The 57,671-nt window shown below is 64.5% G+C and carries 47 protein-coding genes and 1 pseudogene (1 of these 48 running past the window's edge); 25 read left to right on the forward strand and 23 right to left on the reverse strand.

The genetic code is table 11. The annotated features are described in order from the left end of the window. From M8523_RS11400 to M8523_RS11415, 4 genes are all read left to right on the forward strand, one after another. Positions 1–447: the 3' end of a manganese catalase family protein gene (locus M8523_RS11400; RefSeq protein ID WP_282584987.1), read on the forward strand. 477 nt of this gene lie to the left of the window's left edge; 447 of the gene's 924 nt are visible here — the last part of the coding sequence; its start codon lies off the left edge, out of view; it ends in the stop codon at positions 445–447. A 132-nt stretch (positions 448–579) separates the two neighbouring features. After that, positions 580–1,749 carry a homoserine O-acetyltransferase MetX gene (gene metX / locus M8523_RS11405; protein ID WP_282584988.1) on the forward strand — a complete coding sequence of 390 codons (1,170 nt, stop codon included), beginning with the start codon at positions 580–582 and terminating at the stop codon, positions 1,747–1,749. A gap of 2 nt (positions 1,750–1,751) precedes the next feature. Next, entirely contained in the window at positions 1,752–2,432 is a 681-nt protein-coding gene (metW, locus tag M8523_RS11410) for a methionine biosynthesis protein MetW (RefSeq protein WP_282584989.1), read from the forward strand. Between the two features lie 149 nt (positions 2,433–2,581). After that, entirely contained in the window at positions 2,582–4,990 is a 2,409-nt protein-coding gene (locus M8523_RS11415; RefSeq protein WP_282584990.1) for a methyl-accepting chemotaxis protein, read from the forward strand. Positions 4,991–5,372: 382 nt separating this feature from the next. Here the strand turns inward: M8523_RS11415 and M8523_RS11420 are convergent, their stop codons facing one another. Next, positions 5,373–5,606 (reverse strand): hypothetical protein, encoded by a 234-nt coding sequence (locus M8523_RS11420; protein ID WP_282584991.1) that lies wholly within the window; start codon positions 5,604–5,606, stop codon positions 5,373–5,375. A 397-nt stretch (positions 5,607–6,003) separates the two neighbouring features. Between M8523_RS11420 and pncB the strand changes: the two genes are divergently transcribed. Further along, positions 6,004–7,311, forward strand: a complete 1,308-nt coding sequence (gene pncB / locus M8523_RS11425; protein WP_282584992.1) for a nicotinate phosphoribosyltransferase — start codon at positions 6,004–6,006, stop codon at positions 7,309–7,311. Here the strand turns inward: pncB and M8523_RS11430 are convergent. Beyond that, the gene (locus M8523_RS11430; RefSeq protein WP_282584993.1) at positions 7,308–7,712 is read right to left on the reverse strand and encodes a GtrA family protein; all 405 of its coding nucleotides are present in this window, start codon (positions 7,710–7,712) and stop codon (positions 7,308–7,310) included. The genes pncB and M8523_RS11430 overlap by 4 nt on opposite strands. Before the next feature lie 122 nt (positions 7,713–7,834). On the opposite strand from M8523_RS11430, the gene M8523_RS11435 reads away from it, so the two are divergent. The 4 genes from M8523_RS11435 (at position 7,835) to M8523_RS11450 (ending at position 17,582) form a co-directional block, all read left to right on the forward strand. Then, positions 7,835–13,360, forward strand: coding sequence for a GH36-type glycosyl hydrolase domain-containing protein (locus M8523_RS11435; protein ID WP_282584994.1), 5,526 nt, complete (start codon positions 7,835–7,837; stop codon positions 13,358–13,360). A gap of 97 nt (positions 13,361–13,457) precedes the next feature. Then, positions 13,458–15,557 carry a M3 family metallopeptidase gene (locus M8523_RS11440; protein WP_428350371.1) on the forward strand — a complete coding sequence of 700 codons (2,100 nt, stop codon included), beginning with the start codon at positions 13,458–13,460 and terminating at the stop codon, positions 15,555–15,557. Positions 15,558–15,591: 34 nt separating this feature from the next. Beyond that, positions 15,592–16,686, forward strand: coding sequence for an ATP-dependent DNA helicase (locus M8523_RS11445; protein WP_282584996.1), 1,095 nt, complete (start codon positions 15,592–15,594; stop codon positions 16,684–16,686). A gap of 335 nt (positions 16,687–17,021) precedes the next feature. Beyond that, on the forward strand, positions 17,022–17,582 hold the full coding sequence (locus M8523_RS11450; RefSeq protein WP_282584997.1) for a hypothetical protein: 561 nt from the start codon (positions 17,022–17,024) through the stop codon (positions 17,580–17,582). Positions 17,583–17,637: 55 nt separating this feature from the next. On the opposite strand, the gene M8523_RS11455 is transcribed toward M8523_RS11450, so the two are convergent. Further along, positions 17,638–19,308, reverse strand: coding sequence for a formate--tetrahydrofolate ligase (locus tag M8523_RS11455; protein WP_282584998.1), 1,671 nt, complete (start codon positions 19,306–19,308; stop codon positions 17,638–17,640). A gap of 166 nt (positions 19,309–19,474) precedes the next feature. Here M8523_RS11455 and hemA point away from each other — a divergent pair, with 166 nt between their 5' ends. Further along, positions 19,475–20,710 (forward strand): 5-aminolevulinate synthase, encoded by a 1,236-nt coding sequence (gene hemA, locus M8523_RS11460; protein ID WP_282584999.1) that lies wholly within the window; start codon positions 19,475–19,477, stop codon positions 20,708–20,710. 12 nt (positions 20,711–20,722) lie between these two features. Here the strand turns inward: hemA and M8523_RS11465 are convergent, their stop codons facing one another. After that, positions 20,723–21,949 (reverse strand): pyridoxal phosphate-dependent aminotransferase, encoded by a 1,227-nt coding sequence (locus M8523_RS11465; protein WP_282585000.1) that lies wholly within the window; start codon positions 21,947–21,949, stop codon positions 20,723–20,725. 38 nt (positions 21,950–21,987) lie between these two features. After that, complete coding sequence (gene mscL / locus M8523_RS11470; RefSeq protein ID WP_282585001.1) at positions 21,988–22,437, reverse strand: large conductance mechanosensitive channel protein MscL; 450 nt, start codon at positions 22,435–22,437, stop codon at positions 21,988–21,990. Between the two features lie 84 nt (positions 22,438–22,521). Between mscL and M8523_RS11475 the strand changes: the two genes are divergently transcribed. After that, positions 22,522–23,169 (forward strand): class I SAM-dependent methyltransferase, encoded by a 648-nt coding sequence (locus tag M8523_RS11475; RefSeq protein ID WP_282585002.1) that lies wholly within the window; start codon positions 22,522–22,524, stop codon positions 23,167–23,169. A 7-nt stretch (positions 23,170–23,176) separates the two neighbouring features. On the opposite strand, the gene M8523_RS11480 is transcribed toward M8523_RS11475, so the two are convergent. The 4 genes from M8523_RS11480 to M8523_RS11495 are packed head-to-tail and all read right to left on the reverse strand — an operon-like array spanning position 23,177 to position 25,833. Beyond that, complete coding sequence (locus M8523_RS11480; protein WP_282585003.1) at positions 23,177–24,085, reverse strand: metal ABC transporter solute-binding protein, Zn/Mn family; 909 nt, start codon at positions 24,083–24,085, stop codon at positions 23,177–23,179. Positions 24,086–24,104: 19 nt separating this feature from the next. Next, positions 24,105–24,974 (reverse strand): metal ABC transporter permease, encoded by an 870-nt coding sequence (locus M8523_RS11485; RefSeq protein WP_282585004.1) that lies wholly within the window; start codon positions 24,972–24,974, stop codon positions 24,105–24,107. Beyond that, entirely contained in the window at positions 24,971–25,711 is a 741-nt protein-coding gene (locus tag M8523_RS11490) for a metal ABC transporter ATP-binding protein (protein WP_282585005.1), read from the reverse strand. Before M8523_RS11490 ends, M8523_RS11485 begins: the two co-directional genes overlap by 4 nt. After that, positions 25,708–25,833 (reverse strand): hypothetical protein, encoded by a 126-nt coding sequence (locus M8523_RS11495; protein WP_282585006.1) that lies wholly within the window; start codon positions 25,831–25,833, stop codon positions 25,708–25,710. The genes M8523_RS11490 and M8523_RS11495 overlap by 4 nt, the downstream gene beginning before the upstream one ends. A gap of 137 nt (positions 25,834–25,970) precedes the next feature. Between M8523_RS11495 and M8523_RS11500 the strand changes: the two genes are divergently transcribed. The 3 genes from M8523_RS11500 to polA all read left to right on the forward strand — a co-directional run bounded on the left by M8523_RS11500 (position 25,971) and on the right by polA (position 30,557). Next, positions 25,971–26,408, forward strand: a complete 438-nt coding sequence (locus tag M8523_RS11500; protein ID WP_282585007.1) for a Fur family transcriptional regulator — start codon at positions 25,971–25,973, stop codon at positions 26,406–26,408. A 240-nt stretch (positions 26,409–26,648) separates the two neighbouring features. Then, on the forward strand, positions 26,649–27,332 hold the full coding sequence (locus M8523_RS11505) for a VPLPA-CTERM sorting domain-containing protein (RefSeq protein WP_282585008.1): 684 nt from the start codon (positions 26,649–26,651) through the stop codon (positions 27,330–27,332). A 171-nt stretch (positions 27,333–27,503) separates the two neighbouring features. Then, positions 27,504–30,557 (forward strand): DNA polymerase I, encoded by a 3,054-nt coding sequence (gene polA / locus M8523_RS11510; protein WP_282585009.1) that lies wholly within the window; start codon positions 27,504–27,506, stop codon positions 30,555–30,557. Positions 30,558–30,601: 44 nt separating this feature from the next. On the opposite strand, the gene iolE is transcribed toward polA, so the two are convergent. The 3 genes from iolE to M8523_RS11525 form a co-directional block, all read right to left on the reverse strand. After that, the gene (gene iolE, locus M8523_RS11515) at positions 30,602–31,501 is read right to left on the reverse strand and encodes a myo-inosose-2 dehydratase (RefSeq protein WP_282585010.1); all 900 of its coding nucleotides are present in this window, start codon (positions 31,499–31,501) and stop codon (positions 30,602–30,604) included. A 159-nt stretch (positions 31,502–31,660) separates the two neighbouring features. Next, the gene (locus M8523_RS11520) at positions 31,661–33,610 is read right to left on the reverse strand and encodes a bifunctional 5-dehydro-2-deoxygluconokinase/5-dehydro-2-deoxyphosphogluconate aldolase (RefSeq protein ID WP_282585011.1); all 1,950 of its coding nucleotides are present in this window, start codon (positions 33,608–33,610) and stop codon (positions 31,661–31,663) included. A gap of 329 nt (positions 33,611–33,939) precedes the next feature. Continuing rightward, on the reverse strand, positions 33,940–35,175 hold the full coding sequence (locus M8523_RS11525) for an SGNH/GDSL hydrolase family protein (protein WP_282585012.1): 1,236 nt from the start codon (positions 35,173–35,175) through the stop codon (positions 33,940–33,942). A gap of 186 nt (positions 35,176–35,361) precedes the next feature. Between M8523_RS11525 and M8523_RS11530 the strand changes: the two genes are divergently transcribed. Beyond that, positions 35,362–36,636, forward strand: a complete 1,275-nt coding sequence (locus tag M8523_RS11530) for an ABC transporter substrate-binding protein (protein WP_428350337.1) — start codon at positions 35,362–35,364, stop codon at positions 36,634–36,636. Between the two features lie 108 nt (positions 36,637–36,744). Then, positions 36,745–38,217, forward strand: coding sequence for an aldo/keto reductase (locus M8523_RS11535; protein WP_345894243.1), 1,473 nt, complete (start codon positions 36,745–36,747; stop codon positions 38,215–38,217). A 1,108-nt stretch (positions 38,218–39,325) separates the two neighbouring features. On the opposite strand, the gene M8523_RS11540 is transcribed toward M8523_RS11535, so the two are convergent. Next, complete coding sequence (locus M8523_RS11540; protein ID WP_282585014.1) at positions 39,326–39,817, reverse strand: hypothetical protein; 492 nt, start codon at positions 39,815–39,817, stop codon at positions 39,326–39,328. A 299-nt stretch (positions 39,818–40,116) separates the two neighbouring features. On the opposite strand from M8523_RS11540, the gene M8523_RS11545 reads away from it, so the two are divergent. Then, positions 40,117–40,287, forward strand: a complete 171-nt coding sequence (locus M8523_RS11545) for a YjiS-like domain-containing protein (RefSeq protein ID WP_282585015.1) — start codon at positions 40,117–40,119, stop codon at positions 40,285–40,287. Between the two features lie 158 nt (positions 40,288–40,445). On the opposite strand, the gene M8523_RS11550 is transcribed toward M8523_RS11545, so the two are convergent. From M8523_RS11550 to M8523_RS11575, 6 genes are all read right to left on the reverse strand, one after another. After that, positions 40,446–41,492 carry a hypothetical protein gene (locus M8523_RS11550; RefSeq protein ID WP_282585016.1) on the reverse strand — a complete coding sequence of 349 codons (1,047 nt, stop codon included), beginning with the start codon at positions 41,490–41,492 and terminating at the stop codon, positions 40,446–40,448. A gap of 100 nt (positions 41,493–41,592) precedes the next feature. After that, a complete protein-coding gene (locus tag M8523_RS11555) occupies positions 41,593–42,414 on the reverse strand; it encodes a DeoR/GlpR family DNA-binding transcription regulator (RefSeq protein WP_282585017.1) in 822 nt (273 codons plus the stop codon). 72 nt (positions 42,415–42,486) lie between these two features. Continuing rightward, on the reverse strand, positions 42,487–43,257 hold the full coding sequence (locus tag M8523_RS11560) for an SDR family NAD(P)-dependent oxidoreductase (RefSeq protein WP_282585018.1): 771 nt from the start codon (positions 43,255–43,257) through the stop codon (positions 42,487–42,489). A gap of 77 nt (positions 43,258–43,334) precedes the next feature. Then, positions 43,335–44,654, reverse strand: a complete 1,320-nt coding sequence (locus M8523_RS11565; protein ID WP_282585019.1) for an ABC transporter substrate-binding protein — start codon at positions 44,652–44,654, stop codon at positions 43,335–43,337. Positions 44,655–44,715: 61 nt separating this feature from the next. After that, entirely contained in the window at positions 44,716–45,984 is a 1,269-nt protein-coding gene (locus tag M8523_RS11570; protein WP_282585020.1) for an ADP-dependent glucokinase/phosphofructokinase, read from the reverse strand. A 156-nt stretch (positions 45,985–46,140) separates the two neighbouring features. After that, positions 46,141–47,403, reverse strand: coding sequence for a lytic murein transglycosylase (locus tag M8523_RS11575; RefSeq protein WP_282585021.1), 1,263 nt, complete (start codon positions 47,401–47,403; stop codon positions 46,141–46,143). Positions 47,404–47,588: 185 nt separating this feature from the next. Here M8523_RS11575 and M8523_RS11580 point away from each other — a divergent pair, with 185 nt between their 5' ends. After that, positions 47,589–48,899 carry an MFS transporter gene (locus M8523_RS11580; RefSeq protein WP_282585022.1) on the forward strand — a complete coding sequence of 437 codons (1,311 nt, stop codon included), beginning with the start codon at positions 47,589–47,591 and terminating at the stop codon, positions 48,897–48,899. Between the two features lie 18 nt (positions 48,900–48,917). Here the strand turns inward: M8523_RS11580 and M8523_RS11585 are convergent, their stop codons facing one another. Further along, positions 48,918–49,202 (reverse strand): hypothetical protein, encoded by a 285-nt coding sequence (locus M8523_RS11585; RefSeq protein ID WP_282585023.1) that lies wholly within the window; start codon positions 49,200–49,202, stop codon positions 48,918–48,920. Between the two features lie 212 nt (positions 49,203–49,414). Here M8523_RS11585 and M8523_RS11590 point away from each other — a divergent pair, with 212 nt between their 5' ends. From M8523_RS11590 to M8523_RS11605, 4 genes and pseudogenes are all read left to right on the forward strand, one after another. Beyond that, positions 49,415–50,317, forward strand: a complete 903-nt coding sequence (locus M8523_RS11590) for an SDR family oxidoreductase (protein ID WP_282585024.1) — start codon at positions 49,415–49,417, stop codon at positions 50,315–50,317. Positions 50,318–51,030: 713 nt separating this feature from the next. Further along, positions 51,031–51,480, forward strand: a pseudogene (locus tag M8523_RS11595) (YsnF/AvaK domain-containing protein); the annotation flags it as partial. 63 nt (positions 51,481–51,543) lie between these two features. Further along, positions 51,544–51,765, forward strand: coding sequence for a DUF2171 domain-containing protein (locus M8523_RS11600; protein WP_282585100.1), 222 nt, complete (start codon positions 51,544–51,546; stop codon positions 51,763–51,765). 71 nt (positions 51,766–51,836) lie between these two features. Then, positions 51,837–52,226, forward strand: coding sequence for a YsnF/AvaK domain-containing protein (locus M8523_RS11605; RefSeq protein ID WP_282585025.1), 390 nt, complete (start codon positions 51,837–51,839; stop codon positions 52,224–52,226). A gap of 87 nt (positions 52,227–52,313) precedes the next feature. On the opposite strand, the gene M8523_RS11610 is transcribed toward M8523_RS11605, so the two are convergent. From M8523_RS11610 to M8523_RS11620, 3 genes are all read right to left on the reverse strand, one after another. Then, complete coding sequence (locus M8523_RS11610) at positions 52,314–52,766, reverse strand: CsbD family protein (RefSeq protein WP_282585026.1); 453 nt, start codon at positions 52,764–52,766, stop codon at positions 52,314–52,316. A 128-nt stretch (positions 52,767–52,894) separates the two neighbouring features. Next, positions 52,895–53,230: a hypothetical protein gene (locus M8523_RS11615; RefSeq protein WP_282585027.1), complete on the reverse strand. Its 336-nt coding sequence runs from the start codon at positions 53,228–53,230 to the stop codon at positions 52,895–52,897. 43 nt (positions 53,231–53,273) lie between these two features. Then, positions 53,274–53,897, reverse strand: a complete 624-nt coding sequence (locus M8523_RS11620) for a nucleotide-binding protein (RefSeq protein WP_282585028.1) — start codon at positions 53,895–53,897, stop codon at positions 53,274–53,276. 452 nt (positions 53,898–54,349) lie between these two features. Here M8523_RS11620 and M8523_RS11625 point away from each other — a divergent pair, with 452 nt between their 5' ends. From M8523_RS11625 to M8523_RS11635, 3 genes are all read left to right on the forward strand, one after another. After that, positions 54,350–55,522: a dimethylmenaquinone methyltransferase gene (locus M8523_RS11625; protein WP_345894244.1), complete on the forward strand. Its 1,173-nt coding sequence runs from the start codon at positions 54,350–54,352 to the stop codon at positions 55,520–55,522. A 229-nt stretch (positions 55,523–55,751) separates the two neighbouring features. After that, positions 55,752–56,981: a BtaA family protein gene (locus tag M8523_RS11630; protein WP_282585029.1), complete on the forward strand. Its 1,230-nt coding sequence runs from the start codon at positions 55,752–55,754 to the stop codon at positions 56,979–56,981. Between the two features lie 8 nt (positions 56,982–56,989). Next, the gene (locus tag M8523_RS11635; protein WP_282585030.1) at positions 56,990–57,664 is read left to right on the forward strand and encodes a class I SAM-dependent methyltransferase; all 675 of its coding nucleotides are present in this window, start codon (positions 56,990–56,992) and stop codon (positions 57,662–57,664) included. The last annotated feature ends 7 nt before the right edge of the window (positions 57,665–57,671 follow it).

Below are 57,671 nucleotides of genomic sequence, written 5' to 3' on the forward strand. Positions count from 1 at the left end.
CGTATCCATAAGCTCCGCGTGTACGAAACCATGAAAGAGCCGACCGGCCGCGAAGTCTGTGGTTATCTTCTGGTTCGCGGTTCGGTCCATGCCCATGCCTATGCGCTGGCGCTCAAGCAGATTACCGGCGTCGAGATCGAAAAGATGCTGCCGACCCCGAACATCAACCTGTCGAAGATCCCCGAGTGCCAGAAATACCTCGATGAAGGGTCGCATCGCCGGCTCTACACCTGGAGCCCCAATGACTACAAGAAGATGTCGGGCATCTGGGGCAATGGCGAGCAGGCTCTCCCGGGCGATCCGCCGGTCGAACTGGAAGTGGTGGAAGGGATGCCGGAAGGTGGCAAGATCCATGATCTGACGGGTGTTGCCTCGGCCTTCACGCCGGATTACGCGCCCGAGGAAATGTTCGAAATCGCCACGAAGCTCTACAAGGCCTCCCGTTAAACCCGGTAGGAATATCCCGCCCTTCGACCTGGTCGGAGGGTGGCGCGCGGAGTTCGTCTTGACTTCGCATAGGGTCGGGTCCAATCTTTCAAACAATATGTTCGGTATACCGAACGCGTTTGAGGGACCGCCGTGGCTTCGCTCGCCGCCACTCGTATCGATCATCAACGGGAAACTCACACGCCCACGAGCTTCGTGGTCACGTTCCCAACCGATCAACTCCTGCGAATGGATTCAGGCGTCGCTCTCGCGCCCCTGACGATCGCGTATCAAACTTATGGTCAGCTCAACGCGGCCCATAGCAACGCTGTGCTTGTCTGTCATGCACTGACTGGCGACCAGCACGTCGCCAATGTGCATCCGCTCACCGGCAAACCCGGCTGGTGGGATGTCTTGGTTGGTCCGGGCAAGCCGATCGACACGGACAGGTATTTCGTCATCTGCTCCAATGTCGTCGGCGGCTGCCTTGGGACCACGGGTCCCGCCTCGCGTGGACCCGATGGTCGGACTTACGGCCTCGACATGCCGATCGTTACCATCCGGGACATGGTGCGGGCGCAAAGCATGCTGGTCGATCATCTCGGCATCGACTCGCTGTTTTGCGTGGCGGGCGGCTCGATGGGCGGCATGCAGGTGCTGCAGTGGGCCGCGCTGTTCCCGCAGCGCGTCTTCTCCGCGATGCCGATCGCCACCGCGGCCCGTCATTCCTCCCAGAACATCGCGTTTCACGAGGTTGGCCGACAGGCCATCATGGCGGATCCCGATTGGTGCGGTGGCCGCTACATCGATTGCGAGACCCGGCCCGAGAAGGGACTTTCGGTGGCCCGCATGGCGGCGCATGTGACGTACCTGTCTGATCAGGCGTTACACGCCAAGTTCGGCCGCAAGCTGCAGGATCGCGCTGCGCCCACCTTCTCGTTCGATGCCGATTTCCAGGTGGAAAGCTATCTGCGCTACCAGGGCCGCAGCTTCGTCGAACGCTTCGACGCCAACAGCTACCTGTATATGACCCGGGCGATGGATTATTTCGATCTCGCGGCGGATTACGGCGGCGTGCTGGCCAAGGCCTTCAAAGGGACGAGCACGCGGTTTTGCGTGGTGTCCTTCACGTCCGATTGGTTGTTCCCCACTTCCGACTCGCGCGCGATCGTGCATGCGCTGAATGCCGGGGGGGCTTCGGTGTCCTTCGTGGAAATCGAGACCGACAAAGGCCATGACGCCTTTCTGCTCGACATTCCGGACCTTGTCGCGACCTCGCGCGGGTTCCTGGATGCGGCGGGGCGCGCCCGGGGACTCGGCTGACCATGAAATCCCGCATCTCGGGCGCCAAGCCGGGTGTGTCGCGGCCGGCGCCGATCGCGCCGGAAGCCGTGCGTCAGGATCACCGTCTGGTGGCCGACATGGTGGCGCCCGGCAGCCGAGTGCTCGACCTCGGGTGCGAGGATGGCGCTCTGCTGCGCCTTCTCGCCGACACGCGGAACGTGGACGGGCGCGGGCTGGAACTGTCTCAAAAAGGTGTGAATGACTGCGTGGCCAAAGGCCTTTCTGTCATCCAAGGCGATGCCGATACGGATCTCGATGCCTATCCTGACGACGCCTTCGATTATGTCATCCTCAGCCAGACCCTGCAGGCCACGCGCCGGCCCAAGGTCGTCCTCGAAAACCTGCTGCGGATCGGCCGGCGCGCGATCGTGTCTTTTCCCAACTTCGGGCACTGGCGCGTTCGCTTCGATGTGGCCTTCAGGGGTCGCATGCCGGTGAACGACAAGCTGCCCTACACTTGGTTCGATACACCGAACATCCACTTCTGCACGGTCCGTGATTTTCTGGAACTGGTGGCGACCATCGGCGCCAAGGTGGAGCGTGGCGTCGTGGTCGACCGGTCGGGGCGGCTCATGCGGGAATCGACACCCTGGTGGGTGTGGAACATCTGGGGCGAACAGGCTGTGTTCCTGCTTCGACGGAACGGCGAGACGCCGTCGTGAGTGACAGAGAGGCGATCCGTTTTCCGTCCTGATCACTCAGAAAGGCGTAACCACACCATCGAACATGCGTCCGGCTGCCAGACCACAACGGCTTAGGGTAAGTTATCATTCAATGTTTCGGTATTGCATCTCTCGCGAAGGAGACGTCGATGCTGAACAAGAAAAGTCATGGCGTTCAAAGCCGACGAAGTTTGGGGATTGTCGCCTGCTTGACCCTGGCCTTCGCAGGCCTCGCTGTGCTTGCCGCGGTCGCGGGGTCCGCATCATCATGGCTCTCGATGCAGAGCGCGCGGATCACCACCGATCTCGGTGCGAAGGTCCTGCCCACCGTCACGGCGTCGCTCAACTTTGCCCAGAACAATGCGATGCTGGTGTCGGACGCGCCCTCGCTCGCCTCGCGGCCCGATGCGGAATCGCTGGACCAGCAGGCGACGCGTCTTGCCGGCATGCTGAGCGAGCAAGCGAAGCGGCTCGCCGCGCTTCGGGATCTCGGCGTGGATGCTGCCGCGCTCGACAGTCTGCAGAAACGCAACATGGAACTCGGCCCGAAGATCGACGGATTGAAGGCGCTCGCTTCTGAGCGCCTGGCCGTCCGCACACAAATTCAAAAGACCGTCGCGCAAGCCTTGTCGGACTATCAGGACCTGATGGATTTCGTCCGGCCCTTGCAGGAAGCGACCCAGACGGCCGTGGACGGAGAAATCGCTTCCCTTAAGGAAGGCGTGGGATCTGGACCGGACGCGAAGCAGCAGACCGCTCAACTGGATCAGGACTACAAGGCGTTGCACGTCGCCATGGACGTTCAGGCGAGCAGCAACCTCGCGTTCGGCATGCTGTCGGCTGCCGCCACTGCGACCGACGAGTCCGCGACCAACATCAAATTCCAGTATGACTGGGCCGAAGTCTATATGGGCAAGGCCCTAAAAGCCTTCACGGGTTCGCAGGACGCCGAGCGGCTTCAGAAGCTTGTCGAGGCGCTTCTGAAGAGCGGATCCGGGAACGACAGCGTGTTTCTTCTTCGGACCCGCGAAGTCGACCTCGACGGCAAGATCGCCGTGACGTTGAACGATCTCGTCAATGCCTCGGCCAAGCTGACCGACGAAGTCCAGGCCTTGGTGCAGACCCAGGAAAGCTCGGCCCACAACGCCGTCACGCAATCCAGCACCGTCACCAAACAGACGCTGCTGGTCAATGCTCTCACGAGCAGCGCCGTGATGATCGCCGCGCTGCTGATCGCCCTCTTGTACGTCCGCCGTTCGGTCGGACGCCGCCTGCGAACATTGTCCCACATCATGACGTCGCTCGCCGGCGGCAACCGCACCGTCACCGTGGATGTCAGCGGGCGTGACGAAATCACCGCGATGGCGGAGGCCGTACAGGTGTTTCGTCAGGGCCTGATCGCCAACGACGAATTTTCGGTCGAAGCAGCCCGCATGGCGAAGGAGCGCGAGGCCGCGCGGGACCTGGCGGATCGCGAGCGGACAGAAGCGGCCGCGCGCCAGGAAACTGTCGTGAACAGTCTGGCAGGCGGCCTCGCGGCTCTGGCGCATGGCGATCTGACCCACGATCTCGCACAACCGTTCGCGGCCGAATATGAAACGCTGCGGCGCGACTTCAATGCAACCGTCGCCCAGTTGCGGGGCACGATGGAGCAGATCGTCGGCAATGCCGAAATCTTGCGCTCCGGCACGAGCGAGATCGCCGGCGCGGCGGACGATCTGTCACGCAGGACGGAAAATCAGGCTGCGAGCCTGGAAGAGACGGCGGCGGCGCTTGGCGAAGTGACCAGCGCGATCCGCCAGACGGCCGAGGGCGCCGTGCATGCGAGAGATGTCGTCGGATCGGCAAAGACGCAGGCCGAAACCTCAGGTGCGGTCATGCAGGACGCCATCGCGGCCATGAGCGCGATCGAGGACTCCTCGGGAAAGATCGGTCAGATCATCGGCGTCGTCGACGAGATCGCGTTCCAGACCAATCTCCTTGCGCTCAATGCGGGTGTCGAGGCGGCGCGGGCAGGTGACGCGGGACGCGGTTTCGCGGTGGTGGCGAGCGAAGTGCGGGCCTTGGCCCAGCGTTCGGCCGATGCCGCCAAGGAGATCAAGATGCTCGTCGCCTCCTCCAAGACCCAGGTCTCGCATGGCGTCGAGCTCGTGGCTCAAAGCGGCACCGCCCTGCGCGGCATCCTCGCCAAGGTGGCGGAAATCAACACCGTCGTGTCCGAGATCGCGCGGGCCGCGAACGAACAGCTCTCCGGGCTGGAGCAGGTCAATGTGGCGGTCAACCAAATGGATCAGGTGACCCAGCAGAATGCCGCCATGGTCGAGGAAACCACAGCCGCGAGCCATCATCTCGCGCGCGAGATCGAGACTCTCGTCACGCTGATCGGGCGGTTCGATGTCGGCGCCGGCGGGCAGGCTCACTCAACGGTAACCCCGAAGCTAAAGGCGGCGGCGCGGCCTGCGCGACCGCCCGCAGCCGGCCCGCGAGTGAGCCGTGGTGGCGCGGTTCGAAAGCCCGCAGCCGCTCCTGAGGCCGATGACAGTTGGACCGAGTTCTGACGCGGACATCGCCGCGTCAGGAAAGGGGCTCCGAGGCCGGGATCCGGGGCCTGCTGCGGTGATCCTCGTGTTCAGTAGGCGTACCTATGGCGACCGTGATACCTGTATCCGCGCCGATGATGCCGATAATGAGGACCGCGGGGACGATGACCCCAACTGCTGATGTAGTGGCCGCGTCCCTGAGCCTGATATTGCCGAGCCGTGAGAGCTTGGGCCGGCAAGCTGGAAAGCAAGGCGGGGACGGCCACCACGGCCGCTGCCACAAGACATTTGAAGGCGTTCATCAAAGGAGTCTCCAAGCTTCTGTGAAGTGGAACGTCGACCCTCGTCGACCGGAGCCAGGTCTCCGCTGGCCAAAATGCGACGCGGGAGCGGCCCGGACCTATTTCGGGTAGAAGGCGGCGCAGGCCGCGCTTACGAGCTTCTTTTTATTTCCCATGCAGCTCCTGACCTGATCGACATCCGGGAAGGCATCGCCACACAGACGTTGGGCGTCATTGTAGCAGGCTGCCTGCTGTCGCTCTTCCAGTGATAGCGCCCCGTTCGACACGGTTTCCGCGGACGCGACGTTCCCAAAAAGTGATACCAGTACGGCGGATAGAAAAAACACGCGCATTTTTAAGGCCTCCCCCCGCGACAAACGTGCTCGGCTCGGTTTTGTGCCAATCCGCCTCGGCAGGATGGATAAATCGTTGCGATCGTCGCGAAGATGCCCGTTGTGCCATTTCCCCGAGCGGCAGAGGTTCGGCGCGCCGGGACCTGCGCAAGCCACTTTGGGGGCAGGACGGAGCACTCCGTCGAAGGGAAAGATCCGAGGCGAAGGGCATCGACACCGCGGGCCTGATTGGCTACCAATCCAAGGCCGGCCCGTGACTGCGATGACGGCGGAAAGATCCGGCAGGTTAGGAAGATGCCCCGCGCACAACAGGTTCCCTCGGGACAGCCCCGGTCGTCTTCCCCGCACTGAGAGCCTTTCGCGTGTTGAGATCTCCTGTTTGGCCGGGCGTGGCCTAATGTCTCCATCGAGCGACATCGCCCAACGCGTGTACGATCACACGTGGAAACTTGATCCGATCATCCGGTCCCTGCTCGATACGGATTTCTACAAGCTACTCATGCTGCAGATGATCTGGGGACTGCATCCCGAGGTCTCTGCGACCTTTTCCCTGCTCAATCGGAGCCGGACGGTCAGGCTCTCCGAGGAGATCGAGGAAAGCGAACTCCGGGCACAGCTCGATCATGCCCGGTCCTTGCGCTTCACCAAGAAGGAAATGATCTGGCTTGCCGGCAACAGTTTCTACGGACGGCACCAGATCTTCGAACCGAAATTCCTGGCCTGGCTCGCGCAATTCTCGTTGCCGCCCTATGAGCTGAAGCGTGAGGATGGCCAGTTCGTCCTGCATTTTCACGGGCGCTGGTGTGAAACCACGATGTGGGAGATTCCGGCGCTCGCCATCGTCAACGAATTGCGCTCGCGGGCGGCCCTGAAGCGCCTCGGCCAGTTCGAGCTCGATGTGCTCTATGCCCGCGCCAAGGCCAAGCTCTGGTCGAAGGTCGAACGGTTGCGCAATCTGCCGGGCCTGCGGATCTCGGATTTCGGCACGCGACGGCGGCACAGTTTCCTGTGGCAGCGCTGGTGCGTCGAGGCCCTCAAGGAAGGCCTGGGCGGCGCCTTCATCGGCTCCAGCAACGTGCTGCTCGCCATGAACAACGATCTTGAGGCCATCGGCACCAATGCCCATGAGCTGCCGATGGTGCTTGGCGCCTTGGCGCGCGATGATCAGCAGTTGCGTTCGGCGCCCTACCGCGTGCTCGAGGACTGGCAGAAATATTACGGCGGCAACCTGCTGATCGTGCTGCCAGATGCCTTCGGGACGCGCAGCTTTCTGCGGGACGCGCCGGACTGGGTGGCCGACTGGACCGGGGTTCGTCCCGATTCGGCGCCACCGATCGAGGGGGGCGAGGAGATCATCGCCTGGTGGCGCCGTTGCGGCCGCGACCCGAAGGACAAGCTGCTCGTGTTTTCCGACGCGCTCGACGTCGATACGATTGAGGAAACGTTCCACCATTTCGAAGGACGCGTCCGGATGAGCTTTGGTTGGGGCACCAACCTGACGAATGATTTCGAAGGATGTGCGCCGAGCCCCAATGCGGCCCTCAAAGCGATTTCGCTCGTCTGCAAAGTGAGCGAAGTCAACGGCCGTCCGGCCGTCAAGCTTGCCGACAATCCCCGCAAGGCGACGGGCGACCCGGAGGAAATCGCCCGCTATCTGCGCGTCTTTGGCGACGCCGGGCGGGTCGAGCAGGAGATCCTCGTCTAGCCGCTACCGGCTGTCGGTGGCCGGAACACCCAGAAGCGGGACAGGCAATAGCTGGTGGCGCTGCCCGCAAGAGTTGTGGCGACCGAGATGGCGGCGGGCTGCAATCCCGCTTTGGCGATCGCCCTTGCCAATAAACCGGTACCGAGGGCACAGAAGATCTGGGCCGCGACATAGCGCGGAAGCGCATCCTGATGTCGATGCTGGCCGCCGAACGTCCAGGCCCGCTGCATCGAATAGCTGACCAGAACCGTGACCGTGTAGGCCGCCAGCGTTCCCGCGAAGGCCGGTAACCCGCCCCGCAGCAAAAAGAAGCTCAGGCACCAGAACAGCAGGGCCGCGCCCACGCCGGTGATCAAGAAACGGACGGTCGTGCCTTGCAGGAGAGTGCGGGCATGTCTCATTTGTGGCGTCCGAGAGGTCTCACACCCCCTTTTCACATGGGGATGTTACTCGCTGCCGAACGACCTATGTTAGGCCGACAAACGGGTCATCGGCAGGAAGGTGACCCGCAATGAGAGGTGGCATGGCCGAAACGAATCTGCGCGAGGCCCCTGCCTCGAACATCCCGCTTGCGGGCGCGGCAGCGTGTTTCGGTCTGGCCCTGGTTGCTGCCGGATCGCCGCCAACCCTTCTGAACGCGGTTGCAGCCCTTGTTTTGAACCTCGTGGCCCTGGTCGGACTTCACCGCACGCTGCTTGGACGAGCGCCCAAAACCGTATCGATCGTGGTCGACGCCTTGGTGATCGCCGCTGTGGTGATCGGACGGGAGCCCGCCGCCGCCCTTTGGTCGGCCCCGGGCGCCTGGCTCGACATGCTCCGTGTCACGCCGATCGGAGCCGCTACGCTCCTCCTGTGTTATGGCGCGGCCGCGACCGTCGCGACCGTGCGGCTGCATCGTCACCTTGCGCTGCGCGAGCAGTTCGCGCTTCTCCTCGTCCCGGTGCTGTTCAACCTCGTGCTTGCCCTGGGGGCGGATGCGCTGACCCGGGGCCTCGGCCGCACCCTTCTGGCTGGGCTGCCATCGCCCGACTGGCTGGCCGGCAGCGTCGGACGCGCTGTCCTGCTCATCGGCTTTCTCGAACTCCTGGCCGGTCTCCTGCGGATCCTCGTCGCCGGCCGCCTGTCCGGCCATTGGCGGCTGCATGCCGTGTTGATCCTGGCCGCGCTGCTGGCCGCCGCGACGCCCGTCATCGCGACCCTGCCGGAGCCGGTCGCGCAGATGGGTGGGGTCGCGGGAGCGATCCTCTCCTTTTTGGCCGCCATCCTTTCCGCCGGGATCGCGCAAGCTGGTCTTTGGGCGATCGTCTATGTGGTGACCGGCCTGTCCATCGACTCGATCCATGGCACGCCCCCCATTCCGTCGAATGCCCGTAGCCATTGGCGCGCGGGGCTGGTCAAGGGCGGGATCTATGGCAGCGTCTTCATGGGCCTCTTGCTGGCCGTCGATGCGATCATCAAGGTCCCGGGTGTCACCGCTGTCGCGAGAACGATCCCGCTTCTCGCCGGCCCGCTGATCGGCGCCGCGCTGTTCCCTCTCGCTCAGACGATCATCGGCAGCGCCGATGGTACGCCACCCTTCTTTGGACGGCTCAAGGCCGCCTACAAGCGGCAGCGCGGCTACGCCCGCGGGCTGGTGGTCGGACTCGGTGTGGCCGTGGCGCTGACTGCCGGCCTTCCGGGCCAGGACGGTCTCGTTCGTTTCCTTTCCATGTTCGCCGTCGGAGCGCTCGCCTATGCCGGCGTCGACCTTGCGGCCGACACACTGCGGGTTTGGCGGGCGGAGCGGCGCTTTATACAGGACTGGCACGTCTATGCGCTTGGGGTGCTGCTCGGCGGCCTCGTCGGCGGGGCGCTCGGCTGGTACTTCGATGCGGTGCAGATCGGCGTCGTGGTGGCGAAATTCTTCGCCTATGTGGACCTCGACTATCGCGGCGTCGGACGCGCCGTTAATCCTTATGGAACGACGCCCCTGTTCAACAAATACGGCACGATCGATCTCGGTGCCGTGCAGGGAGGCGTACGACTGTTCTTTAACGAGTCGCTGGCCGGAACCATCAACTGGTCCATCGCGGCGCCCCTGTTCAGCGTCAACTTCTTCGTGCTGCTCGCCATTCTTGACCGGTCGCTGACCCCTCTGAAACGCCTCTTCAGCGCCGCGGGATTCCAGAGCCTGGTCGAGCAGGCCGTCCGGGTGCTGGGGTGGGGCCTCTGGATGGCGCCCGTCATCAACTCCTTCCTCCGCCAGTCGCCCGATCCGTCCTGGTACAACCAGGACGGCGCGATCCGCACCCTCGTGGCGACAGGCGCGGAGGTTTTCCTGCCGGCGCACGATTTTCGTCTCTGGAGCCTCGCGGTCTTCACCGGCCTTCTGGCCTACGACTGGCTCCGCATCCTGATCTGGTTCGACCATATGGGGCTCCGGGTCGCGACCCTCGTCAATCTCACCTTCATCGGTGGCGACCGGGTCGACGAAGCCGCGGCCCGCTTCACGGGCCATTCGGGGCGCACCCGCGTCATTCCGGATTCGATCCGCCGCTTCGCCACCTGGGCGCCGTTGATCATCCCGTTCTACATTCCGCGCAACGCCGAATGGGATCAGGCCTGGACGGGGGCCGAACAGATCCGGAACAATCCCGGTGCGATCGCCGCACCCGTCTGGGTGGTATTCGCGGCCTATGCCGTTGCGGCCGTGCTCGGCGCCCTGGCCGGGGTGGCGGTCCATCGGGCCTGGCGCGGCCGAGTCCTCCCGCCGGGTCCCCAGGTGGCAGGCGTGCCGCAGACGCTTCTGGCGGGACGCGAAAGTTTCAGCCTCGCGAACGGCTTCATGCGCACCGAACTCATGGCTGACGGCCGGGGCCATGCGACGGTGGAGGGTGCGGCGCGCGGCGGGGCGCCCCTCGACATCTCCCGCCAACCCGACGACGCGCTGCAGATCACCGGACCCTTCCTGATCATCGCCGACCAGGATGCGCCCGAGCCCTGGAGCCTCGGCTATGAGCCCATGCGGGTCGCAAGCGCCGATTATCGCCTCGCGCAACCCGAGCCGGGCTGCATCCAGCTTCACAACGGCGCGCATGGCGTGACCATGTCGGCCCGGATCAGTCTCGCCGACGATTCCTGCCTAGAGCGTTGGCGGATTGCCATCACCAACACGACCGCGTCAGCCAAGACCCTGCGGCTGACGAGCTTTCGTGAACTCGCGATGCACAATCCGGGCATCTACCTGCGTGATCCGGATTTCAACGGCATGCATGTCGAAACCACGTTTCTGCGTGGCCTCAACGCGATCTTCGCGCGCAACCGGTTGCTCAAGAACAGCGTCGGGCACATGTCGCACGAGACCGGCTTCCATGCCGTCCGGCTTGGCGAGGCCGCCGCGACCCTTGTGGGATACGAGGATTCACGTACCCGCTTTCTCGGGCCGGGCGGGATCCGTCGGCCGAGCGGCCTTGAGCGCCACGCGCCCCGAAGCCCGAGCGACGAGGGGGCGCTTTACAGTTTCGACCCGGCCGCGAGCCTGACCGTGTCGCTCGAACTCGGCCCCGGGGAGCGGACCGAAATCGTCTACCTGACCGGCCATGCCATCGACGAGGCCGCCGCCGCGTTGATCGTGGCCCGTGAGATCGGGGTTAATCCGCTGAGCGAGGGCGAGTTGCGGAACGTGCTCTATCGGCAGCGCGCTCTCGATCCCGGCCTGGTACCGCCCGCCGAGACATGGCCGTTCCATTTCGCCGAACCTCACGTGCTCCATCTGACCGAAAAGACGCCGCGCCCTTGGGCTCATGTGATGGCGAACCCGCTCGGTTTCGGCACCGTCGTGTCGAACGAAGGTGAGGTGCATTCCTACATGGCGAACGAGCGCCAGAACGCGCTGACGCCGTTCCGCTTCGAATCGACGCCGACGGCTGTGCCGGGGCAACTCGTCTATGTGGTGGATCTCGAAACCGGAACGCCCCACACCGCAGGCTTTGTGCCCTACCGCCGCGAGGATGCCACTTACGATGTGACCTATGAGCTCGGGTCTGCCACGTTCCGCATGCAGCGGGGAGACATCGAGCTCGAACTCCGGGTCTTCGTGGTGCCGCTCGGGCGCTGCGATTGCCGCATCCTGACGATCCGCAACAATTCCGATCACGCGAAGCGGTATCGCGTCGTTCCCTATTTCGACATGGTGCTCGACCAGAACGCGAGCGACAGCGTCGGCAAGCTCGAAGTGGTGCGCGACGAGGCCACCGAGGCCCTTCTGTTCTCCAACCCGAAGAACGATTTCCACCGAGGCTGGGCCTTCGCGGCCACGAGCCTGCAGGCGCCGATGGTCGAGACCGTGCGGGCCCGCTTCGTGGGCGGTGTCGGCCGCGACCTCGTCAATCCGGCCATGGTCGAAACCGGCTTCCCCGATGGAAGTGCCGCGGACGATGGGCGTCGTGTCGCGGCCTTCTGCGGCGAAGTCGATGTTCCGGCCGGTCAATCTCTCGAGGTCGCCATCGTGCTGGGCCAGACCGCCAGTCAGGAAGAGGCGCTCGCGGCCTCGAACCTGCGTGACCCCGTCGCCGCCCGGGCCGCCTACAGGTCGAGCCGGTCCTGGTGGGCCGAGCGGCTGGGCGGCATCCAGGTCGAGACCAACGATCCCGCCTTCGACCGGCTCGTCAATGTCTGGCTGCCCTATCAGGCGCTCGCGGCCCGGATCTGGGGCCGGACCGGACCCAACCAGCGCGGCGGCGCCTTCGGGTACCGCGACCAGTTGCAGGATGTCCTGCCGTTCCTGTTCCTCGACCCCCATCTCGCAAGGCGGCAGATCGTGCTGCACGCGGCCCAGCAGTTCCGCGAGGGCGATACGCTGAAATGGTGGCACGTCGCGCCGGACGGCAAGACGGGCCTGGGTCAGCGCACCACCGCCTCGGACCCGCATCTCTGGCTTCCCTATGTCACGGCGCGCTATCTGGAGGCGACCGGCGACCGCTCGGTGCTCGACGAGGTCCTGCCCTATCTCGAAGCGCCCCGGTTGCCGCCCGGCTCGATCGACATGCTGGTCAACCCCAGCCCCTCACGCGAGACCGATACGCTGCTCGGCCATTGCCAGCGCGCCATCGACTACACGCTCGCCCGCATGGGCGCGCATGGGCTGCCGCTCGTGGGCTCCGGCGATTGGAACGACGGCATCGACGAGGCCGGCCGGCACGGCCGGGGCGAAAGCACGTGGCTGGCGTGCTTCCTGTACGATGTGCTGACCCGGTTCGGTCCGCAGATGGGGACCGGACAGGAGGCGGTCGCGGCCCGCTACGCGGAGGCAGCCGCCACCCTGAAGTCGGCGATCAACGGCGTCTGGCGGGGTGACCATTACACCTTCATGTTCAGCGACGACGGAGATCTCATCGACCGGCCGAGCATCATGACCTCAGCCTGGCCCGCCCTTTCGGGCGCCGCGGATGACGGACGCGGCATTGCGGCCCTGGAAGCCGGTCTTCGGCATCTCGAACGCCAGGACCGTATTCTGCTCGTGACGCCGCCTTTCGACGAGAATTCGGACCCCTACCCGGGCCGCATTGCCGAATACCCGCCGGGCGTCCGCGAGAACGGTGGCCAATATACGCATGGAGCGACCTGGACGGTCGATGCCTTCATGCGGTTGGCCGAACAAGCCAAGCTGGACGGCATCGAGGAGGCGACGCGCCATTTCACCGCCCGTGCCGTGGATTGCTGGACCAAGATTTCGCCTATTGGCAAGACCGAGGGCGAGGCTCTTGCGATCTACGGCCTCGCGCCGCACCAACAGCCTGCCGACATCTATGACGGACCGGAATATGGCGGGCGGGGAGGCTGGAGCTGGTATTCGGGCTCGGCCGCCCGCATGCTATCGGCCGCCTATGCGATCCTGGGCCTGCGCATGAAGGACGGGCAATGCCTTGTGCCGGATGACCTTTTCACGCCCAAGGGTCCCCTTGAGGTCAAGCGGCTCGTGGTGAACGGGACCGTGTACGAAGCCAAAGCCGAGAGCGCGAACTTGGGGACCGGCCACGGAGCGTCGAGGGTGGAAAACGTCGTGTCTTGATCAGGTGACGGTCTCGCCTTCTCGCCAGGCGGGTTCTTGGCGGCTCTCGCCGCGTTCAGGCGTTTGCATGCGCGGAAATCCACACCATCTTGGCCACATGGGCGGCCTCACGCCGCACCGATTCGATCAGGAAGCGACCTTGCCAGACGAGATCAACCCGTTCTTCCAGACGTGGAACACTCCGTTCGGGGTTGCTCCCTTCCCGGACCTGCGCCCGGAACATTTCATCCCGGCCTTCGAACGCGGCATGGCCGAGCACGATGCCGACATCGACGCGATTGTGGCGAACGCGGAGCCGCCGAGTTTCGACACGGTGATCGTCCCATTGGAGCGAATGGGCGCGCTGCTCCGCCGGGTCAATGGCGTGTTCTGGAACCTGTCCGGCTCGAACACCAACGAGGCAATCCAAGCGGTCGAGCGCGAGATCTCGCCCCGCCTCGCGCGACACTATCAGTCGATCGCCGTCAATGCGGCGCTGTTTCGCAAGGTCGAGGCCGTCTGGAACGAGCGTGACACCCTCGCGCTCGATGAGGAACAGGCCCGCGTGCTCGATCTGACCTACGAGGGGTTCGTGCGCGACGGCGCCAAGCTCGATCCCGCCGATAAGGAGCGTCTGACCACGATCGTCGAACGTCTCGCCACGCTGGGGACGCAGTTCAGCCAGAACGTGCTCAGCGACGAGAAAAGCTACCGGCTTGTGCTCGACCCCGAGACCGATCTCGTGGGGCTTCCGCCGGCTCTTGTCGATGCGACCGCACAGGCCGCATCCGAACGCGGCCTCGACGGGCAACATATCGTCACCCTGTCGCGATCCCTCGTGGTGCCGTTCCTGCAGTATTCGAGTCGACGGGACCTGCGCGAAAAGGTCTTCGCGGCGTGGATCCGGCGAGGGGAAAATGGCGGCGAGGCCGACAATCTCGCGATCGTGGCCGAGACCGTGAAGCTCCGAGCCGAGCGCGCGCGCCTGCTCGGTTTTGAGACATTCGCCGACTACAAGCTGCAGCCCGTGATGGCCAAGACACCGGAGGCCGTGCAGGCGCTGCTCGATCGCGTGTGGGAGCGCGCCCGCATCAGAGCCGAACAGGAAGAGGTGGATCTGCAGAATGCGGTGCGGGCCGAGGGCGGCAATTTCACCATCGCGGCGCACGATTGGCGCTACTATTCCGAGAAGGTTCGCAAGTCTCAATACGACATCGACGAGGCCGAGCTGAAGCCCTACCTCGAACTCGGCAACGTCATCGCGGCCGCCTTCGACACGGCCCATAGGTTATTCGGCCTCACCTTCACGGAGCGGCACGATATTCCGCTCTACCATCCCGACGTGAAGAGCTTTTCGGTTGCGGACCGTACTGGCCGGCATGTCGCCTTGTTCCTGGGCGACTACTTCGCCCGGCCCTCTAAGCGCAGCGGCGCTTGGAATTCGTCGTTCCGCAGCCAAGAGCATATGGGCGTCGAGGACATCCGTCCGATCGTCGTCAATGTCATGAATTTCGCCAAGGGTGGCGATGGCGAGCCGACGCTGCTGTCGTTCGACGACGCCCGCACGCTGTTTCACGAATTCGGCCATGCGCTGCATACGATGCTGTCTGACGTGACCTACCCGTCGATCGCTGGAACGAGTGTACCGCGCGATTTCGTGGAATTTCCGAGCCAGCTCTACGAACATTGGTTCATGCGCGAGGAGGTTTTGCGTCGGTTCGCCCTCCATGCTGAGACCGGTGTTCCGATGCCCGAGGAGTTGCTGGCGAGGGTGAAACGCGCCCGGAACTTCAACCAGGGCTTTTCGACCGTGGAATATTGCGCGTCGGCGATCGTCGACCTCGATTTCCATCTGCTGCGGGAAGATGAGATCACCGAACATTTCGATCCGGTCGCATTCGAGCGCCGCGTGCTCGACCGGATCGGCATGCCGAATGCGATCGTCATGCGGCACCGCACGCCGCATTTCACGCATGTCTTCTCCGGGGACGGCTATTCGTCCGGCTATTATTCCTATCTCTGGTCCGAAGTGCTCGATGCCGATGGGTTCGCGGCCTTCGAGGAGACGGGCGACATCTACGACCAGGAGACGGCCGACCGGCTCTATCGCTACGTGCTTTCGGCGGGAGATACACGGGAGCCCGATGAGGCTTACCGGCTGTTCCGAGGGCGGATGCCGAGCGTCGACACGCTGATCGAAAAGCGCGGCCTCGCCTGAGGCTGCCCTTGCGGGTCGTGGATCGATCGACACCATGAAATGGTCGCCCGAACAAGATGCGGCGCTCCAGGCCGTTTCGGCCTGGGCCAAACAGGCGGGTGGGCCGCAGATCTTCCGCCTGTTCGGCTATGCGGGCACAGGGAAGACGACGCTCGCCCGCACCATCGCCGAGGATGTGAGCGGCACGGTCGCTTTCGGTGCCTATACGGGCAAGGCGGCGCTCGTGCTTCGCTCCAAAGGCTGTCGCGACGCCACCACCCTCCACAGCCTGATCTATCGCACCCGGGATGCCGAAACCGAGACCCCGACCTTCGTGATCAACAACGAAAGTGCGGCCTCGAAAGCGGACCTCATCATCATCGACGAATGCTCGATGGTGGACGAGGACCTCGGGCGCGATCTCCTGTCGTTCGGCACCAAGGTTCTGGTCCTGGGCGACCCAGCCCAGATTCCGCCCGTGCGCGGCGGCGGCTTCTTCACCGAGGCCGAGCCCGACGCCATGCTGCGGGAAGTGCATCGGCAAGCGGCCGACAACCCGATCATCCGCCTGTCGATGACCGTGCGGGAGGGCGGGCGCCTTGCGGTCGGGCAATATGGCGAGAGCCGCGTGATTCCGCGGTCGCAGCTCGGAGCCTCGACCGTGCTGCAGGCCGACCAGCTGCTGGTCGGCACCAATAAGTCACGGCGGGCCTACAATCGCCGGATGCGCGAATTGCTCGGCTTCGAACACCCGATGCCGGAGGCGGGTGAGAAGCTCGTCTGCCTGCGCAACGATAAGAAAAAAGGGCTGCTCAATGGTGGAACGTGGATCGTGGATAAGCTTCATGCCATGCGCGGGACCAAGTTGCGCATGAGCGTGATCCCAGAAGGAGAAGCTCAAGGTAAGGCGACACGCATCAGCGTGCTTCCGCTCATGTTCGAAGGCACGGATGAGGAGATCCCCTACGCGCTACGCAGGGAGTCGGATGAATTTGACTACGGCTACGCATTGACGGTGCACAAGGCGCAGGGGTCGCAGTGGACCGACGTGGTCCTATTCGACGAGAGCTTCGCGTTTCGAGACCACGCGAGCCGTTGGCTCTATACTGGCATCACGCGCGCCAGTTCGAAGCTCACAGTCGTGATCTGACGCGGCTCGGCTTTCGTTTTTATTAAAGGTCTCTCGAAGCTTCGAGCCGTTTCACTGGCCAACCCTTACCATGACGTGAAAGACACAGCGCAAGAATGTGTCAGGCCCAACCTTTAGCTTGGCCGGAGGTTTGATATATGGGCAGAGTACGCGAGACCGGCGAACTCTCACGGGGCGAGTCGGACGCGGCCATCGTCACGGCGAAAATAAGTCGCGGCGGTGCAACAAATGGCCACGCTGGCCGTTAGATGTCCATGCAAACGCCTCATCGTTTGCTGGCGGCGAAGTCGACGGCATTCGAGGCATGAATTCTATCGTTGTTGGAGCGTGATCTTATGAAGAAGACCCTTGGTTTAAGCGCTGCGATCGCCTTGGCGATCGTCGCTGGTTCGGTTGGCGTTGCTAACGCTCAGGATGCGTCCACGGTCGTGGTTCCGGCCAAGAAGCCGGTGAAGGGCCACGCTGCGCGGTCCAGCACTCCCATGCGCACGCTCACGGTTGCGGCTCCGACGCCTGCACCGGCTCCGTCGCCGCTCGGCCTCATCACCGCCCCGATCGGCTTTGCCGGTTCGATCGTGACGGCCCCGCTCAGCGGCATCAGCCAGGCATTCGGCTACGGCCCTATCGGTGGTGCATCTCGTCCGCTTCCGATCGTCGCCCGCTACGCGGATGCCGGTGCGGTCACGGATTCGGTGAACCAGGGCTGGGCGCAGCCGGTTCCGGTCTCGGCTAACGGCCCGGTGTACAAGCTCGAGGAAGTTAAGAACAGCGGTATGGTTTCGCCGTTCGCGGTGATTGCTGCTCCGATCACCGCTGCGACCACCATCGCGGCTGCGCCGTTCAATGCGGCTGGTGCGGTTCTCGGCGCTCCGCCGGCTCCCGCTCCCGTGTTCTAAGCAACCACATCTTTGGTTCGAAAGTGCCGGCGACAAGTTCGCCGGCACTTTTGTGTCAGAACAGACCTTCCACCAGCCCGTTCTTAAGCCGAATCACTTCGGCCGCTGGGACGCGCGGCAGACCCGGCATGGTCCGGATATCCCCGCACAGCATGACGACGAAGCCGGCGCCGGCCGCAAGACGAATGGACCGGATCTCGATGTGGTGTCCCTCGGGCGCCCCCAAGGCAGTCGGGTCGGTCGAGAACGAATATTGTGTCTTGGCCATACAGACCGGCAGATCTCCGAACCCGGCTTTGGTGATCCGCTCGCAGTCGCGTGCCGCTTGAGTGGTCACTGTGATGTCCTCGGCGCCATAGATCTCTCGGGCGATCGCCCTGGCCTTGCCGAAGAGATCGGCGGTGTCAGGATAAAGCGGAGTGAAGGGAGACGTGCGAGCTTCGGCCGCACTGACAACAGCTGTAGCCAAATCGGTGATGCCGGCGGAACCGGCGGCCCAATGCCGGCATGTGATCGCCAACGTGTTCAGACGCCCCCGGCACGCGGAAATCACCAAATCGTGCTCGGCCGCCGTGTCGCTCGCGAAATGGTTGAGAGCGACGATCGGGTCGAGGCCCATCCGCCGTAAGCCGGCGACGTGGCGCGCCAGATTGGCGAGACCGCGATCGAGCGCCTGGAGGTCCTCGCTTGCCAGTGCATCCCTGGCGAGGCCACCGTGCATCTTGAGGGCGCGGACGGTTGCGACGAGGACCACCGCATCCGGTGAGAGGCCCGACTGCCGGCATTTGATGTTGAGGAATTTTTCTGCACCGAGGTCCGACCCGAAGCCTGCTTCCGTCACCACGAAATCCGCAAGCGCCAGGCCGGCGCGGGTCGCCACGAGGGAATTGCAGCCATGCGCGATGTTGGCGAACGGGCCGCCATGCACCAGCGCCGGCGTGTTTTCGAGCGTCTGAACCAGATTGGGCTGAAACGCTTCCTGTAGCAGCACCGTCATGGCGCCTTCGGCCTTGAGGTCGGCAGCCGTGACGGGTGTGCCGTCGTACCTCTGCGCCACGGTGATCCGGCCGAGGCGGCGTTGCAGATCGTCGAGGGTTTCGGCCAGACAGAAGATCGCCATTACCTCCGACGCGACCGTGATGTCGAACCCGTCCTCGCGCGGAAACCCGTTGGCAACTCCGCCTAGCGACGAGACGACGCTGCGGAGCGCCCGATCGTTCATGTCGACGACGCGTCGCCACGTCACGCGCCGGGTGTCGATCCCAAGGGCGTTACCCCAATAGATATGATTGTCGAGCATCGCGGCGAGCAGGTTATGGGCGCTCGAAATGGCATGAAAATCACCAGTGAAATGCAGGTTGATCTTCTCCATGGGCACCACCTGGGCCCGCCCGCCGCCGGCCGCGCCGCCCTTCAGGCCGAAGACGGGCCCAAGCGACGGCTCGCGCAGGCACACGAGGCTTCGCTTGCCGATGCGGCTGAGGCCGTCGCCGAGCCCGACCGTGGTCGTGGTTTTGCCTTCGCCCGCGGGTGTCGGACTGATCGCCGTGACGAGCACCAGCTTGGAGGCGGGACGCCGCGCAAGGGAGGTCGACGCAGCCGCGTCGATCTTGGCGATGTGCCGGCCGAAAAGATGCAGGGCATCGGCAGGAAGGTCGAGCCGGGCTGCGACATCGGCGATCGGCAAAAGCGGCGCTCGTCGTGCAATATCGATGTCGGAGTCCATCCGGGTCCTGCCTCTCTCAAGGGCTCTGCGCCGCAGGCGCACGGCAGGGATGAGGCGATTGGCGATGGTTTGTAAACACCTCCAGGCTGTAATAATACCAAACTGGCGGCCGGGGTCGCCGTGACGGGCCGGTCCGCGGAGGAGTGGTGCCGTCCAAGAGGTCAGCATGCCATATCGACATTACTTCGAGGACGCAGTCGGCAAGCTGCATTCCGAGCGCCGCTACCGGGTCTTCACCGATCTCGAACGCAACGCGGACCAGTTCCCGCTTGCGGCGTGGCGGGGGCCGCAAGGCGCGATCGATGTGGTGATGTGGTGCTCCAACGACTACCTCGGCATGGGCTGCCATCCGGCCGTGACGAGCGCCATGATGGAGGCGGTGTCCAGGTTCGGCGCTGGCGCGGGCGGCACGCGTAACATTTCCGGCAACAGCCATCCCGTGGTGCAACTCGAAGCCGAACTTGCCGACCTCCACGCCAAAGCTTCCGCGCTGGTCTTCACCTCGGGTTGGGTGTCGAACCTGGCCGGCATCTCGGCCATTGCCGGCTTGATCCCCGATTGCGTGATCCTGTCGGATGAGCTCAATCACAATTCGATGATCGAGGGCATTCGCCGCTCAGGCCGCGACAAGGTCATCTTCCGGCACAATGATCTCGCGCATCTCGAACACCAATTGCGTGCCATCGGGACCGCGCGTCCAAAGCTGATCGTCTTCGAGAGCCTCTATTCGATGGACGGCGACATCGCTCCGGTCGCGGCGATCGCCAAGCTCGCCAAAACCTACAAGGCCATGACGTATCTCGACGAAGTTCATGCTGTCGGGCTCTATGGCGCGCGGGGCGGCGGCATCGCCGAGCGCGACGGCGTCATGGACCAGATCGATGTGATCGAGGGCACGCTGGCGAAAGGCTTTGGAACACTCGGCGGCTATCTCGCGGCCGATACCGCGATCATCGACGCGGTGCGCTCCTACGCGCCGTCCTTCATCTTCACCACCGCGCTTCCGCCCGCCGTCGCGGTGGCGGCGCGCACGGCCGTCCGGCATCTGAAAGCGTCGGCGAGCGAACGTTTACTCCATCAGCGTCAGGTGGCCCATACGAAAGCTGCCTTGACGGAAGCGGGCCTCCCCGTGATGGACAATCGATCGCATATCGTCCCGCTGTTCGTCGGCGACGCGGATCTTTGCAAGCAGGCGAGCGACCTGCTGCTGGAACGGCACGCGATCTACATCCAGCCCATCAACTATCCGACTGTCGCGCGCGGGACGGAGCGTCTGCGCATCACGCCGACGCCCCGCCACAGCGAGGCCCATATCGATGCCCTCACGGCAGCCCTTCGCGATGTGTGGCATCAACTCGACCTGCCGACCGCGATCCGCTACCGGGCGCGGGCGGCCGAATAAGACGTCATTCCTTCAGGCGTGCTGGTCGAGCCACGTCGTGAGCCGGCGCGCGACCTCGCGGATCTGATCCGGGCTGCGCGCGAAACAGAGCCGGAGGTAACCATCCCCGCCCGCCCCGAAGCCATCGCCGGGGGCGGTGCCAAGGCCCGCTTCGTCGACGAGTCGGAATGCGAGCTTGCGGGCATCGGGATGCCCCTCGATGGCGCAGAAAAGGTAGAAGGCGCCCTCGGGCCGCGCGAAGCGCACCTTGCCGGTCGCGGCCAGCGCATTGCACAAAACATCCCGGTTCGCCCGCGCCCGCGCCACTTGCTCGGCCAGGAACCCCTCGCCATGCGCGATCGCCATCGTGGCGGCGCGCTGCGTCGGGACCGGCACGCCCGAGGTGGAATATTGCACCAGGTTCTCGATGATCTGGCCAAGCGCCGGAGGCGCCTCCAGCCAGCCGATCCGCCACCCGGTCATGGCCCAGTTCTTCGAACAGGTCTGCGGGAACAGGATGAGGTCGTCTTCCTCCATGATGTCGTGGAACGACGGCGCGCGCTCCATGTCGAACACGAAATGGCCGTAGATCTCGTCGGCGATGATCCAGAGGCCATGCTGGCGCGCGAGGTCCAGCACGGACTGAAGCTCGGCGAGGGTGGCTACCCAGCCTAGTGGATTCGACGGCGAATTGATCACGATGGCACGCGTGCGGGACGTGATCGCCCCGGCGAGCGCGTCGGCGTCGATCGTCCATCTGGGTTGGGGAGCTTGCCCGAGTTGCATCGGAACCTCGACCACCCGGCCGCCGAGCGCCACGATGGCGCCGCCGAAATTCGGCCAGGCCGGGGTCGGCATGATGAACTCGTCGCCCGGTCCACCCACGAGCCGCATCGCGATCTGCAGAGCGTGCATGCCCCCGACGGTGACGAAGAAGCGCTCCGACGACAGCGCGCGGCGCGCCCCATAAAGCCCCGTCATATAGTGGGCGATCGTGTCACGTAGTTCGGGGATGCCGCGCTGGTAGGTGTAGAAGGTCTCACCCGCCTCGAAGGACCGGGTCGCCGCGGTGCTGATGAAGGCGGGTGTCGGCTGGTCGCTTTCGCCGACCCAGAGCGGGATCAGGCCCTGGCGGTTACGTCCATAGTTGAAGATCTCGACGATCCCGCTTTCCGGGATGCCGAGAACCTCCGGTCGGATATGATCAAGCGGCCCACCGCGCCGTGGCTCGGCCGCCAGGCCGCTTTCATTTTTGGACAACCTTCAACCCCTCACGTGCAGCCTGTTCGGCCTTCCGTTTAGCGGATTGGCGTCGATCGGGCGAGGAGGTCGCGGATCTCCGTCAGCAGGACCTCCTCGCCGGTCGGCACGGGCGAGGCCTTCGGAGGCTCCGTGGCCTGGAACCGGCGAATGGCCTTGACGATCAGGAACAGCACGAAGGCGACGATGAGGAAGTTGACCACGTACGTCGCGAAACTGCCCCAGGCCAGCACCGGGCCTTGTTTCTGTGCATCGACGAGGTTCGTGGCCGTCACATTGTGGCTGAGCGGAAGGAAGTAGTTGGAAAAATCCGCGCTGCCCACCAGGCCCACGATCGGCATGATGATGTCCTTGACCAGAGAATCGACGATCTTGCTGAAGGCCGCCCCGATGATCACCGCGAAAGCGAGGTCGATGACATTGCCCTTCAGCGCAAAGTCGCGGAAGGCTTGCAATTCGCTCTTGAGTGAAACCTTTGGTGCCAGCATGACCGAACTCCTGCCCCAACCGGCGATCGGTTGTTGAAGGCGCCGCAAGGCTAGCTTCACCGGCTAACGAGAGCAAAACGCTATTTGACCGATCCTGAAACTTTCATTCGCAGCACGACCCGGATGTTGCCCGTTCCGGGCGTTCCCGAAATCGCGGTCTACACGGCCGACGAGGCGACTGCGCTGTGGGAGAAAACCGAAGAGCAGCTGGGGCAAACCGGATTGCCGCCGCCGTTCTGGGCCTTTCCCTGGGCGGGCGGGCAGGCGCTCGCGCGCTACATCCTGGCGCATCCGCAGATCGTACAGGGCCGCACGGTTCTCGATCTCGCGGCCGGCTCGGGCTTGGTCGCCATTGCGGCCGCGAAGGCGGGCGCGGCGGCTGTCTGGGCCAATGACATCGATCCCTTCGCCCGGACCGCCATTGCGGTGAATGCCGCCGCGAACGGGGTCGCGGTCGGCCTTTTGCCTGGCGACATCGTCGGGACGGCCGGGACCTGGGACGTGGTTCTCGCGGGGGACATCTCGTACGAGCGCGACATGGCGACCCGTCTGACCGGATGGCTTGAAAGCTTGGCCCGGGATGGCGCCGAGGTGCTCGTGGGCGACCCCGGGCGCTCGTATCTGGCTCGGGATCGTCTCGAACTCGTCGCGAGCTACGATGTCCCGGTGCCTCGGGCGCTGGAGGATGCCGACAGCAAACGCTCCAGCGTCTGGCGCTTCCGGGCAGCCTGAACGGACGTCAGGATTTAGGCGTGGTCTTCATGCCGGCCACCAGCCGGTCGACGTCGTATTTGAACATGTCCGCGTAGGTGGCGGCCGGACCATCCGGCGGCGACAGAGCCTCGACGTAAAGCTCACCGCCCGGCTGCGCGCCCGTGGCTTCGGCGATCTGCTTGACCAAGCGGGGGTCGTTCGAGTTCTCGAAGAAATAGCTGCCGACATGCTGGGCCTTGATCTGCCGGATCACAGCGGCGACCTGGGCGGCCGAGGGTTCGTTCTCGGTCGAGAAACCAAGCGGCGAGATAAACGTCACGTGGTAGGCCGCTCCGAAATAGCTGAGGGCGTCATGCGTCGTCAGCACCTTGCGTTGTGCCTGCGGGACGGCGTCGATCTCCCGACGGGCATAGCTGTCGAGGTCCTTCAACTGGGCCGAATAGCGCGCCGCATTGGCCTCGAAGGCCGCAGCATCCTCGGGGTCCGTCTTGCTCAAGGCTTTCGTGATATCGGCCACATAGATCAGCGCGTTGGGGATGCTGTTCCAGGCATGCGGGTCGATGATGGTCCGGCCGTCTTCCTGCATGGCGCGGGTCTTGATTCCGTCCGAGGCGATCACCGGCTTTCCCTGATATCCAGCCGCCTTGGCGAGGCGCCCGAACCAGCCTTCCAGCCCGAGGCCGCTCGTGAACACGACGTCGGCGGTCTTCAGGAGCTTGGCGTCGTCGGGCGTTGGCTCGAATTCGTGGGGATCGCCGTTCGGCGGCACCAGGCTGACCACATGGACGTGGTCGCCCCCGACCTGCCGGACCATGTCGGCCAGTACCGTGAAGGAGGCGACGGCCTCAAGGGTCCGGGCCGCCGCGGGGGTCGCGAGGGCGAGTGTCGTCGTGACCGTCAGGGCGGCACCGGCAAGAAGGGACCGAGTCAGCATGGAATGAGGCTCCTGGTTTTCAGCCCACGAACCGCGGGCGGGAGAGAATCCGGCGCGCCAGACCACCGCGCCCGAAAACGATCGAGACGAGGTAGAACAGGCTCGCGGTGAGAACGATGGTCGGGCCTGAGGCAAGGCTCACGTGAAACGAGACCACGAGACCGATGAAGCCCGACAGGGCGGCGACCAGGGTCGCGAACCCGATCATACCCGGCAGCGTCGTGGCCCAGAGCCGCGCCACGGCGGCCGGCAGCATCATGAGGCCAACCGCCATCAGCGTGCCGAGCGCCTGGAACGCCGCCACGAGGTTGGCGACGACCAGCACCAGGAAGAGCGCGTGGTAGAGCGAACCCCTGCCATCGACCGATCGCAGGAAGCCCGGGTCGAAGCACTCGGCCACGAGCGGCCGGTAGACGACCGCGAGGGTCACCACCGTGGCCGACGTGATCGACGCGATGAGGTAGAGGGACGGCCCGTCGATGGCCAGGATGGTGCCGAACAGCACGTGCAAGAGATCGATGTTCGAGCCCCGCAAGGAGACGATCAGGACCCCGAGCGCCAGCGACGTCAGGTAGAAGCTCGCAAAACTCGCGTCCTCCTTCAGCACCGTGCCTCGGCTGACGAGCCCCGACAGCAGCGCCACGGCAAGACCTGCCACCATGCCGCCGATCCCCATCGCGGGCAGCGACAGGCCCGCGACCAGGAACCCGACCGCCGCGCCGGGCAGAATGGCGTGGCTCATGGCATCGCCCACGAGGCTCATGCGGCGCAGCATCAACAAAACCCCGATCGGCCCCGAGCCGATGCCGAGCGACAGGCAGGCGACGAGCGCGCGCCGCATGAAGCCATAGTCGACGAAGGGCGCGACCAGCAGCGCGTCGAGGGTCATGCGGCGGCCCGGTGATCCGGCGTCTCGTCCCATCGCTCCGCCATGGCGCGCGCGCGCAGCAGGTTCGCTGGGCTGAGCGCCTCGGCGGTCGGGCCCCAGGCGACCTGCTCGCGCGCCAGCAGGAGCGCGCGCGGGAAATGGGCCCGTACCTGATCGAAATCGTGCAGCACCGCGATGATGGTCCGCTCTTCCCCGTGCCAGCGGCGGACGAGCGCGAGAAGATCGGCCGTGGTTCGGGTGTCGATCGCCGTGAAAGGCTCGTCGAGAATGATCACCGGCGCATCCTGCAGCAGCAGGCGCGCGAAGAGGACGCGCTGGAACTGCCCCGCCGAGAGCGAGCCGATCGCCCGCTGCCCGAAGCCGTCGAGGCCGACGGCCCTCAAGGCATCCGCGGTGCGGGCCATCACGTCCCGGCCGACCCGCCCGAACGCGCCCGTGTGCCGCCAGGCGCCGAGCACCACGAGATCGGTGACAGTGATCGGGAACGAGCGGTCGATTTCCGCCGCCTGGGGCAGGTAGGCGACGTCCCGAGCCGCGAAATCCTGCCGGACGACGCGGCCTCGGACGGGCTTCAGAATGCCGACAAGTGTCTTGATCAGGGTCGACTTCCCGGCGCCGTTCGGTCCCACCACGGCTGTCATGCTCCCTGCCTCGAAACATCCGTCGATATCGCGCAAGGCGGCTTGACGGTCGTAGGCGACGGTCAGGTGGCTGACCGCAAGGCTGCCCCGGCTCATGGCACGCTCACGGCCCAGGCGACCGCGCCCCAAAGGGCGAGGAGCACGACAGCCACCCAGGCGACACGCGTAGTGGCCGCATGCATGAGAACGGAATGCGCGGGCAAGGGGTTGAATGCCATGGACTGTGCTCGAAAGCCGCGGTGATTGGGACGGCCGGACCAAACGCGCTCTGGAGCGAGCCGGCCAGTTCTGTTATCTTGTAACGATCAGCTATGATACAATATAACCTTCGTCAAGTGGAACGGTTGCGGACAGCATGGCCAGCCGAAAGGGAACACAGCACGCCACGAACATCATGGAGGCGCTGACGGAAGCCGCGCGACCCCTCAGTGCCTATGATCTTCTGGACCGGTTGCGGCCGACCGGCGTCGCGGCGCCCTTGACCGTGTACCGGGCGCTCGACAAGCTCATGGCCTCAGGCAGGGTTCACCGCATCGAGTCTCTCAATGCCTTCGTGGCTTGCCGCCATGGCGAGCATCATCATGACCATGCCGATACGCCGCCGCCGCGTGCGGTGGGGTTTGCGATCTGCGACGGCTGCGGGACCGTCGAGGAATTCTCCGATGCCGATCTCTTCGCGCATCTCAACGGCTGTTTGGCGGCCAAGGGGTTCGTGCCGCGATCGAGCGCGATCGAGGTGCATGGCCGGTGCGCGGGCTGTGTCCGAGGAGGAGTGGCCGAAACTCAGCCCTGACATCGCGCCAGCCGCGAAACCTCGAACGGTCGGCAACGCAAGTGGACCAGACGAACTTGTTCACGAGTCGATCGGGCTCCGGAGCTTGTTCCGCCCGAACCGCGCTCCCGGCGGTCGTCATGACGCGTTCACGCCGACACCTTAACAAAAGGTTTCGAGCCCGATGGGGTGGCTCGATCGGCCGATGACTCTCCCTGCCACGGAAGACCGGCGACCGATGTTTTGGTTCGGAGGGACCGAGTGAAACGAATTCTGAGCAATACGCGTATTTTGGCGGCGACCACGGGGCTTCTGGCCTCCGCGGCGATCATGCCGGCGCAGGCAAGCGTCGTCTATCAGAGCACTGCCTATTCTGGCATGGATACTGGGGACTACATCCTGTCTTCGAACAACTTCATGGGTGCAGCCTTTCAGCTCACGACCGCGACGAAGATCACCGGCATCGGCGCGCAATTCGGTGCGAACAATGGCGGCGCCATCTTCGGGACGATCGTTCCACTGGCCTCGTTGACGGCATTCCCGGCCGGGTCATCGGCCGACCTCTCGAGCATCAGCCTAGCCAGCACGGTATTCAGCGTGCCGAGCGGCACCACCGCCCTCGATTTCGTGACGCCGCTTTCGGTGACGCTCAATGCAGGCTCCTACGGCGTGATTTTCGGGGCCGGTCAGTTCGGCTCCACGGCATCGGGATTTGCGGGTCTAGGAGGCTACAACACCCCCACCGGGACATCGCCGGAATTGTTTCGTTCCTTCTTCTCGACGGATTGGACGCGTTTCGACGACAACATCCGAATCGTGGTCGAAGGTAACTCCATCTCGACCGTTCCTCTGCCCGCAGGGCTTCCGCTGATGGCCGCGGGTCTCGGCGTTCTCGGTCTCCTCGGTGCGCGCCATTACCGCAGGGGCGACGCCACAATCGGCTAAACACGAATCCGCTTCGCGACAGGCTCCGGATCCACTTCGGGCCTGTCGTGCGGTCGCGTTCGAGGGGACGCTGAAGCGGGACGTCAAGATGGGCTGGAGCGGGACACATCGCGGCGTTTCGCTCGAGAAGCCATTGCCCCCCATCCCTCCTCTGCCCCATAACGCTCCACCATGAGCGCGACCCCAAAACACCGTCCCGTCCAGCCCGGCGACCACGTCTTTCTCGTGGACGGGTCGGGTTTCATTTTCCGAGCCTATTTCCAGTCGATCCGGCAGGACGCGAAATACAATTACCGGGCCGACAAGCTGCCCACCGGGGCCGTGCGGCTGTTCGCGACAAAGCTGTTCCAGTTCATCCGCGAGGGAGCAGCGGGGTTCAAGCCGACCCATCTCGCCATCATCTTCGACAAGAGCGAGAACTCGTTCCGCAAGGAGCTCTATCCCGCCTACAAGGCGCATCGCTCCGAGCCACCCGAAGACCTCGTGCCGCAATTCCCGCTGATGCGCCACACCGTGCGGGCCTTCGGACTGGAGCCGGTCGAGCAGGACACCTACGAGGCCGATGACCTCATCGCCACCTATGCGCGCGAGGCGCGGGCGGCCGGGGCCGACGTGCTCATCATCTCGGCCGACAAGGATCTGATGCAGCTGATCGAGCCGGGCGTCATCATGTACGACCCGGCCTCGGGCGACCAGTCCAAGGCCGGGTCGCGGGCCGAGCGCATCATCGGCGAACAGGAGGTGGTGGACTATTTCGGGGTCCGGCCCGAGCGGGTGATCGACGTGCAGGCGCTCGCGGGCGATTCCACCGACAATGTGCCGGGCGCGCCGGGCATCGGGCTGAAGACCGCCGCCCAACTCATCACCGAGTTCGGCGACCTCGACACGCTGCTGGCCCGCGCCGGCGAGATCAAGCAGCCGAAGCGCCGCGAGACCCTGACCGACCCCGAGCGCGTGGCGCTGATCCGCACCTCGAAGGTGCTCGTCACGCTCGTGCGCGACGTGAAGGTCGAGACACCGCTGCACATGCTCGGCCTGCACGAACCCGACCCGAAAAAGCTCGTGCCCTTCCTGAAGGCGATGGAATTCACCACGCTGACGAAGCGCGCCGCCGAGGCCTATCGCTGCGACGTGGCGGATTTCGAGGCGGATCCGGAATTCCTGGGGACGGGCGGTTGGCGGAACCGGCACGGGTCCAACACCGACGGCGACTTCCCAGTGACGGCGCCGGCCGCCGCTCCCGCGATCGACACCCCCGAAGCCGTGGCCGCCACATCGGCCGCCGCCGTTCCCGCATCCGGTCTCACCGGCCCGCAACGGCTCGCGGCCGAGCGTGTGAAGGAGGGTCTCGCCACCGTCATTTCGCACAAGGACTACCGCACGATCACGACGCTCGATCAGCTCGACGCCGTGCTGGCCGCCGCGCACGAGGGCGGTCTGCTCGCCATCGACACCGAAACCACTTCGCTCGACGCCCGCAACGCCGAACTCGTCGGCATCGCGCTCGCGACCGCGCCCGGCGCCGCCTGCTACGTGCCTATCGCCCATCGCACCTCGGAAGCCGCCGGCGGTCTTTTCGGCGACGGCGAATTGCTTCCCGGCCAGATCCCGCTCCAGGCCGTTCTCGACCGACTGAAACCCATCCTCGAATCCCGCGCGGTGCTGAAGATCGCGCAGAACATGAAATACGATTGGCTGGTCTTCGCCGAGCACGGCATCGAATGCCATGGCTTCGACGACACGATGCTGCAATCCTATGCGCTCGACGCCGGCATGAATTCGCTCGACTTCAACCGGCTCGACGCGCTGGCGAAAACCCACCTTAACCACACACCGATCGCCTTCAAGGATCTGGCGGGCTCGGGCAAGTCCTTCATCGGTTTCGCGCGGGTGCCGATCGACAAGGCCACCGAATATGCGGCCGAGGATGCCGATGTGGCGCTGCGCCTCTGGCGCGTGTTCCGCGCGCGGCTGCCGGCCGAACGGGTGACCACCGTCTACGAGACGCTGGAGCGGCCGATGGTCGAGACGCTCGCCCGCATGGAGCGGCGCGGCGTGATGATCGACCCGCACATCCTCTCCCGCCTCTCCGGCGAATTTGCCCAGGAGATGGCGCGGCTCGAGGCCGAGATCTATGAGCAGGCGGGCCAGACCTTCAACTTGGGCTCACCCAAGCAGGTGGCCGACATCCTGTTCGGCAAGATGGGCCTCGCGAGCGGTGCCAAGACCGCGACAGGCGCCTATTCCACCGCCGCCCGTATCCTCGACGACCTCGCCGAACAGGGCAACCCCTTCGCCCGCCTGATCCTCGATTGGCGGCAGGTGTCGAAACTCCGGGCCACTTACACGGACGCGCTGCCGGGCTACATCGACAAGCGCACCGGCCGGGTGCACACCTCGTTCGCGCTCGCGGCCACCACGACGGGACGGCTCTCGTCCTCCGAACCCAACATCCAGAACATCCCGATCCGGACCGAGGCGGGCCGGAAAATCCGCACGGCCTTCATCGCCGCGCCCGGCCACAAGCTGATTTCGGCCGATTACAGCCAGATCGAGCTCCGGCTCCTGGCCCATATGGCCGACATCCCGCAGTTGAAACAGGCCTTTGCCGAAGGGCGCGACATTCACGCGAGCACGGCCTCGGAGATGTTCAACGTGCCGATCGAGGGCATGCCGTCCGAGACCCGGCGCCGCGCCAAGGCGATCAATTTCGGCATCGTCTACGGCATTTCGGCCTTCGGGCTCGCGAACCAGCTCGGCATTCCGCGCGATCAGGCCGGCGCCTACATCCGCACCTATTTCGACCGCTTCCCGGGCATCCGCACCTACATGGACGCCACCAAACGCATCTGCAAACAGCAGGGTTACGTGGAAACCCTGTTCGGCCGCAAATGCCACTATCCGCGTATCACGGCCTCCAACCCCTCCGAGCGCGCCTTCAACGAGCGCGCCGCCGTGAATGCGCCGATCCAGGGCACGGCGGCCGACATCATCCGCCGCGCGATGATCCGCATGGACGCCGCGCTGCTGGACGCCAAGCTCTCAGCCCGCATGCTGCTGCAGGTGCATGACGAATTGGTCTTCGAGGTGCCGGACGAGGAGGTCGAGGCGACGATCCCGGTGATCAGCCGCGTGATGGTGGACGCGCCGCACCCTGCCGTGACGCTGGAGGTTCCGCTGGTGGTCGAGGCGCGCGCGGCCGGGAATTGGGACGAGGCGCATTGACCCGGTGAAGCCTCGTCTGGGAGTTCATGGTAACGCGGCGCGTGTCAGGCGAGGCCGCCCTCGCGCAGGAACCGCTTGAGATTGGCCACACCCATCTTGGCATAGTGGAGCGGATTGGCCTTTTCCGGGTCCTGCTCGGCCTCGACCACGACCCAGCCGGAATAGCCGGAGAGCTCCTTGAAGACCGAGACATAATCGACCGCGCCATCGCCTGGCACCGTGTAGATGCCGAGTTCGCCATCGGGGCCCAGCACGGCGTCGAGGAAGCTCCAGTCCTCCGCGTCGGCCCGCGCCTTCACGTCGGGGCGCACGTCCTTGCAATGGACATGGCTGATACGGTTCTTGTAGCGGCGCGCGATGCCGACCGGATCGGCGCCGGCCCAGGTGAGATGGCCGGTGTCGAGCAGTAGGTACACGGGCGCTTCGGTGTGGCTCATGAAGGCGTGGATGTCGTCTTCGCTCTGCACGATCGTGCCCATATGGTGATGGTAGCAGAGCTTGAACCCTTCTTCGGCGAGCAACTGGGCCAGTTCGGTGATGCGCTCGCCGTATTGGATCCAGGCGCTCGTCGCCATGATGGGGCGCTTCGACAGATGGGTGCCGCGCTGGCCGTGGATGGCATTGGAGGTCTCGGCCACGATGAACACTTCGGTGCCCATCGCCTTCAGAAGATCGCGGTGGGGCTTCGCGAGATCGAACTCCTCGCGGCCGGTGCGGTTGAGAAGCTCGATCGAGTGCCAGCCGCCGACGCAGGCCATGCCGAAGGGCGCCAGCGCCGCCTTCAAGGCCGCCGGTTCGCGCGGGAACTTGTTGCCCAACTCCATGCCCTCGAACCCCGCCTCCTTGGCCTCAGCCAGGCAGGTTTCCAAAGGCGTCTTGCCGCCGATCTCCTGCAGGTCGTCGTTGGACCAGCCGATGGGATTGGCGCCGATGCGGATCGTCATGATTGAACCCTACGTCTCGTTTTGCACCTCCCGTTCGCACGGGAGCGGATCACTGGCTAAGCAGCCTTGCGTGGCTCAAGCCACGGTTGATTTCGCTTTTTCAAAGCGAAATCAACGCTGCTAAAACTTTGAAGTGTCAGCAGGTTCGGGAGAACCTGCTTAAGCAGCCGCAGCATTCTGCTGCCCGATCGGTTGTAGCGCATCCCAGGCGTTCACGAGGGTCTCGAACCGCTCCGCCATGCGGCGCGTCACTTCCCCATCGTCGATGCGCCCCCCGAGCCATTCGCGGGCCGGCTCGGCGAAAATGGTGCGGCCCACCGCAAACCCCTTGACGGCCGGACAGGCGGCCGCGAGCCGGAAGCCCTCGATCAGGTCTTCCGCGGGTGCGTCGAGCCCGAGCAGCATGATGCCGCGGCAGAGCGGGTCATTTTTGGCAATCATGTCGGCGATAGCGGTCCAGGCCGCGGCGCTCGGCTGGCCTTCGAGCTTCCACCAGTCCGGCTTCATGCCGAGGCCATAGAGGCGCTCGATCGTGCTCGCGACCGTCTGGTCGCCAAGCCGCCCATGCTTGCCCGCGATGATCTCCACGAGAAGCTCGCGGCCGATCCTCCGCGCGGCATCCTGCAGGCGCAACAGCTCGCGATCCTGGCGCGCCGTCAGATCCTCTGCATCGTCGGGATGCATGAAGCACAGGCATTTGATCGTGTGGCTGATCGGCCATTCGATCAGTTTGGCGGCGAGGGAGCCGCCGCTTTCGAAATCGAGCGGGCGCGACCCGGGCTGTTCGACCGGCCGGCCGATCCACAGCTTGTGGTCGGCGGCACGGAACAAGGCCTCGCGGCCGTAGGTGCCGTCGATCAGCATGCCGAAACCCTCGCGCCCGGCCGCGACCTGCACGGCGGCATCGACCGCAAGGCGCTTCAGGGTGTGGATGCGGTCGCGCGACGCTCCTTCCTGGTCGGCGATCTGTTCGAGCTGCAGGCGATGATCGATGGCAAAAGCCCGGATCTGCCGTGGATGGACGTGGGGCGGCGTCAGGGCGTCCCGTGTCGTCGCCCAATGCAGATGGTTCAGCGCCTGATCGTGACGGACCTGCCGGCCGGCCGGGCCGTGCGTAAGGAAATGCTGCAGTTCCGTGAAAGTCGGGTATTCCACCGAGCAGAGAAGGCGGGAGACCGCGAAGGCTCCGCAGGCATTGGCAAAGGCGCAGCAGGTCTCGACCGGCTCGCCGCGCAGGTAGCCCCGCAGGAAGCCGGACATGAAGGCGTCGCCGGCGCCAAGCACGTTGAACACCTCGACCGGAAAGCCGGGGCCTTTGATGCCGTCCTCGATTCCCTCCGAGATGGGGCCGTCGAAGACCACGCAGCCCATCGGGCCGCGCTTGCAGACGATCAGCGCCTGCGAGACGGCGCGGATCGCCTTGATGGCGGCGAGCGGCTCCTCGGCCCCGCCGGCGATCATCAATTCCTCCTCGGTGCCGACGATCACGTCGCACTCCGGCAGGATGGGAGCGAGATGGGCCGTGACGGCGGCTGAGGCGATGTAGCGTTCCTCGCCCGCCCCGTGGCCCGCAAGGCCCCAGAGGTTCGGGCGATAGTCGACGTCGAAGATCACCTTGCGGCCATGCTGCTTGGCGAAGCGCATGGCCAGCTTTTGGGCGGCCGCGGCGTTCTCTCGCGCGAAATGGGTGCCCGTGACGACGATCGCGGCAGCCCGCGCGATGAAAGCCTCGTCGATGTCGCTCGGGTCGAGCGCGCTGTCGGCGCAATTGTCGCGGTAGAAGATCAACGGGAAGGTCTTGGAGTCGCGGATGCCGAGCAGCACCAGCGCGGTGAGCCGTTCGGGATCGGTGTGAACGCCTGTCACATCGACGCCCTCGCGGTCGAGCTGCTCGCGGATGAAGCGGCCCATATGCTCGTCACCAACCCGCGTGATGAGCCCGCTTTTCAGCCCCAGCCGCGCCGTCCCGATCGCGATATTGGTCGGACAACCGCCCACTGCCTTGGAAAAGCTTGCCATATCCTCGAGTCGGCCGCCGATCTGAGCTCCATAGAGATCGACGGACGACCGGCCGATGGTGACGACATCGAGTTGAGGCGCGGGAGCCATGAAATATCCGTTCAGTTGCGGGGACAGGCGGCTGTCAGGCTCAGCGTTCGATCGCGACAAAGGAACCGGAACGACGGACGGAGCAGGGTGAAAACCCGCCGTCGGGACAGACCCGGCGCCGGGCCGCGTTGTGGAGCATCGGTCGTTCCTCATTGTGTCGCGGGCGCCGAGGCGGCGCGTGCGTCCTGGCACGGCACCGCCAATACGAAACAATAATTCCGGCTAGACGTCAATTCAGAATATTCGTTCCCCTGGTGCCTCCCTCCGCATCTGTGCAGGTGCGACCTTAGGCCAGCAACACCTGCACTCCGGGACCGCCAGTGCAATGCTTAGGGGTGACTAAGGAGAGACAGATCGACGGCCTCGCCCATCGCCTTGTATCCGGCATCGTTGGGGTGAAGGTGGTCGCCGTAATCATAGGCGGGCAGCACGTGATCCGGTTGTGCCGGATCGCGCACGACCGCGTCGAAATCGATCACGCCATCGAAGACCCGACTTTCACGGATCCAGCGGTTGACGGCTTGCCGTTTTGCTTCACCCTCGGGGGTGAAGTAGCCCGGGAAGACGGTGCCGGCGTAGGGCGTGAGGGTCGCACCGAGAATCCGGAGACCATGCGCATGCGCCCGGTCGGCCATCTGCCGCATTGCGGCCGTGATGTCGTCCGCGCTGACCGTCTGTTCCGGCAGGTCGGCGCTGCCCGGATGGCCGATGTCGTTGATCGACTCCATGAGAATCACGGTCGTGACACCGGGCACGGCCAGAACGTCGCGGTCGAAGCGCGCCAGTGCCGCCGGGCCGAATTGCGATTCCGGCAGATCATGCAGCACCCGGTTCCCGCTGATGCCGGCATCCACGATACCGGTGGCGGCATGCGCCGTGACAAGCCGCTCGGCCAGCACGTCGGGCCAGCGGCGGTTGGCATCGAGGGTCGAGCCATAGCCATCGGTGATGGAATCACCCAGCGTGACGACGGCCCCGGCATTCGGAGCGTCGACCTCGACACCGCTCAGGAAAAACCGTGCCGTGCTCGTGGTCGGTTGCGTCAGTGTCGCGGCGGCGGTCTGGTCGCCGTCCGAAAGGTAGGTGGTGGCGCGCCCGAGGGGATGGGTGGCGGCCGGCCCGGTGTCGCGCGGTACGAACAGGCTGATCGCGATACTGTCCAGCGCCTGCGCATCGACCGGGATCGGGTCGCTCAGTGCGGGAGCGCCTGGTGGGATCGTGACCGAGGGCCGGCCCCCGAAGGTGAGAACGCGGTCTGTCGCGGGATCGATGCTGCCCGCGGCCTGCCCCGGCTTGGCGAGATGGGCCGCGCCGATCACCAGCGGGCCGGTGCCCATCTCATTGCTGATGCGGATTCGCAGAGCCTTGCCGCCAAGCGACAGGCGGACGATCTGGCGGATCGTCTGATTGGTCACCTCCGGCCCGTTGGGAAAGGCCGGCGCGGCGCCCCAACTACCAACCCAGTGCGACGCGGTCGTGGATTGCGCCGCAGCCTCTCTGGTCGGCACGGCCGCCATGAGGGTCAGAACCGATACCGCAGCCAGGAATCCGTTTCGTCGTGTCATGATCATCCTCCCTGATTTGTTTTCAAGCATCGTCGGATGGAGATCGGTGCTTGGCAACCCCGTTGCGGGAGGTCAGCCGAGGCGATGCGGTGAGCCCGTGAATCCCCGCGTGGAACCGGTCCGACTTCGTTGATCTTGGGACATAAGTCCGCGATGCTGCGGCCTGGCAACAGAGGGGCGGGCGAGATGACGATGCTTTCAGGATGGATGATGGGGCCTGCGGCCTTGTGGCTCGCCCTCGCGACCGGTGGGGCCGCGCATGCCGCCGATTGCTCGATCACGGTCGGGCTCGTCATGGAGTTGACCGGACCGGCGGGTGAATACGGGCAGGCCGGCGCGAAGTCGGTCGAGATGGCGTTCCGCGACCTCAATGCGGCGGGGGGTGCGCAGGGCTGCAAGCTCGTGACCGATACGCGCGACTCCCATTCGACCGGGACCCTCGCGGTCGATGCCGCGACCCAGTTGGTTCAGCTTAAGCATGTGCCCGTCATCATCGGCGGGATCATCTCGTCTGTGACGATCCCGATCCTGACGGCCGTGACGGCCCCCGCAAAGGTTGTGCAGGTGTCGCCCGCCTCGTCGTCGCCGACGCTGACCGAGCTCGGTCGCCAGGGCAAGACCAATGGCATCTTCTTCCGTACCATCACGTCGGACGCGCTACAGGGCGTCGCGGCCGCCAAATATGCGCTCGACAAGGGGCTGAAGAAGATCGCGGTGATCCACGTCAACAATGACTTCGGGGTCAACATGGTCAAGGAATTCGCGGTCGCCTACAAGGCGCTCGGGGGCACGATCGTGTCGACCACCCCTTACAACGAAAAGCAGTCGAGCTACGATTCCGAGGCGACGGCCGCCATGTCGGGCAGCCCGGATGCGCTCTATCTCGTCTCGACCCCGGTCGACGGTGCCACGATCGCCCGCGCCTGGGTGGCCGGCGGCGGCCCGCAGAAGTTCCTGCTCAACGACGGCATGAACTCGCCCGACTTCATCGACAGCGTCGGCGCCCAATATCTGAACGACGCCTATGGCACCTCGTCGGGCACGGCCCCGACGCCGTCGACCACCTATTTCAACGACAATTACAAGACCTTTTCGGGCCTCGACCCGGCCAATCCGGCGGCCGACCGCTCCTACGACGCGGGCGCGATCGTCGGGCTCGCGATCGCGGCAGCCGGCTCGCAGGAGCCATTGGCGATCCGCGACGCCATCTACAAGGTCACCGACCCGAAAGGCACGCCGGTCGGTGCCGGGCAGGAGGGCCTTGCGAAAGCGCTCTCCTTGCTGAAGGAGGGCAAACCCATCCGCTACGAAGGCGTGATCGGGCCCATCGCCTTCGACAAGGTCGGCGACATCACCGGGCCGTTCCGGCTGTGGAAGATCACCGACGGCAAGGTGACGACGACGGGCGAGATGAGCACCGACGAGGTCAATGCGTTGAAGGCGAAGCTGGGCGGGCAGTAACGGTCCGTTTCACCTCAATTCTTCTTCCGCACAGGCGACCGCGGACGTAGGCGGGAGCATTGCGTCTGAGGTATTTGCGTCACCCGACCTGAGAGTTCGACATTGCCCTTGTCCCTTCCCCGCTTCCGTCTCGCTCCCGACATCGACACGAGCCGCATCATCACCGGCCTGTGGCAGGTCGCCGACCAGGAACGGGACGGGCGGACGCTCGATCGGGCGAAAGGCGCCGATGCGCTCGCGGCCTATGCGTCCGACGGATTCGACACGTTCGACATGGCGGACCACTACGGCAGCGCCGAATTGATCGCGGGCGCGCTTCTGAGCCGCTTCGCGCCGGATGATCCGGCACGGCCTCGCGCCTTCACCAAATGGTGTCCGAAACCCGGGCCTATGACCCGGGAAGTCGTGCGGGACGGCATCGATCTCGCGCGCTCGCGGCTCGGAATCGGCAAGATCGACCTCCTGCAGTTCCACTGGTGGACCTTCGAGCATCTCGCCTATCTCGATGCCGCGAAGGAACTCGCGGCCGCCCAGCGGGACGGTCTCGTGGGGCATCTCGGCGTCACCAATTTTGACGTGGGCCACCTGCGCGTCCTGCTGAAGCACGGCGTGCCGGTGCTCACCAATCAGGTGTCCTTCTCGCTGCTCGATCGGCGCGCCGCCGGCGAGATGAGCACCTTCTGCATCCGCAACGGGGTGAAGCTCCTGGCCTATGGGACGCTGGCGGGCGGCCTGCTTTCGGAACGTTGGCTCGGCGTGCCGGAACCGGGTGCGGACGAGATCGCGGACTGGAGCAAATCGAAATACAAGCGCTTCATCGATGCGCTCGGCGGCTGGGCCGTATTCCAGACGATCCTCACGGCCGTGCAGGCCGTGGCGGTCCGGCACGGCGTGTCGATCGCCAATGTGGCGACCCGGTGGGTGCTGGATCATCCGGCCGTCGCGGCCGTGATCGTGGGTGCGCGGCTCGGCGAGGCGGAGCATCGCGCCGACAACAGCCGTACCTTCGGTTTTACGCTCGATGCGGTGGACCGGGCCGGGATCGACGCCGCCTTGGCGCGAGCCACCCCGATCCCGGGCGATTGCGGCGACGAATACCGCCGCCCCCCCTTTCTTACCGCCTCAGGTGACCTCAGCCACCACCTCGCGGCCGTGCCACGTTATTTTCAGGCTACACCAATCGAGGGGCGGCCGAACCGGGCCCAGGTTGATTCGGGCAGCGTCTGGGAGCCGATCGCCGGCTATTCGCGCGCGGTCAGGGTTGGTGACCGAGTGCTGGTGAGCGGGACGACCGCCACGCATGGAGTGGGCGAGACGGTATGCCCCAACGACCCCGCGGGACAGACCACCTTCATCCTCGACAAGATCGCCGCCAGCCTCGCGGCGCTCGACGCCACCATGGCGGATGTGGTGCGCACTCGGATCTACCTGCGCGATGCGAACCACTGGGAGGCTGTCTCCCGCGCCCATGGGCAGGTCTTCGGCGCGATCCGTCCCGCCAATACGCTGTTGGAAGTGGGGCGGCTCGTAGGAGATTATCTTGTCGAGATCGAAGCCGAGGCCGTCGTCGGCGGGATTTGATAAGGCTCGTCTCAGCAGGTCCGCGTCTCCGCGATTGGCCCCGCTGCTCACGAGCGTCGCACGCCATCCTGTATGCTCATGCCGCAGGATCTTCATGAAATGAGGTCCTCGCGTGGTGAGGAACAAGCGTTGCAACTACGAGAGGCTTAAATAAAATCCTTTATAATGTTTAGACCAATTCGAATGAGATGAGGAATGCTATCGTTACCAGCACTAATTTCCTCTTCTATCACTAACTTAAGCCTTCGATAAGCCAGATCGTTCCCATGTAGTTTGAACGATTTGCAGAGAGCCACGATGATTGGCTCTACGTCACTCGCTCGATCGTTGCAAAGGCTTGTGCACATAATAGGCCCCAATTCTGCAAATTCGGAAATGATCAAATGCAAGCAAAGTTCGCACCCAGGACCATGAAATTTTGCGTTGTCGCAAAGGGAAAGGTCAGAGCCTGCCTGTGCGTGAAGGCAAATAACATGCTTCAAGTAAGCTTATCATCGGGCTTATAGACCGACAGATCAACCTGCTTGGAGCCTCACAGGCTCGAACCGGACGACGTTTCCTTTGGTTGCGTAGTCGAACGGGCAAATCCATCCCTTGTTCGGCTGAACTGAATGGTCTTTGAGCCTCGGTTGCGCCGCTCGACGGATGAGGTCGGATCCGGGCGGTCCGAACAAGATTGCGGTTGGCTTTCGGTCGATTCGTTGCTTTCTAGACGGGTTCGCTCAAGGAGGTCGGCCGTGGGACTGGTATTCGCACTGCTTCTGATCGGAATTCCTGCCGGTGTCATCGCTTTCGATCTCATCAGTATGCATGACACGGCGAAGTGAGAGAGGTTTGACTTCGTAGACGCGATCACCGGGGCGATGTCTCGCTGATGTTGTTTATGAAACCGGGCAGCCTCGGGCCAGCGACAGTGTCGTTGCATTGTCTCAGGCACGGGCACATCCCTGTTGCCTCCGAGGATCGGCATTTGTCGAGAGAAGTCTTATAGTAGCGAAGTCTTGGGTCGGCTGCGGCATCCAACGTATTGCATCGGGACGGGCGTGAGGATCAGATATCGAACGGTTGCGCATCAGCCATGCTTTGCGTGACGCACCGAAGGCGGATCTCAATCGGCGACGGCGTTCCCGCGAACGACGCGACAGGTTTCTCGCCTGAGTTCGATCCTCTTGGCGTAGCCTTGCCGCTCCAGGTCAAGCGCGCAGGAAAAACCCTTGCTGGTTCGCCGCACGTCGATCGTCATCGTCAATATCACGCCGTTCGTCGGATTGGTCCATTGCCGACCGACGCCTGACCCGGTCCATTGAAACGGCGCCTGTTGCCCGTAGTCCTGCCCGGAAATCATCGCGAATGAACCGGCATTGTGCGGGTTGCCGCTCTCGACCGTCTGCTTCGAGAAAATCCGCCCATCGCGGCCAAAGTAGATGCGCTCATGAAACGTCTGAGTGAAGGGTGGCTGTTCGTCGGGGATCTCCTCTTGGCGCTCCCCGATGACGGAATAGCCCTCCAGACTCCCGAGAAGATCCTGCGCACTGGCGGCACTCGCGAGAAGCCAGAACGACGCTGTGATCGTTGCGACCAGTACCCAAACGCGACCCATGCACGTGGCTCTCGTTCCAAGTTGAAGTCCGGTTCGAACCGTATGCGAGTGATGGCCAAGCGCCAAGAGGTCCCCGGAGAGTGGTTTCAGCCGGCCGTTGCTACGGTCAAGGGAGTTGGACAGTCGGCGAGCCTGGCGGCACGGCTCCTGGCGGTGCCGCCACGGATCATTTGGACCGACGCCGAGCCGTTCATAAACACTTAAGCCGCTATGCCTCAGCGCGGTCGCAGCCTTGCAGATATGTCTATAGTCATGCGTTTCATGCATGGGTATAGATGACCCAACAAGGAGATACGACGATGACCAACTTGATCAGGAACCTGCGCACCGCTCTCGCCAACCGCCGCGCCTACAATCGTGCCATTGCGGAGATCGCCAACCTGGACGAGCGTGAGCTGTCCGACATGCGTGTTGACCGCGAGACGCTGGTGGCCGGTGTCTATCGCGAAGTCTACGGCGCGACGCGCTGATTGGACCTTTCGAAGGGGAGCTGGACCTAACAGCCGACAGGTTGAGCCTGAGGGCTACGAGGCCGGTTCATTCGAGGTCTTGCGAGAGATCGTGCGCCGAAGCCGGTCGGACCCAGCACTTGGCTGAGCCCGATCTTACCCGCGGCGCCTCGTCTCGCTCAGGCGGCCTTTAAGGTTGCGGCGGGTTTCAACACCGCTTCAGTGATGACGCGGTCGTCTTCCAGGCTCCGGAGCGGGGCAATGCCCTGGGTCTGCAAGGCACCATGGTAGGCCCGCACGGCTTCTTCGGGGGCGATCGTGCCGTCGGCCACTTGGCGCATCAGTTCGAGCAGGGTCTTGGGGGCCTCGGCAAGATTGATCTTGCGGCCGAACAGGGCCACGCGCGCCCCATATTTCTCGGCTTGATGCAGCAATTCGAACGTGTCGCGCGTGGTGCCCGCACCGCCGCCGAGCACGCCGACCACGAGGGTCGAATCGAAACTCGCCAGCTCTTCGAGCGCCTTCGGACCGTTATAGACGATCTTCAGGAACTCGGGCCGGTCCTCGACGTTGACGCCCGCGAGGCACCGCAGGATGCTGTCGTTGACGAACTCGCCGAGCTGTTCGCGGCTCATGCCCGTCTCGACATTCGGGTTGAAGACTTCGAAGAAATATTTGAATTCGTTGGCGGCCGCCTCGGCCCGGAATGCCGAAAACCGTTCCTGCGCCATGATGTCGATGTCGAAGTCGTTCATGAAGGTCACGGAATAGAGCCCCAGGTCCGTTCCCTTGATGGGCGCACCGGGTTGCGGCGTCGCGGTGCCGTAGCGCACGCGTGACAGGTTCGCGGTGCGGAACGGATAGGACGGCTTCTTGTGATAGGCGCCGTGACGCACGGCGGACCAGCAGTCGGTCGTGTCATTCGCCCGGATGGCGGGCTTCACTGCACTGTCCTTGAACGCCCCGCGCTGATGCAGCAGGTCGAGGTTCGAGGCCGAGACCAGCATGATGTCGACCACGTCGTGGGCGATGATGCCGGCGATCTCGTCAATGAATTCCTGGCGGTTGCGAAGGCGGCGCGACGTCCCGTCCGGGCTCCGCACGAAGCCGAGATTCGCGGCGCCCGATCCCATATCGGCATCCTTGGCATCGGCGATGATGAAGTCCGAGCGCTTGTAACGCCCCGCTCGAATATTCCCGAGCTTCGTATCCATGCGTGTGGTCATCGTTTCCTCGCGCGTTATCGCTGGTCGCGGAGCCGCTCGCAGACGACCCTGCCTCGCTCTCATTACATTCCAAAATCTTCCAAATCAATACCAATCATGCTCAACCGAATGATGCGGTGCCGCGGACCGGCACGACCGTGACCTTCGGGTGAAGCGCATGCAGCGCCGCGAGCTGTTCGGCGTCGAGCCCGTCGTCGGTGATCACCTCGTCGATCGCCGACAGGTCGCAGAAGGTCGCGAAAGCGGGTTGGGTGAATTTGGAACTGTCGACCAGCAGGATCTTGCGTCGGGCAGAACCGATCATGGCGCGTTTCAATGCCGCGACTTCGAGCGAAGCGTCGGTCAGGATGGCGCCCGTGACCGCATAGGCCCCCGTGAAGCACACATCCGCGTGGACCGTGTCGAAGAAGCTCTGCCCGGGCTCGCCCGCCAGCGCATTGGTGCCCGGCCGGATCGTGCCGCCGGGCATGATCACCCGCCAGTTCGGCACGCTGGCGCAAAGCTGGGCGATGTCGAGGCTGTTGGTGACGACCGTCAGGCTGAGGTCGCGCATGATCGCCGCCCGGACCGCCTCGGTCACCGTGGAAGAGCTTTCGAAGATCACGCTCTCGCGCGGGTTCAACCGCAGCGCCGCCTCGGCCCCGATTGCGATCTTCTCGGCTCGCCGGATATGGGCATTGATGGAAGGCTCGCGCTCGAAGGTGGCCTGCAGCGGCGGCACCAGAAGGGCGCCGCCGTGGGTCCGTTCGAGATAACCGCCCTCGACCAGATGTTCGAGGTCGCGCCGCACAGTCGACTGCGAGCCCCCGATGGCCTCGGAGAGTTCGGCGATCGATGCCGCCCCGTTGACGCGCAGATGTTCGAGGATCAGGGCGCGGCGCTTGGCCGGGATGATCTCGACGCGTTTGGTCGGGGCGTTCATGTCTGGGGTTCCGGTGGCTTCCTGTCATCCATGAAGCCGAACCGGCGGCCGTCGTGCAAGTTGGATGGGCGGTTACCAGATCGTATAGCCGCAATCGACGAGCATCAGGGACCCCGTCATGGCGCTGGAGGCGTCGCAAGCCAGGAACAGGATGGCGGAGGCGATCTCGTCCGCGGTGGCGACCCGCTTCATCGGCGTCATCTCCATCCAAGTCTTGAACATCGGCTGGTCGAAGCCGCCGCGCGACATGACTGTGTCGACATAGGTGGGCGCCACCGTATTGACCCGGACGCCGCGCTCGGCCCACTCGCCGGCGAGCGAGCGGGTGAGATGGTGCACGCCGGCCTTGGCGGCATTGTAGTGCGCCTGCCGCTGCGGCTTGTTCGAAATCAATCCCGACATGGAGCCGATCGTGATGATCGATCCGCGCCCGCGTTCGAGCATCGGCCGGCCGAATTCCCGGCAGGACCAATAGACCCCGTTCAGATCGACGTCGACGACCTTGCGCCAGACGTCGTCCGGCATGGCTTCGCCCGGCGTGTCGGGCCAGGCAATGCCGGCATTGGCCACCAGGATGTCGACTCCGCCATGCCGGCGGTTCGCCTCTTCGGCCGCGCGCCCGACGGCATCGGGCTTGGTCACGTCGAGAATGACGGCATCGACCTGCCGGCCCTTGGCGGCGAGCTCCGCGCGGCCGGCCTCGAGGATCGATGCGTCATGGTCCGAAATGACCACGTTGGCGCCGGCCTCGATCAGCGCCTCGGCGGCGGCAAGGCCAATACCGCGCCCACCCCCGGTGATAAAGGCCGTCCGGCCGTCGAGCTTGTATTTGTCGAGATACATGGGTCGTTCCCCGTTTGATGCGATCGCGACGGGCTGGGAAAGCCCGCCGCAGGCTCGTGGTCTGTCGGTTCGCTCCGTCAGGGCTTCGGATAGCCGGCCTGGCGGATGGCGCGCTCGGTGGTGGCCTGCGCTTCGGCCAGCCCCTGGTCAATCGTCTTCTGGCCCGCGATGACGGCCGAGAATGTCTGCCCGACAGCCGTGCCGATGTTTTGGAACTCAGGGATCCCGACAAACGAAATGCCCGTATAGGGCACCTTCTCCTGTGTGGAATCATGCATGTTGGCGGTCTCGATCGTGGCCAGCGTCAAGGGCGCGAAGGGGGCCGCGTCGAGATAGGCCTTGTTGTCATAGGTCGATTTGCGCGTGCCTGGCGGCACGCTGGCCCAGCCGTTCTCCTTGGCCACGAGGGCGATGTATTCGGGCGAGGTCGCCCAATAGACGAAACTCTTGGCCGCCTCGGGGGCCTTGGAGGAGGTCGGCACCGCCAGGGCCCAGGCCCACAGGTAATGATTGCCCTTGTCGAATTTACCAACCGGCGGATGCGCATAGCCGACCTTGTCGGCCACCTTGCTCTCCTTCGGGTTGGTCAGGAAGCCGGCCGATACCGTTGCGTCGACCCACATCCCACACTTGCCCGAGGCGAACAGCGCCAAGGTCTCGTTATATCCATTGGCCGCCGCACCGGGTGGTCCGTAGTCCTTGAGCAAGGTGACGTAGGTGGTCAACGCGTCTTTCCAAGCCGGCTTGTCGAGCTGGGCCTTCCAATCCATGTCGAACCAGCGACCGCCGTAGCTATTCACCACGGGACTGATCTGGCCCATATTCTCGCCCCAGCCGGGCTTGCCACGCAGGCAGACGCCATAGACGCCATGCGTCGGGTCGTTGATGGCTTTGGCGAAGTCGCCGATCTGTGCCCAGGTCGGCTGATCCGGCATGGTCAGACCGGCCTTCTCAAAAAGATCCTTCCGGTAGAAGGTCATCTGGCTCTCCGCATAGAACGGCAGAGCGTAGAGTTTGCCGTTGACGGACAGGCCATCGCGCACGGACTGCAGGACGTCGTCGAGTTTATAATCGGCCGGAACATTCGTGAAGGGCACGAGCCAGTCCTGCTTGCCCCACAGCGGCGCCTCGAACAGGCCGATCGTCATCACGTCATATTGGCCGCCATGCGTGGCGATATCGGTGGTGAGCCTTTGACGCAGGACGTTTTCCTCCAGCGTCACCCAGTTGAGCTTGATGTCCGGATGGGCCGCCTCGAAGGTCTTTGAAAGTTTCTGCATCACGATCATGTCGTTGTTGTTGACGGTCGCGATGGTCAGTTTTGTTTCGGCCATGGCAGGGCCGGTCGAAAGGGCGACAACAAGCGCCCCCAGGGTGATCCCGAGTTGTTTCATCATTTCCTCCCGTTTCGCCGGATCTCCGGCGGCTCGACGGACTTGGCGTCCGCTCTTGGACGGGTCAGGCGGTTGCCCGATCCCGCTTTTCCTCTGCAGCCCGCTCCTGGCCCAAAGCCAGCAAGCAGCCTGCGGTGAAGGTGTCGCCGAGCCCGAGTGTGGTGAGCGGGCGCTCCAGATAAGGTGACGCGCAGGCCACGGCCTGCCACTCGCCGTGCCGCGCATGTTCGGGCATCGGTAGATCGTGGAAGCGGGCGGACGGGCCCAGCGCACTGGGAAGCACCGGCTTGCCGGCCTCTGCCCTGGCGCTCGCCAGAAGACAGCCGGTCATGAGCGCCTGCATTTCGACGTCGGGATCCCGCTTCGTCACGGCCGCCGCCCAATGATCGGCGTGAACGCAGACGCGGTCGAAACCGGTGCGCTCGCCGAGCCGCCTCATGGCAGCGGCCGGGTCGCCGTCTCGTCCGTCGATCGCGATCAGTTCCGAATGGCTCATGCCGACGGATGTCGCGACGCCACGGCTGGAGGCAAGCACACGTTCGACGAGGTCGAGGCTATCATAACCCGCGAGTTCGAGATGAATGGTCTGTAGGCCGGCGGCGCGCCAACGGCGCCCGAGCGCCATGGTCCGGGCGAGTTCGCGGTCGAGATCATCCGCCGGTACTGCGCTGTAGCCGGACAGAAGCCCGGCACCGGCCTGGGGGGCGAGCGACGGGGTCAGCGCGTCGAAGTCGGGATCGTCTTCGAGGCCGAGATTGTGGAACCTTACGATGATGCGGGACGAACGGCGGGGAATCAGAGGTCCCACAGCCCGCCCCGCGGTATATTCAAAGATGAAGATCGCCGGACGTCGAACGCCGCGCGGCGCTACTTCCGCTGCAAGGCCGATCCGGCCGCCCTCGGCCAGCAGAATGCCGGGTGGCACGTGTTCCAGCATGAAGGACGATCGGTCGCCCAGGCAGAGCAGCGCCGGCGCCCCGAGCGTCGAGAGCACCCAGGCGGCATGCGGACCCGTGCCACCCAGTGAGGTCACCATCGGGACATGGGTGGCAAGCCAGCCTGGACCCTCCGGCCAGTCGACCGCGACCTCACCACCGACGCCCGCTTCGGCCCGCCCGAGCAGAAGCGCCGCGAAGGCGGCCGCATGTGGGTCGGATGCGTCCAGCAGGGCCTGCATGTCATGCATCGACACGCGAGCGTCGATGCAGGCACCCAAACCGCAAAAGGTCAGAGGCGCCGCAGCCGCCGCTTCAGGCAGCGCCGCAATGCACGCGTCATATCGCGATGCCCAGACATTCGGAGCAACCATCGAGTTCCGCCCAAATCGCGTCATCGCGCGTCAATTGTTATCTATTTCATGCAAAGTCCTCCAGACTTTGGCTTGTGTCAAGGGTCATGGAAGGCTGCCCGTCGTTGCATGGCGGCGCCGCAGAGGCCGATCGAAGGGCCTTCCGGCCGCGTCCTCGCTTCACCAGGGCAAACATCCAGATCAGGGGAGGGCGCTCTGGAGGGCCCGGAGGAGTTCGTCGGACGGATTGCCGTCGGGCACGAGCCCGACCCGCGCTTGGGCAAGCCGGATCGTGTCGCGGAGTTCAAGGCTGACCCGGCCTTCCCGGTTGTCGACCGGCAGCCCGAGCGCGGCAAGTTTTGCTTGAAGTGCGATGCGGCTCTCACGCGACATGCCGGCTGCATTCGGCCATGCCGCGGCCACCGCGGGTCCTCCCTGCATACGGTCGGCCAGCGTGGCGACACTCAGCACATACGCATCCGAGAAATTATAGGTCTTCAGGACGGGGTAATTGTCCGTCACCAGAAAGGCCGGACCGGCCGCACCCGCAGGGAAGAACAGAGTGGCATCGCCGCGCGCCGGAAAAGCCTCTCCGTCCGGCCGCGTGACGCCATGCGCCGTCCAATCGGTGAAACTGCCGTGGCTCCGCGCCAGGTCGAGCCCCGGCGGCAGCCGCACCTCGACGCCCCAGGGAAGACCCGGTTGCCACCCCTGCTGGCGTAGGAAATTCGCGATCGAGGCGAGAGCATCGGGCACGCTGCCCCAGATGTCTCGTCGCCCGTCGCCATCCTGGTCGACGGCATATTTCTCGAAGCTCGACGGCATGAACTGCGGCTGGCCCATGGCGCCGGCCCAGGAGCCGCGCAGTTTCTCGCGCGGCACATCGCCGTCCTTCAGCATCGTCAGTGCCGCGAGCAGTTCGGCGCGCGTAAGGTCGGGGCGCCAATCCATGGCCGCCAGCGTGGCCAGCGAACGGATCACGTCCTTATTGCCGGGCGATGCGCCATAATTCGTTTCAAGTCCCCACACGGCCACGACGATCGCCGGCGGAACACCGAAACGATTTTCGATCGCCGCAAGAGACTCATGCCACCGCGCAAGGGCGGCCTGTCCGGCCGCGATCCGGCCCGCCGTCACCTGGGAGGCCAGATAGGCCCCGATGGGCTTTGCGAATTCCGGCTGCCGCCGTGTCAGCGACGCGACCGTGGGATCGGGCACGAGGCCCGCGAAAGCCGCATCGAAGACGGCCCGTGGAATGCCTTGGGCCTGGGCCGCCGGCCAGAGCGTGGCCATCAAGGTTGAAAAGGGCGCTCCCGGCGCAGCCGCGCGACCTTCCACAGTCGAAAACGCCAGAATGGCGCAGACCATGGCAAAGGTGCGTCGGAAAGCCGTCGAGCCATGCCGTCTGCCGATCACGATCTCATAGTCCCCGCCACGTTGCGCTCCTTCGGCATGGTGTCTCAAAGGATCAGCCTGACAAACGCCAGAGCTCCGACGGCCTGAGCGATGCATTCTATAACCCGGTTTCGTCCACAGGACTCAAGCACGGCGTCTCGCCACCCGCCGGCAACACCTTGCGGGATCGGGTCGAACGAGCCTATGCGTCAGCATGAAGAGCGCCGAGACGCTCGATCATATCGGGATGGGTCATGTCTGCTACTGCAACACCGGGCATCACGGCTGCCGCGCCTGGGGATCTCGACAGCGCCGTCGCCAAGGCGCGGGCCAGGCTCGTCCCATTCCTGATCCTCATGTACACGTTGGCGTTCCTCGATCGCTCGAACGTCGGGTTCGCCAAACAGGCCTTTCAGGCCGATACGGGTCTCAGCGACAGCGCATTCGCGCTCGGTGCCGGGCTTTTCTTCGTCGGATATGCGCTCTTCGAAGTGCCGTCGAACCTCATTCTGCATCGGGTTGGCGCCCGCTGGTGGATGGCACGCATCATGATCACCTGGGGGCTCGTCTCGGCGGCCACGATGTTCGCGCATGGCGAAACCTCATTCTACATCCTGCGCGTGCTGCTTGGAATCGCCGAGGCGGGCTTCTTCCCGGGCGTGATCCTCTTCGTCACCTTCTGGTTTCCCCGCCGGACGCGCGGGCGCATTCTCGGCCTCTTCTATTTCGGCTATCCGCTTTCGCTCATGTTCGGCAGCCCGCTCAGCGGTCTTTTGCTCGATTTCGACGGCGCTTTCGGTCTGCGTGGTTGGCAATGGATGTACCTGATCGAAGGGATCGTCGCCTCGATCGTCGGCATCGTCGCCTACTGGGCCCTGTCCGACCGGCCCGAACAGGCGACGTGGCTCAGCCCGGGTGAGCGCGCCGCCATCGCGCAGGAACTCGCGTCGGAAGACCGTGCGAAACGCCATGAAGGTCCCGCTTCCTTGAGCAAGGTCTTCACCGATCCGCGTATGCTGCATTTCACGCTCATCTATTTCCTGCTGCAGATCGGCAGCTATGGCGTGGCTTTCTACCTGCCGACGCAGGTCAGCGCGTTGCTGGGGGTCAAGGTCGGGCTTGAAGTCGGGTTGGTCTCGGCCATTCCTTGGGCGGTTGCGCTGGCCGTCATGTTCTTCTGGCCTGATCTTGCGGTGAAGACCGGCAACGAACGCTTGTTCGGATTTGTGTCCGTCCTGGCCATCGGGGTCGGGCTTGTCATCGCGGCCCATGCGTCACCAGCGATCGCCATCGCGGCACTGTGCCTGACGACAGCCGGTATCGCTTCCGCCCAGCCCATCTTCTGGACCTTCCCGACCAATTATCTCGGCGGGATCGCTGCAGCAGGCGGGATCGCGGCCATCAACTCGGTCGGCAATCTCGGCGGGTTCTTTGCCCCGAACCTCAGGGTTTGGGCCGAGCATCAGTTCGGAACGCCCGTCGCGAGCCTCTATGCGCTTGCCATTGCGGCGGCCTTCGGGGCCGGGCTGGTGCTTCTGCTACCGCGCCGACGCGGCACCGTCTGATCCGGGCAAGCCAGACCCTTACGAGCCCTGGACCACATAGGCACAATAGCCATAGCCCGTGTCACTCTCGGGCCGTGAGGTGCAGATGTGGCACTGGGTATCCTGCGAAGGCAGAACGTTCTCCTTGCTGAACTGAACACCCGTCGGCCGGAATGTCAGCATGCCCCCGGTCCCGGATCGGAGCTGGTCGCAGGGCACGGGATGGCAGTCCCGTCCCGAGCAGCACCGGGCATCGTACCAGGAATGCGCGCCCACAGGCGTGGCGGACAGAAGTAGAAAAAGCGACGCGGGTCGGACAATCACGAGGCAGTCTCCTCTGCTGTCACGCAATGCGGCGAGGAGAGCCACTCGCTACGCCCGACCAAATCGCCGCTTTCATAGACTCTTCATGCAACGCTCGTGCCGAAGCAACCCGCCGCATCGTCGCATCTGCGCAAGACGACCTGCCTGCGACCTTCCGCCCCGAACCACCTGCGATTCTCGACCGTTCACTCCCACACAGGGAGAACCACACCATGATCGATCCGGCCGCAGATCGCATGCGAATGCAAGATCCGCGCACCCAACATCCGATGCCGCCCTTTCCGAAACAGCCGCAGGCCGCGCCGGGTCTCGCCACGAAAATGGAGCCGCAACCCGACCACGGAGAGCTGAGCTACAAAGGACATGGGCGCCTCTCAGGGCGAAAGGCGCTCATCACAGGCGCCGATTCGGGGATCGGGCGTGCGGCCGCCATTGCCTATGCGCGTGAGGGCGCCGATGTCGCGCTGGTTTATCTTCCCAGCGAAGAGCCCGACGCCAAAGAAGTCGTGAAGCTCATCGAAGCCGAGGGCCGCAAGGCCGTGCCGCTGCCGGGTGACATCAGCCAGGAAAGCTTCTGCGAAACACTTGTCGAGCAGGCGGTGGCGGGGCTCGGCGGGATCGATATCCTGGTCAACAATGCCGCCAAGCAGACCACCCAGTCGGACATCGCCGACATTACGAATGAGCAGTTCGACAAGACGTTGAAGACCAATCTCTACGCCATGTTCTGGATCACCAAGGCGGCCCTGCGTTTCATGCCCCCCGGTGCCGCCATCATCAACACGAGTTCGGTGCAGGCCTACCATCCCTCTCAGGGGTTGGTCGACTACGCGACCACCAAGGCCGGCATCCAGGCTTTTACGGAGGCGCTGGCGCGCCAAGTCATCAGCAAAGGGATCCGGGTGAATGCCGTCGCACCTGGACCGTTCTGGACTGCGCTGCAGCCGAGTGGCGGCCAGACCCAGGAGAAGGTGGAAAAATTCGGCTCCTCCGTGCCGATGGGCAGGCCCGGGCAGCCTGTCGAACTGGCTCCGGTCTATGTCCTGCTGGCGTCGCAGGAAGGAAGCTACATCAGTGGCGAAACTTACGGCGCCACAGGCGGAAACAGCCTTTAGACCGGCAAGCACTCCAAAGCCGCGCTCCTGTCGATGTAAGTTTCCGCAAGGTCACACGACATTGTCTCCATAGAATTGTCGCCAACTCTGGAACAACGGTCACGATCCGGCTGTTCAAAGATTGGCACCTCTTTGGGAGGACCGTTTGGCTTATTGACCCAAACGGAAGCAGTCCGGCCCCACGCGGGGGTGACGGCGGTGCAGCAGCACCTTTGCGCTCGTCGACCAGTCGACGAAACTTGCAATAGCCAGTCTACCAAGGGATGAAAGACATGCCAGACATTCAAACGAACGATGTTCATAGTCGCACGATCACGGCCTTCTTCGACACCCGTGACGCCGCACGGACGGCAACCGACGATCTCGTCGCTGCTGGAATTCCGAAGGAGCACATCACGCTCACGGAGGGGTCCCAGTCGGGCACGGTGACCGAGCGATCCACTGCGACGGAAGACAAGGGATTCTGGGACGAGCTGAAGGATTTGTTTCTGCCTGACGAGGACCGTCACGGCTATGCCGAGGGATTGCGCCGCGGAGGATATCTCCTGTCGGTCCGTGTTGAGGAAGCCAACTACACGCGCGTGCTCGACATTCTCGACACCGACGGGGCGATCGACATGGATGAACGCGAGGCGCAATGGCGCTCGTCCGGCTGGACCGGTGCCGCGACCGGGGCGATGGCCACGGACAATCGCACGTCTTCGGCCACCGACATGAAGCTGGCATCCGCGACCGCGACGTCGTCTTCAGCGACCCGTACCGCCACCAGTTCGCCTGTGACGGCAGCGAAGACCAGTAATGCATCCGCGGCGGTCGATTCCTTGCAGGCGGGCCATGACGAAGTCATTCCCGTCTACGAGGAAACTGCGCAGGTCGCGAAGCGTGACATCAATCATGGTCGTGTGCGCCTGCGCAGCTACGTGGTCGAAACGCCGATCAGCGAACAGGTGAACCTGCGCAACGAGCAGGTGCAGGTTGAGCGCCGCCCAGTGGATCGTCCCGTCTCAGCCACCGACGTTGCCTTCAAGGACCGCGTAATCGAGGCCGAGGAACACGCCGAGGAGGCGTTCATCACCAAGGACACGCGGGTCAAGGAAGAGATCAGCCTACGGAAAACGGTTGAAACTCAGAGCCAGACCTTGGCCGACAAAGTTCGTCGTACGGAAGTGGATGTCGAAGACACCCGGGCCGATCGAGGCCTCGCGGGCACAAGCGGATTTTCGGCCGTGACGGACGCGAGCCGAATTGCCGAGCATATGGACGTGATCGCCTCCGACGGTACGAAGATCGGTACAGTCGATCACCTTGATGGGCCGGACAAGATCAAGCTTGCGAAGACGACGTCACCTGATGGGCAGCACCATTACATTCCGCTGACCTGGATCGATCATGTCGACGCGCATGTACATCTCAACAAGACAAGCGTGGCAGCGAAGGCGGGTTGGTAGGAAACATGATTCCCGGCAGGAGGGTTCTGATGTCTCCTGCCGGAGGTTTTTAAATGATCAAGGATGGGCCAATGCCCGACATCACCGAGTCGCAAACCGTCGAACTCATCGAGGAAGTGGCGGATGTAGGTGTGCGTGACGTTGTGACTGGGCGCGTGCGCGTCGAGACCCGCGTCAAGCAATTTGAAGAACTTGCCCGTATGGAGCTTCAAAGTGACGTCGTCGAAGTGAGCCACGTGCCGATCGGTCGCGCCATTGTGGGTGACGTTCCACAAACTCGTGTCGAAGGCGATCTCACCATCATACCGATCTTCGAGGAGATCATGGTCGTCGAGAAGCGGCTGGTTCTCAAGGAAGAGATTCACATCCGAAGACATCAGAAGGCGGAGACCGTCGAGATCCCGGTCACTCTGCGGCGTGAGACGGCGGATATTCGTCGCCTCGGCCCAGCACAAGGTTGATTGATCGACGTTCGCTTGCAACGAATACTATTAACCAAAGACCAGCCACAACCTCGATTGTGGCTGGTCTATATTTGCGTCAAACCATCAACGGCGAGCGTGTAGAACCACGGCGGCCAGATAGCCGACCGCGCCGGCCAACAACACCGCGGCCAAGGGATATTCTTCGATCTCTTTCCGGGCGAGGTTCACGCCCCGTCGCGCATATTGGCTGCTCTGATCGTAGGCCGTCGATGCATAATCGCTTGCCGCATTGGCAACATCGGGCCAGCGATCCTGCGCTTGTCCTGCGAGGTCCTGAGCCTTGCCGGCAACCTGGCGCGCGGCATCCTGGGCATGTTGACCGGCATTCGCAGCATAGTCCGAGACGGCATCGGGCAATTTATCCTTGGCCTGGCCATACAGATCCTGCGCTTTGCCGGCCACCTGTCGCAACGTACCCTCGACCTGATCGCCCGTGTTGCCCGTCACATCACCGACGGTCCTTTGCACCTTGCCGGCGGCGTCCTGCAGCGTTCCCTTGAAACGATCCGTGTCCATCTGACCCTCCTTCGACTTCCGACTGGGTAATGATTGGCGGGCAAGGAAGTTGCGCGAAGCGAAACGCGGGCGTGACCCGAAGATCGATATCGGCCGGGGACGTTGCGGGTTGGCGGGCGGGCAGGCGCTCAGCGTGCCGGGTGATCCTCGCGCGGGGGGCTCATGAGGTGGCCGGACAGTCGCAATTGGAGCATCAGCCCCTGCGTCCACGCGAACGTGGAGGCAAGCGACAGAGCCAGCATTGCGTCTCCGAAAATGCGCGGAAGCGTGTCGGGCTCGCGACCGGGCGGGAGAGAGACGGCCGGCCTGGGCGTGGATGGTGGCAGTGCCATCGGTTGAGCTTGCGCGACCTCGATTTCAGGGCCGGGCGGAGCGATTTCCGTTCGCGGCGATTGAGACGCCGTGTCGCGCCCCTCCGCGAGGGGCGGCCGCAGATTCTGAGACAGGCGTGGCCGCTTGGTCATGCGAAACTCTCCATGCTGGTCGTTATGTCGGACGATGCCTGAGTCAAAGGCTTAATTGCGTCCGCACCCAGGCGAGAAGCTCGCGCACCTCGCCGTCGGCCTTGCCGTCCGGCTCGAATTCGGCGGCGGTCTGCCCCAGTGTTAGCGCGTGTCCGTAGGCGGCGCGCTGATGCAGGACGACTGGCGCCAGGGTCAGATCATGTTGGGCGACCGCATCACGCGCGTCCTCTTCGACCCGCGGCGCCCGGTGTGGCGCGTGGTTGAGCACCACATAGGCGGGCTTGCCGGCCAGTTTTGCGATCTTCGCCGTCGCGGCTATGGCCCGGAGGTCGAGGATGCCGGCCCGGCACGGGATGAGGATCAAGTCGGCCGCCTCGGCCGCCGCGATGGCGGCATCCGCCGAATGCGGCGCCGTGTCGATGAGAACGAGAGCCGTGCCGCTCGCGGCGGCCATTTGCAAGGCCTTGCCAAGGCGGCTGGCCTGGATCGACGTGACGGAGGGGGCTTCCGCCTCCCGGCTGTCCTTCCAGCCGGATGCACTCGCCTGCGGGTCGAGATCGAGCACCGCGGCCGGCACTCCGGCATGCTGCGCCGCGACTGCGAGATGCAGTGTGAGGGTGGTTTTGCCCGTGCCGCCCTTTTGCGAGAGAATGGCAATGGTCTTCATGAGCCCGCCGCTGCGCGGTTTTCCCAAGACGGGACCGCTGCCCATCTATACCGGAATCACGCGGCCGTGATAGCAGAACGGCGGAAGGCAGATGCCTTCATGTCGAAGCCCCTTGTGAGGTCACCACCCGAAAGGGGCGAACAGAGCGCAGAAAATCACCAGCAGGGCGATCACGATAAGTCCGGTTTCGGACACGCGAGGCGGCGTCCGCTCCGGTAAGGGGTCGGGCTGGGGAGCAGCCGGAATGGGTGGTAGAAAGCAGAGCATCGGCGCTGACTTGCTTCGGTTCTACCGGAGTTGACCACCCGGGCGCGACGAGGTCAATCTGTGCCGCCGGTGCTTGGCATTGCGACGAGAGCACAATTCTCGCACCGCGGCGGTTTTTCATATCGACCTCGGCCATCCCGGAAGCGGGCGCCGGGGCCGTAGCACCACCCCTCGACAGGACCGCCATGATGAAGATCACCCAGCTGACCCACCACGATCTCGATGGCTACGGGGCTTCGACCGTCGTCGGCACCTACGCCGATGTGCATCGGGTCGTCCATGTGGCGCGCTATGCCGATGTGGGGCCGGTGGTCGAGAGGGAGCTTGGGCGCCTCCGGCGCGCCGAACAGCCCGAAATGCTTGTAATGACCGATCTCGGGCTCGAGCCGGTGGCCGTCACTTTCCTCAAATCCTTCGCGGCCATGAATGCCAAGCGGGGAGGGGAGCTTGGACACCGGCTGCTCGTTCTCGATCATCACATCTCCTCGGTGGACCAGCTCGTCGCGCAAGGGGTGCGTCCGGCGTCCGCCAGCGGAGACGATAGGCCGGGGCTGAACCGATTCTCCTTCGACGATCCCGCGATCGTTGTCATGGTCGACGAAACCCGTTGCGCGACGCGGCTGGCCTATGACCATCGCGAGCTTTACGCCACGCATGCGCCGGACGCCGAGATGGAAGCCGGGATCGCCGCTCTGGTCGCGGCCGTCGACGCTGTCGATCTATGGCGGAAGGAGCACCCGATCTTCCGGCAGGCCCTCGTGCTCGACGAAGTGTTCTGGGACAATGTGTCGGGCTTCATTCCTGCCGCCCATCCCCAGCATGACGCCTTCATTAGCCGCCTGCTTCTCGGAATGGCGGTCCGTCTCGGCAAGGGGGACGTTCCCGCGACGATCGAGCGGGAGGTCGGGGCCATCCGGGCGCATATCATCGACACGATGCTGGCCGGAGAGCGCGACGACGATCGTGACATGACGACGCGAATGCGGCTCGCGCCTCTGCTCGCCCGCTCGCCAGACCTGTTTCAGCGGATCGACGGCGGCGCCAAAGTGTCGTTCGGCCTGGATGCGGGCACGTTCCAGCGCGTGTCCGACGTCATCATGGCGAGCGGCGATGCCGCGCTTGTGATCAACGTCCAACGCTCCGGTTCGATGGCATTCCGCTCCAACAACGAGACGGCGCTAGCGACCGCACGCAAATTCTCGGGTGGCGGCCATAAGGACGCGTCTGGTGGCAGGTTGCCGAGCGGCGGCGCCACATCCCTGGCAGACGCCGTGGCGCAGATCGCATCCGTCCTCAATCCGCCAAAGCCCGATCTCTCGAAGAGCCCCTTCGCGGCGTTGCAAGGGTTCAAAGCGTAAATTGTTTATGCCGAGGGCGTCGAAGGCAGCCGCACGTTGAGCCAAGCTGAAGGCATTGTCCGGCGGCAAGATGCGACTGTAGTCTCCCCGTCACCGGTCCGTCACACGTGATTGCTAGGCCGAACGGTGAGCGCCGAGGACCGCAGCGAGTTTCGGCGCCTTCGTTCGAAGGCAGGCAGGCGTGGGCTCATCTGGACTTTCACACCTCGACGCGGCCGGATTGGGGGACGTGACCACGCGGCGGCGCGTCAAAGGCGCGGTCGAACATCATCGGTTGCTGTCGCTCCGGGGCCTGCAGGACCGTTTGTTCACCCTTGCGTTCAGCGGTCTGGTCTATGCCCAGATCTGGGAGGATCCGGTCCTCGACATGGAGGCCCTGGCGCTCGGGCCGGGCGACAGGCTGGTGGCGATCGCGTCGGGCGGTTGTAACGTCATGAGCTATCTCACGGCCGATCCGGCCGAGATCACGGCGGTCGATCTCAACCTTCATCACGTTGCCCTCAACAAACTGAAGATCGCGGCCGCGCGCGCCTTGCCAGATCACGCGACCTTCTACGACCTGCTGGGGCGTGCAGATTCGGCGCGCAACATCGCCGTCTATCGGCGGCTGTTGCGACCGTCGCTCGACGCGGACACCCGTGCCTATTGGGACGGCCGCGACCTCCTCGGCCGCCGTCGGCATGGCTATTTCGCCACCAATCTCTACCGGCACGGGCTCCTGGGCCGCTTCATTGGGCTGAGCCAGGCGCTGGGACGCCTCAGTCGCGTTGACCTCGGATCCATTCTGGCCGCGACGGACAGGGCCGGACAACGGGCCGCCTTCGATCGCCATATCGCACCCTTCTTCGACCGCCCGCATATCCGCTGGCTGCTCCGCCGCCGCGCCTCCCTGTATGGCCTCGGCATTCCGCCCGCCCAATATGACACGCTCGCGGCCGAGGCGGGCGAGGGGGAAACCATCGCCCACGTGTTGCGGCAGCGGCTGGAAAAGCTCGCCTGCGACTTCGATGTCTCGGAGAATTATTTCGCCTGGCACGCCTTTGGACGCGGCTACAAGCCGGAGGGCGACGGGCCGGTGCCGCCCTACCTCGAGGCGAGCGCCTTCTCGACCATCAAGGCCCGAGCGCACCGCATCGATGTGCGCCACGTCAACCTTATCGATCACCTTCGCGGCCGGCCGGCCGGCAGCCTCGACGCTTATGTGCTGCTCGACGCGCAGGACTGGATGCCCGACGAAGTCCTGACCGACCTTTGGGTCGAGATCACCCGCACCGCGCGACCCGGTGCCCGCGTGATCTTCCGCACGGCCGGAGAGGCGAGCGTGCTGCCCGGCCGCGTGCCGGAGGATGTCCTTGGCCGCTGGTCGACGGATTCGGCGCGCTGCCGGAACCTCACGGCGCGCGACCGCTCCGCCATTTATGGTGGGTTCCATCTCTATACGCTGCGCCCTGTACATTGAGTACGGACGTGGGCGCGGCGCCGGTCGCCACGGCCCTCATGGATCGCATCTATCGCCACCAGCGCTTCATCTATGACATCACCCGACGTTACTATCTGCTCGGGCGCGACCAACTCATCGCGGATCTCGCCCCGGGGCAGGGGAGTGTTCTCGAAATCGGTTGCGGCACCGGCCGTAACCTCGCGGCCGTCGCGCGGCGCTATCCGGCCGCGCACCTCTATGGTCTCGACGTCTCGGCCGCCATGTTGCAGACCGCAAACGCGGCCTTCACGCGCCGCAATCTCAGGGGCCGCATCCGGACGGCGCTGGCGGACGCCACCGCCTTCGACCCGCAGGCCTGCTTCGGACAGCCGAAGTTCGACCGAATCTTCTTCTCCTACACGCTCTCCATGATCCCAGATTGGCGCGCGGCGCTCGAACAGGCCGCGACCCGGCTCGCACCGGGCGGTCGACTCATGATCGTCGATTTTGGCCAACTCGACGGTTACCCGTCCTTCATGCGGCGCGCGCTCTTCGCCTGGCTGCGCGCCTTCCACGTGCATCCGATCGCCAGTCTGCCCACAACCTTGGCCGCGATGGCCGGGACGCATGGCCTGTCGCTGCAGTGTCGGCCTCTCTTCGGGGGGTATGCGGTCGCGGCTGTTCTGCAACGGGCGGATGCTGCTGTGGCCGCCTCTCACTAAAGGTGGC

The organism is Lichenifustis flavocetrariae, assembly GCF_026130545.1.
In the GTDB taxonomy this organism is placed as follows: Bacteria; Pseudomonadota; Alphaproteobacteria; order Rhizobiales; family Beijerinckiaceae; genus Lichenihabitans; species Lichenihabitans flavocetrariae.

What these genes read in the sequence shown, in the direction of transcription:
- M8523_RS11580 (WP_282585022.1), top strand. Translation starts at nt 47,589, where the DNA reads ATGTCTGCTACTGCAACACCGGGCATCACGGCTGCCGCGCCTGGGGAT.
- M8523_RS11430 (WP_282584993.1), bottom strand. Translation starts at nt 7,712, where the DNA reads ATGAGACATGCCCGCACTCTCCTGCAAGGCACGACCGTCCGTTTCTTG.
- M8523_RS11625 (WP_345894244.1), top strand. Translation starts at nt 54,350, where the DNA reads ATGATGAAGATCACCCAGCTGACCCACCACGATCTCGATGGCTACGGG.
- M8523_RS11435 (WP_282584994.1), top strand. Translation starts at nt 7,835, where the DNA reads ATGGCCGAAACGAATCTGCGCGAGGCCCCTGCCTCGAACATCCCGCTT.
- M8523_RS11560 (WP_282585018.1), bottom strand. Translation starts at nt 43,257, where the DNA reads ATGTATCTCGACAAATACAAGCTCGACGGCCGGACGGCCTTTATCACC.
- M8523_RS11610 (WP_282585026.1), bottom strand. Translation starts at nt 52,766, where the DNA reads ATGGACACGGATCGTTTCAAGGGAACGCTGCAGGACGCCGCCGGCAAG.
- M8523_RS11525 (WP_282585012.1), bottom strand. Translation starts at nt 35,175, where the DNA reads ATGACACGACGAAACGGATTCCTGGCTGCGGTATCGGTTCTGACCCTC.
- M8523_RS11545 (WP_282585015.1), top strand. Translation starts at nt 40,117, where the DNA reads ATGACCAACTTGATCAGGAACCTGCGCACCGCTCTCGCCAACCGCCGC.
- M8523_RS11565 (WP_282585019.1), bottom strand. Translation starts at nt 44,654, where the DNA reads ATGATGAAACAACTCGGGATCACCCTGGGGGCGCTTGTTGTCGCCCTT.
- mscL (WP_282585001.1), bottom strand. Translation starts at nt 22,437, where the DNA reads ATGCTGGCACCAAAGGTTTCACTCAAGAGCGAATTGCAAGCCTTCCGC.
- M8523_RS11495 (WP_282585006.1), bottom strand. Translation starts at nt 25,833, where the DNA reads ATGGCATTCAACCCCTTGCCCGCGCATTCCGTTCTCATGCATGCGGCC.
- polA (WP_282585009.1), top strand. Translation starts at nt 27,504, where the DNA reads ATGAGCGCGACCCCAAAACACCGTCCCGTCCAGCCCGGCGACCACGTC.
- M8523_RS11540 (WP_282585014.1), bottom strand. Translation starts at nt 39,817, where the DNA reads ATGGGTCGCGTTTGGGTACTGGTCGCAACGATCACAGCGTCGTTCTGG.
- M8523_RS11455 (WP_282584998.1), bottom strand. Translation starts at nt 19,308, where the DNA reads ATGGACTCCGACATCGATATTGCACGACGAGCGCCGCTTTTGCCGATC.
- M8523_RS11620 (WP_282585028.1), bottom strand. Translation starts at nt 53,897, where the DNA reads ATGAAGACCATTGCCATTCTCTCGCAAAAGGGCGGCACGGGCAAAACC.
- M8523_RS11445 (WP_282584996.1), top strand. Translation starts at nt 15,592, where the DNA reads ATGAAATGGTCGCCCGAACAAGATGCGGCGCTCCAGGCCGTTTCGGCC.
- M8523_RS11605 (WP_282585025.1), top strand. Translation starts at nt 51,837, where the DNA reads ATGCCCGACATCACCGAGTCGCAAACCGTCGAACTCATCGAGGAAGTG.
- M8523_RS11450 (WP_282584997.1), top strand. Translation starts at nt 17,022, where the DNA reads ATGAAGAAGACCCTTGGTTTAAGCGCTGCGATCGCCTTGGCGATCGTC.
- pncB (WP_282584992.1), top strand. Translation starts at nt 6,004, where the DNA reads ATGTCTCCATCGAGCGACATCGCCCAACGCGTGTACGATCACACGTGG.
- M8523_RS11555 (WP_282585017.1), bottom strand. Translation starts at nt 42,414, where the DNA reads ATGAACGCCCCGACCAAACGCGTCGAGATCATCCCGGCCAAGCGCCGC.
- M8523_RS11485 (WP_282585004.1), bottom strand. Translation starts at nt 24,974, where the DNA reads ATGACCCTCGACGCGCTGCTGGTCGCGCCCTTCGTCGACTATGGCTTC.
- M8523_RS11590 (WP_282585024.1), top strand. Translation starts at nt 49,415, where the DNA reads ATGATCGATCCGGCCGCAGATCGCATGCGAATGCAAGATCCGCGCACC.
- M8523_RS11490 (WP_282585005.1), bottom strand. Translation starts at nt 25,711, where the DNA reads ATGAGCCGGGGCAGCCTTGCGGTCAGCCACCTGACCGTCGCCTACGAC.
- M8523_RS11500 (WP_282585007.1), top strand. Translation starts at nt 25,971, where the DNA reads ATGGCCAGCCGAAAGGGAACACAGCACGCCACGAACATCATGGAGGCG.
- M8523_RS11615 (WP_282585027.1), bottom strand. Translation starts at nt 53,230, where the DNA reads ATGACCAAGCGGCCACGCCTGTCTCAGAATCTGCGGCCGCCCCTCGCG.
- M8523_RS11420 (WP_282584991.1), bottom strand. Translation starts at nt 5,606, where the DNA reads ATGCGCGTGTTTTTTCTATCCGCCGTACTGGTATCACTTTTTGGGAAC.
- M8523_RS11415 (WP_282584990.1), top strand. Translation starts at nt 2,582, where the DNA reads ATGCTGAACAAGAAAAGTCATGGCGTTCAAAGCCGACGAAGTTTGGGG.
- hemA (WP_282584999.1), top strand. Translation starts at nt 19,475, where the DNA reads ATGCCATATCGACATTACTTCGAGGACGCAGTCGGCAAGCTGCATTCC.
- M8523_RS11550 (WP_282585016.1), bottom strand. Translation starts at nt 41,492, where the DNA reads ATGACCACACGCATGGATACGAAGCTCGGGAATATTCGAGCGGGGCGT.
- M8523_RS11530 (WP_428350337.1), top strand. Translation starts at nt 35,362, where the DNA reads ATGACGATGCTTTCAGGATGGATGATGGGGCCTGCGGCCTTGTGGCTC.
- M8523_RS11440 (WP_428350371.1), top strand. Translation starts at nt 13,458, where the DNA reads ATGGGCGGCCTCACGCCGCACCGATTCGATCAGGAAGCGACCTTGCCA.
- M8523_RS11520 (WP_282585011.1), bottom strand. Translation starts at nt 33,610, where the DNA reads ATGGCTCCCGCGCCTCAACTCGATGTCGTCACCATCGGCCGGTCGTCC.
- iolE (WP_282585010.1), bottom strand. Translation starts at nt 31,501, where the DNA reads ATGACGATCCGCATCGGCGCCAATCCCATCGGCTGGTCCAACGACGAC.
- metW (WP_282584989.1), top strand. Translation starts at nt 1,752, where the DNA reads ATGAAATCCCGCATCTCGGGCGCCAAGCCGGGTGTGTCGCGGCCGGCG.
- M8523_RS11570 (WP_282585020.1), bottom strand. Translation starts at nt 45,984, where the DNA reads ATGACGCGATTTGGGCGGAACTCGATGGTTGCTCCGAATGTCTGGGCA.
- M8523_RS11480 (WP_282585003.1), bottom strand. Translation starts at nt 24,085, where the DNA reads ATGCTGACTCGGTCCCTTCTTGCCGGTGCCGCCCTGACGGTCACGACG.